We start from the raw sequence: 43,373 nt of genomic DNA on the forward strand, positions 1-43,373 counted from the left end.
TGGCAAACAGTTCCTGCGGGTCACGACCAGCCAGAAGCTGGTCCAAAACGTCCTTGTCGATTGCCATATCGATGGTCCTTTCTCTTCCATCTATATGACCTCACGCACAAAATTCCTGACAGTCCCGCCGAAGCCGATCGAGACAGGGTGCGAGATTGTCTCGTTCGGCTAAGATCGGTTCGCCGATTTCCGAGCCGCATCATTCGATACGGAATCCGAACAGAGGTCGGAGCAAGCGTGCCATCTGCATGAATTTGAAATATCTACGATCGTGCATCCGTCTGTATTATATCGACAAAGACACCTTCATCTTCCTGCAAAAAATGTACTGACCAGCAATTTTTAAGCCCCCTAATTGGGACTATAACATCGCTTATATTCCATAATTCTAGCTTATCTTTCAGGCTTTCGCCCCATGATTCTACACCATCACGAAGATCCAAGGCGGCAATCATCTCCTCATCGGGATCATCAACCCAGGCCCTTAAAGCAAGTTCTGGGGTTTTCGCTTCATTCTGCGATAGATAAGTGCCTGATCTAAAATTGACGCAAAAAGTGTAAAGCAGAAGAGGCATTCAAATTCCCTAAGCCTTCACCACAAGATGATTCTCGGATGATTTATATATTTTCGGTGGCGGTTTGCTAACTCGCAATCTCCTTGGTGTAAGTCTGCGCCTGGCAGGCGCTGGCTCTGGGCTATGGCGATGGGCACAATCCAGCCGGTATAATCACCCTTTGCGGATGTGATGGGCAGACTGTTTGTGCGAGATGCGGCTACAGCCCCTCGCCGTCAGAATTTCACCGCCGCTTCCACACCGAATTCCTGCGGCCGCCCCGGCGTGAAACGGTCAATGCCGAAGCCGCCAAAATAGCCGGTGCGGGCAAGCTGAACCGTCTTGTCGAGGACATTGGTGCCATAGACGCCGATCCGCCAGCCCTTCTCACCCCCGGGCACGAAATCGAGCCGGAAGCCGAGCAGGGCATAGGCAGGCAGCTTGCAAATATAGTCTGCGCCCTCCTGGCAAGCGGGCTTCGAGCCCACGCCGCGCACGTCCACGCTGGGCGTCAGGGTCCCGGTCGCGCCGACATGCAAGTCATAGGACAGCGCCGCGCTATAGGTATATTTCGGCGCGGAGCTGACCGGGGTGTCGAGCGTCAGCGTCACGGCATTGGGCCGGATGCTGTCATAAGCCTGGCTGAGATAGGCGAGATTACCGCGCAGCGTCAGGTCGCGCGTCGGGCGCAGCACGAACTCGCCCTCGAAACCGGCCTCATGCGCCGACGCCGCACTTTGCACCTGCCGGGTCGAGATCGTGCCGATCAGCACGTTCACCCCCGACTGGATATCGGTATATTTCTGGTAGAAACCCGACAGGTTGATGATCGCGCGCCGGTCGAACAATTCGGCCTTGATGCCCGCCTCATAGGACCAGAGCTTTTCCGGATCATAGAAGGACGGAAAGCGGCCATTGGCCGGTTGCGAGCCGATCTGCTGGTTGAAGCCGCCGGCATTATAGCCATGGCCGGCGCTGGCATAGGTGAACAGCGTGTCGGTCCAGCGATAGGAGAGCTGGATTTTCGGGTCGAAGCCCTGCCAGCTGTGCGTATCGCGCGCCGTGAAGGGATCGCCGGCGCAATTCGCCAGGCCGCCGAGGAAATCGCCGGTGAAATAGCCGCATTGGGTGAGCACGCCATTGTGGAGAAAACTCCCCGCCTTGCCCGCGAAAAAGACGTAGCTCGACCCGGTTTTCTTGTCATGGGTGTAGCGGCCGCCAAGGGTCAGCTCGAGCCGGTCGGTGACCTTGAACGACGCCTGGGCAAAGGCGGCATAGCTCTCATATTTCAGCGAGGCGTCGTAGATATAGCCCAGCGGATCGATCCAGTCGGGGCCGGTATCCTGAAGGAAGCTGGTTTTCTGATTGAAATAATAAACGCCGGCAAGGAAGGTCAGCCGCTCGTCAAACGCGGTGCCGCCCAGCGTCAATTCCTGCGTGACCTGCGTGGTGCGGGTATCGTCATATTCGGCATAAATGTCGTTCGGGCTGTTATTGACCGGCGTGTAGAAGGTCGCCTGGGACCGGCGATACGCCGTCACCGAATGCAGCGCGATATCATCGCTCAGCTGATAATTGATCCGCCCGTTGAGCGTCGTCGCATCGGTGTGGTTGAACGGCCCGCGGCCGACATAGCGGGCAATGCCCCGGCGCGCATCGCCGCCGGATGCGATGTCGGTGATCAGCGCACTGGTCGGCGCGGTCAGCGTCGCGCCGCCATAAACCAGATCGTCCTTCCCCAGCACCGGATAGGCAGTGCAATAGGGCAGGCTGTGCAGCGCATCGTAATTCTGGATATAGGCCGCGCTTGACAGGCAGCCGACCGGGATGGTCGCCCCGCCATCGGTCCGCGACCAGTTATATTCGCCGAGCAGATCGACCGTCAGCGGCCCTTTGTCGGCGCGAAGCTGGAGGCGGCCGGAGCGATTCTTGACGTTGCCGCTGCGGCCGTCGTCGAGCAGATGCTTGATATTGCCATCGGCATCCTGAGTGCGGAAACTCAGCCGGCTGCTGATCCCGTCCGCCAGCGGAAGGTTGATCGCACCCTCGGTATCGACCCGGTTATAGGAGCCGAGGCGCAACTGGACATAGCCCTCGAAACGGTCGGTCGGCCGCTGCGTCGTCAGCAGTACCGCGCCGGCCGTCGTATTCTTGCCGAACAATGTGCCCTGCGGCCCCTTCAGCACCTGAAGCGAGGCGATGTCATAGAAATAGAGATCATTGCCCTCCAGTCGGCTGACATACATCTCGTCGACATAGAAGCCGGCCTTGGTGTCCGAATTGACCTGGTTGAAGGTCTGGCCGATCCCGCGAATGGTGAAGCTGGTGCCGCCCGATAACAAGGGCGTCAGCTCAAGATTGGAGACCGCGCCGCGCAAGTCCGGGAAGCTGCGGATGTTCTGCTGCGTCAGGTCCGCGCTTGACAGCACCGTCGCGGAAACCGGCGTGGTGAGCAGATTCTCCTCGCGCCGGCGCGCCGTCACGATGATCTCGCCAAGGTCGCCGGTATCGCCAGTGTCGCCAGTGTCGGCGGTCTCGGCCGTGGTCGTCTGGGCGACGGCGCCCGCGGCCGGGAACAGCCCAAGGACGGAAACGGACAGCAGATGGATCAGCGATAAACGAATTCCGGCCATGAAGACCCCCCTTATGCGGACGAGCGGCTTCCTCCGGCCGTCAGCAATATCCTAGTGATCAGATAGGATTTGAGGACGCAGTTTATGTTTCGCGTTACCAAGCTGGTTTATTTGGGCGGCGGATTACCTAAACCCTGCTTTCTTCGGGCTGGTCTGCGCTTGCCTTGGCAACTGCGCAAACGCGCCGTCAAAAATTCCGCGGCGCCGCCCCCGCATAGGGATCGAAATCGGCCGGCCGCGTCGGTGCCGGTGACGGCATCACCACGGGCGGCGGCGGCGCGACATAAGGCGCCGGCGGCTCATAATCCCGCTCATACCCGCCGCTCGCCGCGGACCTTATCCCGGCCGCGATAATTCCTGCGCCGAACAGGATGAAGCAGCCGGTGATCACCGTTGCGCCGCTGCGCCAGTTGATCCGCCCGTTGAGCATCATCATGCCGATCACTGCGACCGCGATGATCGCGATGGTTGTCGCGACGGTGCCGAGCAATGTCCCCTGCAACCAGCCGACCGCCGCGACCAGCGGGTCGGACCCGGCCGGATCGGCGAGCGAATAGGACGGCGCAGAGGAAAGGACGGCGATACTCGCCATGGCGGCTGGAACACTCCGGTTGAACGCTCGGCATAGCATCGCACCACCGGACCATCCAGCGTCTCTCCGTCCCTCTGTACGCACCGCGCCTCAGTCGTCATCGCCACTGTGCAGCGCCCGCACGATCGATACGCCCTGCTGCAGGCCGGTGAGGATCTCGTCATCGAAATCGCCGATCGGGACATACTCGCGCCGGACCCCCGAATAGCGGGTCTCGGCTCCGTCCCGCTCCAGCGTCGCGAACAGCGCGACCTGCTCGCGTTTCTGCGCTTCCTCCGCCAGTTGAACCAGCTGAGTCCATTGCCGCTGCGCCAGGCGGCTGCCCGCGACCGCCGCCATCGTCATTGCGCGAAACACCGCCCGATGGGCCGGCAGCTCGATCTCCGCGTCACCGTCGCGCACGGTGATCCGACGATAGGCTTCCTCCAGGATCATCGCCCGCGTCGGCAGGTCCGATCCGGGCAGCCGGTCACCCTTGCGCCCGCTCGCGCCGCGAAAGCGCGGCCGGCCCGCCGGATTGCCCGACTGGCCCTTGGTAAAGGGCTTGCCGACAATCCGTCGGGTCGGGCCATCATCGTCAGCCTGATAATCTTCGCCCGATTCTACATGTTGCTGCGTCATGTCATCACCACGGTCATGAGTCGTCCAACCACCCCTCGAGCAGCTTTTCATGGCGAGTTGAATCGATCCGGTGCTGTTCCTGCCCGCCACCATGCTGTTATCGATGCTGTTCCATGCTGTTATTGGATAACAGCATATCGGCCACCCAACTCATTGAATGCGCTTCGGAATTTTCGACCCGAAATCCAACTTAACAGCAGCGGGAAAATAAATGCCGGATATCAGCACGGAACAGCATGCCACGGGCCACGCCCGGGCTTGCAATCATGTGTCGCAAAACCCGCCAACTCCGGCATGACGACGCCGGAATTTCCCGCTAACCGCATGGCCATGGCCGCTACCCAGACTTCGTCCGCCCCGACCCCAATGATGGCGCAATATCTCGCGCTCAAGGCCGATGCGCAGGATTGCCTGCTCTTCTATCGCATGGGCGATTTCTTCGAGATGTTCTTCGACGATGCGAAGATCGCGGCCGCCTGTCTCGACATCGCTCTCACCGCGCGCGGCGAGCATGATGGCGTCGCCATCCCGATGTGCGGCGTGCCGGCGCATTCGGCGGAAGGCTATCTCGCGCGGCTGATCAAGGCCGGCCACCGCGTCGCCATCGCCGAACAGACCGAAAGCCCGGCCGAGGCCAAGAAGCGCGGCGGCAAGACTTTGGTCGGCCGCGCCATCGTCCGTGTCGTCACCGCCGGCACGCTGACCGAGGAAGCGCTGCTCGACGCGCGTACCGCAAACTGGTGCGTCGCGATCGGTGAGGCGGGTGGTTCGGGATCAGGCAGCGTCGCCATCGCCGCCGCCGATGTCTCGACCGGGCGGTTCGAACTGATCGAAACCGATATGGCCGGCCTTGGTGCCGAACTTGCCCGCCTTGCACCGGCCGAAACCATCGCTTCGGAGATCACCGCGTTCGACGAAGCCGCGACCATGCTGCGCCCGAAAAGCGACTTCGACAGTGCGCGCGGCGAAGCGCGGCTGAAGGAATTGTTCGGCGTCGCAACGCTTGACGGCTTCGGCCAGTTCAGCCGCGCGGGGCTCGCCGCGGCAGGAGGGCTGATCGCCTATCTCGACCATACCGCCAAGGGATCACTGCCGTTCCTGCGCCCGCCGCGCCTGCAACGCGCCGCGCAGCAAATGGCGATCGATGCCGCGACGCGCGAAAGCCTGGAACTGACTCAGACCGCGACTGGCACGCGCGAGGGCAGCCTGCTCGACGCGGTCGACCGCACCGTCACCGGCGCCGGTGCGCGCCTGCTCGCCGCGGACATCGGTGCGCCGCTGATGGACCGGGGTGGGATCGAGGCGCGGCTCAACCTGGTACAATTGCTGTGCGACGATAGCGGCTTGCGCGAACAGCTTCGCGCTACATTGCGCAGCCTGCCCGATATCGGCCGCGCGATCGGCCGGCTCGCGGCGGGGCGCGGTTCGCCACGCGATCTCGGCCAGCTTCGCGACGGCCTTGATGGTGCCCAGAATCTGAGTGGGCGGCTCGACCGTATCGCCGAGCCCCCTGCCCTGCTCGCTGCGCTCGCACCGCAATTGCGCGGGCATGGCGCGCTGATCGACTTGCTGACCCGCGCGCTGGTGCCCATGCCACCGATCGACGCCTCGGATGGCGGCTATATCGCGCCCGGCTATGATGCCGCACTCGACGATCTGCGTGATGCCGGTGCCGGCGGTCGCCGCGCCATCGCTGCGCTTGAGGCCGATTACCGCGACCGCACCGGCATTGCGCAATTGAAGATCCGGCATAACGGCGTGCTTGGCTATCATATCGAAGTGCCGGCGCGCATCGCCGATGCGCTGATGAAACCCGACAGCGGCTTCACTCACCGCCAGACCATGGCCGGCGCGGTGCGGTTCAACGCCCCCGACCTGCATGAGGTCGCGCTGAAAGTGACTCAGGCCGGCGCGCATGCACTGGCAGCGGAAGCGGCACATCTCGAAGATCTGACTCAAGCCGCGCTCGACAAGCGCGAGGCAATCGCCGCGACCGCCGATGCGCTTGCCCGCTTCGACGTCGCCGCGGGCCTCGCCGAACGCGCCGGCGAAGGCGGCTGGACTCGCCCCACGCTCGCCGATCATGCCTGTTTCGAGATCGAGGGCGGCCGCCATCCGGTGGTCGAGGATGCGCTGGCCAAACGCGGCGAACGCTTCGTCGCCAATGATTGCCGCTTGTCGGAAGACTCGCGCCTCTGGCTGGTGACCGGTCCGAACATGGGTGGTAAATCGACCTTCCTGCGCCAGAACGCCTTGATCGCGGTACTGGCCCAGGCCGGCAGCTATGTCCCCGCGACCTCAGCGACGCTTGGCCTGGTCGATCGCCTGTTCAGCCGGGTCGGCGCGTCGGACAATCTCGCGCGCGGCCGATCGACCTTCATGGTCGAAATGGTCGAGACCGCCGCGATCCTGGCGCAGGCGACACCGCGCAGCTTCGTCATCCTCGATGAAGTCGGGCGCGGCACCAGTACTTATGACGGTCTCGCCATCGCCTGGGCGGTGGTCGAGGCGATCCATGAGGATAATCGCTGCCGCTGCCTGTTCGCGACGCATTATCATGAACTGACTCGCCTGGCCGAACGCTGCGACGCGCTCACCCTTCACCATGTCCGCGCGCGCGAATGGAAGGGCGAGCTGGTGCTGCTGCACGAAGTGTCGGAAGGGCCGGCCGACCGCAGCTACGGCCTGGCGGTCGCGCGGCTGGCCGGGTTGCCGCCGGTGACGATCGCGCGCGCGAAAGCCGTGCTGGCGAAACTCGAAGCCGGTCGCGCCAAGACCGGCGGGCTCGCGGCCGGGCTCGACGATCTGCCGCTGTTCGCGGCCGCCGCCGAAGCCGTGGAACAGGAGTGCGACGCGATCCGCGCCGAAGTCGAGACAATTGATGTCGATGCGCTGACGCCACGCGAAGCGCTGGAGGTGCTGTATCGGCTAAAGGCGCTGGCCCGTGACGGGAGCGATTGAGATCGATGCGGAATCTCTCCTGTCCGTCACCCGCGCTCCAGCACCGTATAGGTCATCGCATGCCGCAGCCTGAAACCCAGCGCCTCGTACAGACCGATCGCACCGGTGTTGTCCGGATAGACATGCAGGAACGCCGCATCGCCCCGTGCAAGGATGCGCTCGATCACCACCTGCATCAGCGCGCGGGCATAGCCATGGCCGCGATGGTCGGGATGGGTGCACACCGCGCTGACCTCGGTGAAGCCGATCGGCTTCATCCGCTCGCCGGCCATCGCGACCAGCTTTCCATCCTGCTTCACGCCAATGAAATCGCCCAGCCGGTTGGTCTGGGAGAAGAACGGCCCCGGCGCGGTCAGTGTCGCGAGCGCAAGCATCTCGGGCGCGTCCGCGTCGGACAGCGGTACGAACTCGACCGGCGCGCCCGCCTTGGTCAGGCTGGTCAGCACCATCTGGTTGATGATTGCGCGCGACCGCACCACCGCGCCGGGCGGCAGCGCGACATCGCTTGCTTCGACCAGGCCAAGCGTGCCGTCCGCCGGCAGCAGCGCGGCGAGCGCGGCAAGGTTTTCGGGTGTGTCTTCGGCTGCCGCACCGAACAGATTGACCTCGGGCACGAAGCGCAGCGCGCGGGCATCGCCGAGCGCGAGATGCGCCTGGCGGCTGGTCAGGCTGTGCCACACCGGGCGGTCGAGCGGATGGATTGCTGTCGTCATGACTTGCTTCAAGCACGGGATCGCGCCGCGGTCATCCCGGTTTCTGCCGCCAAAGCAAATGCTGCCGCTGTCCCCGTGACGCCACACACCGAACCCGGTATCTGAGCCCTATGTCCGGCCGCTTCGACTCCCTGCCCCAGCGCCGCGCGATCATCGATCGCCGCGTGCTTGCCGATACGCTTGCCGCGCTGGAAGGCGACGACAAGGTCGCGCTGCGCCGCGCCGCCGCGGTTCAGCTCAAGGCCGCGCTCGACGCCGGGCGCGCCGAGATCGCCCGTCGGCTGGTCGAGCATCCGTCGCGCGGGCTTGAGGCCGCCGCCGCCCAGGCGTTCCTGACCGATCAGCTGCTGCGCCTGCTCTACGACTTCACCGTCACGCGGCTCTATCCGGTCAACAATGCGACCGCTTCGGAACGCATCACCCTGATCGCGGTCGGCGGTTATGGCCGCGGCGAGATGGCGCCGCATTCGGACATCGACATCGGCTTCCTCACCCCCTGGAAACAGACCGGGTGGAGCGAGCAGGTGATCGAGACGATGCTCTATGCGCTGTGGGATCTCGGCCTCAAGGTCGGCCATAGCAGCCGCTCGCTCGACGAGATGGTGCGCCAGGCGAAGAGCGACATCACCATCCGCACCGCCCTGCTCGAGGCACGCTATGTGTGGGGCGACACCGATTTGTACGAAGAGGCCGCGCGGCGCTTCAAGGTCGAGGTCCAGGCCGATACCGCGCGCGCCTTCATCGCCGACAAGCTCGCCGAGCGCGATGTGCGGCACAAGAAGATGGGCGATACGCGCTATGTCGTCGAGCCCAATGTGAAGGAAGGCAAGGGCGGACTGCGCGACCTCCACACGCTCTTCTGGATCGGCAAATATGCGTACAATGTGCAGAGCTCGGCCGAACTGGTCGGCGCCGGGCTGCTGACCGCGGACGAATATCGCCAGTTCCACCGAGCGGAGAATTTCCTCTGGGCAGTACGCTGCCAGCTACACAGCATCGCCGGCCGCGCCGAGGACCGGCTGACCTTCGACCTGCAGCGCGAGATCGCCGAGCGGTTGCGCTTCGCCGACCGCCCCGGCAAGTCGAGCGTCGAGCGCTTCATGCAATATTACTTCCTGCAGGCGAAGACTGTCGGCAATTTGACCGGTGTCTTCCTCGCGCATCTCGATGAGAAGTTTGCGGCGCGGGGCCGCCGCTTCGGCCTGCCGATTCTCCGACGCCATCCGAGCAAGCTCAACGGCTTCCGGCTCGAACGTGGGCGGATCACGCTGCCCTCGGACGATTTTCTGGCGAAAAAACCGGTGCGGCTGATTGAGATGTTCGCGCTTGCCGACAAGCATGGGCTTGAGATCCACCCGCTGGCGATGCGCGCCGCCGCGCGCGACGCGAAGCTCGCCGACGATATCCGCAATGATCCCGACGCCAACGCCTATTTCCTCGACGTGCTGACCTCGCCGCGCGATCCGGAAACGGTATTGCGCTGGATGAACGAGGCGGGTGTGTTCGGACGCTTCGTGCCCGATTTCGGCCGCGTCGTGGCGCAGATGCAGTTCGACATGTATCATCATTATACCGTCGACGAGCACACGATCCGCGCGATCGGCCTGTTGTCGAAGATCGAGCATGGCGAGCTCAACGAGGATCACCCGCTCTCCACCGCGATCATGAAGCAGATCGTATCGCGCCGCGTGCTCTATGTCGCGGTGCTGCTGCACGACATCGCCAAGGGACGCGGCGGCGACCATTCGGTGCTCGGCGCGGAGGTCGCGAACCGGCTCTGCCCGCGCTTCGGCCTGTCGCCGGCGGAGACCGAGACGGTCGCCTGGCTGGTCCGTGCGCATCTGCTGATGTCGGCGACTGCGTTCAAGCGCGACCTGTCGGATTTCAAGACGATCCTCGACTTTGCTGAAGCCGTGCAGAGCCCGGAGCGACTGCGCCTGCTGCTCACCTTGACCGTGGTCGATATCCGCGCGGTCGGACCCGGTGTGTGGAATGGGTGGAAACGGCAATTGCTCTCCACTCTGTATGAATCCGCCGAGGAAGTGCTGCGCCTCGGTCACAAGCAGAAAGGCCGCGGCGAGCGCATCGCTGCCAAGCAGGAAGCGCTGCAGGCAGCCCTTGGCTGGGACGATGTGGCCTTCGCCCGGCTGGTCAAGCGCCTGCCCGAACCCTATTGGGTCGCCGAGCCCGAGGATGTGCTGGTGCGCAACGCGCGGCTGATCGAGGCGGCGGGAAGCGCGCAGCTGTCGATCGCGGCGCAGGTCTATCCCGAACGCGGTGCGACGCTCGTCACCGTCTATGCCGCCGATCATCCCGGCCTGTTCTACCGCATTGCCGGCGCGATCCATGTCGCGGGCGGCAACATTATCGATGCGCGCATCCACACCACGCGCGACGGCATGGCGCTGGACAATTTCCTCGTCCAGGATCCGTTCGGCCGGCCGTTCGACGATGCCGGGCAGCTCGGCCGGCTGCGCACCGCGATCGAAGATGCGCTGGCCAATCGCGGCAAGATGCTTGACCGGCTGCTGGCCAAGCCCCTGCCCCGCACCCGCGCCGAGGCGTTCGAGATCGTGCCCAATGTGCTGATCGACAACAAGGCATCGAACCGCTTCACTGTGGTCGAGGTCAATGCCCGCGACCGCCCGGCGCTGCTCCACCAGCTTGCCTACACATTGTTCCAATCGAAAGTGACGATTCACTCGTCGCATGTCGCGACCTATGGTGAGCGCGCGGTCGACACTTTCTATCTGACCGACCTGCTCGGCGACAAGATCGCCGGCGGGCCGCGCCTGAAGACGATCGAACGCCGCCTGCTCGACGCGGCGGCGGGACGGGAGATGGTCGAGGCGGAATAACGAGAGGAGAGAGACGATGCCGGTATTGGGAATTGGTGGGCTGTTCTTTCGCGCAAAGGACCCGGACGCATTGTCCGCCTGGTACCGCGAGCATCTCGGCATTGGCGCGGGCTGCGTCGCGACCGAGGGCGCGACGCCAGACGAATGGTCATGGCAGGCCGAAGGCGGCCCGGTGGTGTTCGCGCCGTTCAAGCAGGAGACCGACTATTTCGCCGCCGACAAGCAGTTCATGCTCAATTTGCGCGTGCGCGACCTGGATTCGCTGCTCGAGCAACTCAACGCGGCGGGCATCGACATCATCACCAAACCCGAATGGAACGACCCGTCGATCGGTCAGTTCGCGCGGATCCACGATCCCGACGGCAATGCGATCGAACTATGGGAACCGCCGGCCCCACCGGCTCGCTGACAGGCGATCGACAGCGGCTTTGGTCTCCTGCATGCGCTTCATGCAGGGATAAATCAGGGAGAAGTACCCAATGTTCAGTCATATCATGGTCGGCGCGAACGATATCGAAGAGTCGAAGAGCTTCTACGACACAACGCTCGCAACGCTCGGCATTCCCCCGGGCCGGGTCGATGAAAAGGGCCGCGTCTTCTACGTCACGCCGACCGGCATCTTCTCGATCTCCAGGCCGATCAATGGCGAACCTGCCTGTTTCGCCAATGGCGGCACGATCGGCTTTGCCGCCAAGTCACCCGAAGAAGCTGATGCCTGGCATGACGCCGGCGTCGCGGCCGGCGGTGCCTCGTGCGAAGACCCGCCCGGCATTCGCCAAGGCAGCTTTGGCCAGCTTTACCTCGCCTATCTACGCGACCCCGCGGGCAACAAGCTGTGCGCGATGCACCGCCTGCCCGTCGCTTGAGCGACGCTACCCTGCCGCCGTGCCGCCAATCGCGCGAACGGTGTCGACCGCGATCTGCAGCCGGCGGCTCTGTATCTCAAGCAAGGACCGCTGCGCATCGAGCGCGGCGGTCTGCGCGGTGACCACTTCGAGATAGTCCGACGCGCCGTCGCGGTAGCGGATCAGCGCGAGGTCGCGGGTACGCTCGGCGGCGCGGGTCGCGGCCTGCTGGTCCTGCTCCTGCGCGGCAAGGCTATGCGCTCGGGCCAGGTCGTCCTCGACCTCGCGGAACGCAGCGAGCACGGTCGAGCGATAGCCGGCGGCGGCCTCGTCATACTGTGCACGACTGATCCGCACTCGCGCACGCCGCGCGCCGCCATCGAAGATCGACAGCGCGGCCGACAGCGGTCCAAGCGCCCAGAAGCCGTTCGAGGCGCTGAGGATGTCGCTATTGCCCGCCTCGAACCCGCCGGACGCGCCAAGCGTCAGCGAGGGGAACAGGGCGGCGCGTGCGACTCCGATCCGGGCATTGGCGGCGGCGACGCGGCGTTCCGCGGCAACCACGTCGGGGCGGCGCTGCAACAGGGTCGAGGGCACCCCGACCGGGATCGCCGGCGGCTGGCGCTGCGTCTCGGCGACGGCAATCGAGAAGCTCGACGGCGACTCCCCGACCAGCGCGGCGATGGCATGTTCGAACGCGGCACGGTCGCCCGCCACTGCCGACAGCTCGGCGCGCGCGCTCGACAGCAGGGCGGCCGAGCGGCTGACGTCGATGCCCGAGGCGATCCCGCCGCTGTGCCGCGTGTCGGTCAGCTCGAACGCACGCTCGAACGCCGCGACCGTCTGGCGCAGCAGCTCCGCGCGCGCATCGAGTCCGCGCATCTGGAAGTAATAGTCGGCCAGCGTCGCCTGCAGTCCGAGCCGCACCGCGGCGACGTCCTGCTCGCTCGCCTGCGCATCGGCGGCATTGGCGCGGACTGAATTGCGGACCCGACCGAACAGGTCGATCTCATAGGCCAGCGACCCGCCGAGCCGCAGATCGGTATAGCGCGCCGCGCTGCTGCCGAGCGGACGCCCGGCCGAGACCCGGGCCCGCTCAGCGCCGGCGCCGGCATCGAGGCTGGGCAGCTGTGCCGCCTGGCTCTCGCGCAGCTGGCCGCGCGCCTGGTCATAGCGCGCGATCGCTACCGCGAGGTCGGGACTGCCGCTTTCGATCCGCGCCTCAAGCCCGTCGAGCACGGTGTCGCCGAATGCGCTCCACCACGGACCCGGTGCAACGCCGACCTCGGCCGGCTGCCACTTGCCGAGCTCCTTGTAAGCGGGCGCAGTCGGCGCCGCCGGCACGCTATAGGGCGGTGCCAGCGAGCAGCCGGCGAGCGCGGCCGCGACGACCGCCGTCAGCGCAGTCCTAGCGCGGAGCACGTGCCGCTCCCGCACCAGGCCTGGCGGTCGTGCTGATCCGCACCGGATCGCCGCTCTGGAGCGAGTCCGGCGGGCTATCGATCACGCGGTCGGTGGCGGACAGGCCGGCGCTGATCTCGACGCTGTCGCCATCGTCGCGGCCGATCGTGATGGTCTTGAGCTGCGCCTTGCCATCGGCGCCGACCACCGCGACCTGCGTACCCTTCGCGCCGATCACCAGCGCGCTGGACGGCAGGCGCAGGCCGGCGTTGCTGCCGCCGCCGACCGGGAACTTGACCTGGGCATAGGCGCCCGGCTTCAGCGCGCGGTCGGCATTGGCGGTCTGCAGTTCGACCAGCACCGTGCCCGATTGCGGATCGACCGCCCCGGCGCTGCGCGTCAGGGTCACGTCGAAGGTGCGGCCGGGATATTCCGGCACTGTCAGGCTCGCATGCATGCCCTGCTGGATCTGGCCCGAAAAGGCCTGAGGCACGCGAACATAGATGCGCATCCGGCTGACATCGGCGACCGTGAACAGCGGTGTCGACGCCGCGGTGCCGGAGGTGACCAGCGCACCGACCTGGGTCGAACGGCTCGTCACCGTGCCCGAGAAAGGCGCAGTGAGCCGGTTGAAACCCTGCAGCGCACCGAGGCGGCGGACATTGGCCGAGGCCGCGCTGGCGATCGCCGATTTGGCGGCAAGGTCGCCGAGCTTCTCATCGGTTTCCTGCTTCGACACTGCGTCCTTCCCCAGCAGGTCGCGCCAGCGGGTCGCGGTCGATGCGGCGAGCGCACGGTTGGCGCGTGCGGTCTGCAGGTCGGCCCGCGCCGCCTCGACCTGCTGGTCGACCTCGGGCGCGTCGAGGATGGCGAGCGTCTGCCCCGCGCGGACGGAATCGCCGATATCGACGAACCAGCGCCGGACATAACCATTGGTGCGGGCATAGATCGGCGCGCTGTTGAACGCCTGGACATTGCCCGGCAACGTCAGCGCGTCGCTCGCGCCCGCGCCCTTGGCCTGGATCACGGTCACGATCGGCGTTGCCTGCGCGGTGGTCCAGTGCGCGAGCTGCGCATCGGAATGGCTACGGGCGAAGATGCCGGCGCCAGCCAATCCGACCGCGACAACCGCCGCAGCGATCCCGACTTTCTTCAACGAACCGGAAGCGGGTTCAGACATGTACTTCCTCCAAATCCTGAGGCGCCGAACCCGCGGTCGCGGCGGGTTTCCCGGCATGCTTGCGGTGAACGATGCTGAAGATCACCGGCACGAACATCAGCGTCGCGATCGTCGCGACGATCAGCCCACCAATCACGGCGCGGCCGAGCGGCGCGTTCTGCTCGCCGCCCTCGCCAAGGCCCAGCGCCATCGGCAGCATGCCGATGACCATCGCCAGCGCGGTCATCAGCACCGGGCGGAAGCGAGTCATGCCCGCCTCCAGCGCCGCCCTGGTCGAGTCACCCAGCTCGGCGAGCCGTTCGCGTGCGAAACTGACCACCAGGATCGAGTTCGCCGTCGCCACGCCCATACACATGATCGCGCCGGTCAGCGCCGGCACCGACAGAGTGGTGCCGGTCAGGAACAGCATCCAGATGATCCCGGCGATCGCGCCGGGCAGCGCGGTGATGATCACGAACGGATCGAGCCAGCTCTGGAAGTTCACCACGATCAGCAGATAGATTAGCACGATCGCACCGATCAGGCCGAAGAACAGGCCGGAAAAGGCGCTGTTCATCGTCGCATATTGGCCGCGCAAATTGACGATCGTGCCCTTGGGCGCGCTTGCCTTCAGCTCGGCCAGGACATGCTTGATGTCGCCGGCGATCGCGCCGAGATCGCGGCCATTGGGGGTCGCATAGATGTCGATCGCGCCCTGGATGTTATAGTGCGAGACGACCGCCGGCGAGGTCGAGCGGCTGATCGACCCGATCCCGCCCAGCACTTGCGCGGCGCCGCCGGCCGTGGCGCCGGTCACCGGGATGTTGGACAGGTCGCTGATCGATCCGACATGATATTCCGGGGTCTGCGCAACGACCGGATAGGACACGCCGTTTTCCGGGTTGAGGTAGAAGACCGGCGATGTCTGCGATGTCCCCGCGAGCGAGGAGGCAACGCTGTTGGTCACGTCGCGCTCGGTCAGGCCAAGCCCGCCGATCCGGCTGCGGTCGATATCCACGCTCAGTTCGGGATAGCGCGCCGATTGCTGGATCCGCGCATCGGCCACGCCGGGGATTGCCGCGATCCTGCGCAGGATGGTCCGTGCATAGGCGTAATTCCCTGCCTGGTCCTTGCCCGCGATCTGGATGTCGATCGGCGCGGGCGCGCCGAAATTGAGGATCTGGCTGGTGATATCGGCGGGCAAGAACGAGAAGGTCGTGCCCGGGAATGCGCCCGGCAGCGTCTCGCGCAACTTGCGGACATAATCGGCGGTCGGCTTATGGTCTTCCGACAGCTGGATCAGGATGTCGCCGTCCTGCGGCCCGATCGTACCGGAGTTGTTATAGGTCGTGTTGATCGAGCTGACCGGCAGGCCGATATTGTCGACCACCGAGACAAGCTCGTCAGCCGGGATGATCTGGCGGATGCGCCCGGCAATCCGGTCGAACTCGGCCGACGTGTCCTCGATCCGGCTGCCGATCGGCGCGCGGACGTGCAGGGTGATCTGCCCGGCGTCGACACTGGGGAAGAAATTCTGCCCCAGGAACGGCACCAGCAGGAACGAGAGCGCGACCACGGCAAGGAAGCCCAGCAGGAACGGCCGCCCAGTCGCCAGCGCGCGTTCGAGTAGCCGGCCATAGGCCTGGCGGAAGCGTTCGAAGCGCGCCTCGAACCCGCGCTGGAAGCGGACCAGGGGGTTGCGCGAGGTCGGCGTTCCGGCCGCATGCACATCACCGGCATGCGGGCGCAGCAAATACATCGCCATGGTCGGCACCAGCGTACGCGACAGGATGAACGAGGCGATCATCGCGAACACCACCGCCAGCGCCAGCGGCACGAACAGGAACCCGGCAACGCCCGGCAGGAAGAACATCGGCACGAACACGATACAGATACACAGCAGCGAGACGAACGCCGGCGTAACGATCTGCGCCGCGCCGTCGAGGATCGCCTGGCGCACACCCTTGCCCTGTTCGAGGTGCCAGTTGATATTCTCGATCGTCACCGTCGCGTCGTCGACCAGAATACCGACCGCGAGGCTCAGCCCGCCAAGCGTCATCACGTTCAGTGTCTGGCCGGTCGCCGACAGGGCGATGATCGCGGCAAGGATAGCGAGCGGGATCGAGATCGCGATGATCACGGTCGAACGCCATGACCCGAGGAACAACAGAATCATCAGGCTGGTCAGGGCGGCGGCGATCGCGCCTTCCTTGACCACGCCCGACACGGCCGCCTCGACGAACAGCGACTGGTCGCCGATCGGCACGATCTTGAGTTCGGGCGGCAAGGTCGCCTGGATCGCCGGCAGAGCGTCCTTGATCCCCTGCACGATCGCCAGTGTCGAGGTCGCACCATTTTTCAGAATGGTCATCAGCACCGAGCGCGAGCCGTCGACATGGACGACATTGGTCTGCGGCGCGCTGCCGTCGCGGACATGCGCCACGTCGCGCATATAGATGGTCGCGCCGTTCACGACCTTGACCGGCAGCGCATTGAGCTCGTCGATCGAGCCCGGCGCGTTGTTGAGGCGGATATTATACTGGAAATTACCGATCTTGGCGAAACCGGCCGGATTGATCTGGTTCTGCGCGGCAATCGCATTGCCGACATCCTGCGCCGACAGTCCCTTGGACTGCAGCGCCTGAGGATCGAGGTCGATCTGCACCTGGCGCTGCCGCCCGCCCGACGGATAGGGGATCGCCGCGCCCGGCACCGTGACCAGGCCGGGGCGAACCTGATTTTGCGCGATATCGAACATCTTGCCTTCCGACAGGCCCTTGCCCGACAAAGCGAGCTGCAGGATCGGCACGGTCGAGGCGTTGTAATTGAGGATCAGCGGCGGGGTGATTCCCGGCGGCAGCTGGCGCAGCACCGATTGCGAAATGCTGGTCACCTGCGCGGTGGCGGTGCGGATATCGGCGCCGGGCTGAAAATAGACCTTCACCACGCCGATGCCGGGCATCGACTGGCTTTCGATATGATCGATATCGTTGACCGTGGTGGTGAGCACGCGTTCGAACGGCGTGATGATCCGCCCGCTCATGTCATTGGGCGACAGGCCGCTATAATTCCAGGCGATGGCGATCACCGGCACACGGATATTGGGAAAGATGTCGACTGGCGTGCGGATCGCCGAAAGCACGCCGACAATGGCGATCAGGATCGCCATGACGATGAAGGTGAGTGGGCGCGACAGCGCAACTCTGACGATACCGATCACGGGAATACCTCGAACCTGACACGGGCACGAATGGCGGCGACTCCCGGAGCCGTCAGACCTGCTCGGGCCCCCATGTCGCAGCGCAGCAGCGAATTGCAAGGGTCAACAAGGCTTCCCTATCAGAAAAAGATACCGATCGGTCTAGAAAGGTCCCAAACGGCCCCAATTTTGGGCCTGGAGCAGCAATTCTCGCGGAGGAAACAATTGCATTGTCATACATCCCGCCTGCGTTAGTCTGCACCCGGGATATTTTTCCAGGGGGGCTATGTCGGAGCGGAAACTCAAGGCGTGGCAGCAGGCGGGCCTGATCGACGCCGATACCGTCGCGCGGATCCAGGCCTGGGAGAGCGAACATACGCGCCCGCTCGGGATATGGGCGATGGTCGGGCTCGGTGCGCTGGCGATCGGCCTAGGGATCGTCTCTGTCGTGGCGTCCAACTGGGATGCGATTCCCGGGGAAATTCGGCTGGGGATTCACCTCGCGCTGCTGATCGCGATGGGCGTGCTGCTGTGGTGGCGCTTGCCCAAGACGACGGCAGGAGAAAGCGACTATTTTGGCGACGCCATGTTGTTCGTCGCCGCCGTACTGGGACTGACATTCTTCGCGCATGTCGGCCAAGTCTATCAGACCAGTTCTCCCCTGTGGCAGCCCTTGCTCGTGTGGATCGTGATCTTCTCGCCATTATTATTGCTGTTCGGGCGGGGCTGGCCGGTGGCCGCGCTGTGGATGGCGGGCGTGCTGGGCACCGCATGGGCGCATGCCAATGAATATGGCGGCGGCTGGTTCCTCGATCGTCTCGGCGGCGTACAACCATCCTATCCAATTCTGTACTGGGGGCTGATCGCCAGCCCGCCGATGATTATCGCGGCGCTGGCGGCGGCAGCACGCAGTCGCAGCGCGCGGCCGATATTCTGGCGTCTGCTCGAGCAACTGGCCATCGTCACCATTCTGATCGCACTGAGCATCGTCATCATCACACGGGGATGGAGCAGCCAATCGGATCATGTGACAGGCAGCAGCGTCATTCAAAGTCTGTTCCTGGCCGGCGCAGCGGGTGTGATCTATCTTGCCCGACGCACCCGATCGGGAGAGGCCACCGCTGCCATTCTGGGGGTCGCGGCAGCCGTTCATTTCGCTCTGGCGATGGTGCGGGATCTCGGCGGCGCGACGCATGGCCCATGGATTCCGGCATTCTTGTTCATGGCGCTCTGGGGTGCCGTGGCCGGCGGCGCGCTCTATGCCGGCTGGCGCTGGGTGTTTCAGTGCGCCATCGGGCTGATTGCCGTGCGAGTTATCATTCTCTCGTTCGAACTCAGCGACGATTTGCTGGGCAGCGGCGCAAGCCTCATCGCTTCGGGCCTCTTCGCGATATTCGTCGCATGGGTAAGCGTCAGGATTTCCCGGCGTTACGCCCCATCGCGGGAGGCCGAGGCATGATCAAGCCGATGTCATACCGCTTTTGCCTGGCGGTCGCGCTGCTGCTGCCGTTGGCCGTGCTGGCCTATAGCTGGGCCAGCACCTATCGGCTGGCGCAACAGGGGCAGGAATGGCTCATCCCGATCCGGGGCTATGATCCACGCGACCTGCTGCGCGGGCATTTCATCCGCTACCAATATGCCTGGCCAGTGGCCGCGCCCACGAACCAGTCGGGAGACGCGACATTATTCGAGGACTATACTCCGAGCGAGCTGTGCATCGAAGGTGTCGCACCGAACATCACCGGCGTGCGCGCCGTCGACCATGCTGCGCGCCGGTCCGGCCAGCCATCGGATCAGAGGTGCGCCATCATTGTCCGCGCAGCACTTGGCACACGGCGCGAAGTCCGCGGCCTGGACAGCGGCATATTATACACGTCGCAAGCCCGCGCGATCGCCCTGTCCCGGCAATTGGCCGACCCGGCACAGCAAGGGCTGTTGCGGGTCAGGATCAGGCCGGACGGCGTCATGCGCCCGATCGATCTGGCATTCAGGCCGGGACCTGTCGCGAAGCCGGAGGCACTTCCCGGACGATAGGGGAAAACAGGGCGTGCTCGACGCCTCGCTGATGCTCGGCAACCAGGGCGGGACTTCTTCAAACGCTCGAGGCGTTTTCGAGCTGAGTTAATCTACCCTCTCCGTTCGTCTCGAGCGGAGGGCATGAGTCCGCGTTGCATCCGGACCAGCTTTTTTACGACCGCTGCCCTTGAACAAGGCTGTTGCCGTTCATATTGATTGCCCCGGCAACCATTGCTGAGGCAACAACGTGTCCTTTTACACCGCTGAAAACTACTCTCCGGACATCTCGGTCGGCTATCTGGCGAAGCAGGTTTACCAGCTCACGCTGAAGGGACTTGAGCCGGCCTTTGTCGGGGAAGATGTTTCCTATCTCCAATGGAGTGCGCTGGTTTCCATCCTGTATGGCCGGGGCTCCACTTGCCGCGCGCTGGCGCATGACCTGGGATATGACAAGGGCGCCACGACACGCCTGATCGACACGCTGGAAGAGCGCGGCCTTGTCGTTCGTGACCGTGATGCCGAGGATCGCCGCGTCATCAATCTGCGCGTGACGGATCAGGCCGAAGAGATTGCGCACCGCTGCATGATGCGCGTGCTGACGCTGTGGAATGGCTGGCTCTCGGACTGGTCGCCGGAAGATGCGACCCGGCTGATCGGTTATCTGCAGCGGCTGCGCATGTCGCTCGAAACCGCGGTGGGAGACGAATCATGCGCCTGACCGGCTTCGCTCTGGCAAGCGCCGCATTGCTCGCCGGATGTGCGATCCCCGCGTCCCGGCCCGAACTGTCACCGATCACCGATGCATCGCTTGGGCTTTCCGCCCCCGGCGCTGCCCAGGCTCCGGTGATCGCGGATGACTGGTGGCGCTCCTTCGGCGATCCGCAGCTCGACCGTCTCGTCACGGACGCGCAGGCCGGCAATCCCTCGCTCGAAGCCGCGCTGGCTCGCGTCCGCCAAGCAAGCGCGATCCTGGCGAGCAGCCGCGCGGACAATGGCCCCAACGCTGCCTTTGACGCCTCGGCGCAATATTCGCGGCTCAGTGGCCAGTATGAAATCCCGCCGCCCTTTGCCGGCACCACGCGCTTTCTCGGCCAGGCACAGGCCGGGCTGAACTGGAACCTCGATCTGTTCGGCCGGCAAAAGGCGGTGATCGCCGGTGCGCGCGCCTCGACCCGTGCCGCATTGCTGGACGCGACCGCGGCGCGGCTCGCGCTCGCCGGATCAGTGGTGCAGACCTATATCGAACTGGCCCGTGCCGAGCAGCTGGCGGCGATTGCACAGCGCACGATCGTCACGCGCCAGGGATCGCTGCGCCTGGTCCAGGTTCGTATCCGCAACAAGCTGGCGAGCGACCTCGATTCCCAGGCGGCGGAAACATTGCTGGCCCAGGCGCAGCAAGCACTGGTGCGGGCGACCGCACAGCGGGCGCTGGCCGCCAATGCGCTGTCCGCACTGGCCGGGCGCGGCGCGGATTATCCCGCGACGATCGCCCCAACCGCGCTGAACCTCGACACCGCCCTGCCCTTGCCTGCGACCATCCCGGCCGATCTGCTCGCGCGCCGGGCGGATGTCGCTGCGGCACTGGCGCGGATTGACGCAGCGGGACAGGGAAGGCTCGCCGCACGGCGCGCCTTTTATCCCGACATCAACTTGTCCGCGCTGGTCGGGCTGCAAGCGATCGGCATCGGCAATTTCTTTACCTCCGATGCCGGCACGGCGGGCGCCGGCGCTGCGATCCATTTGCCGATCTTCGACAATGGCCGGCTGAAGGCGGGCCTTGCCGGCGCAACCGCCGGGGTCGATCTCGCCATTGCCGATTACAATGAGAAAGTGGTCGGTGCGGTGCGCGAGACTGCCGATGCGCTGACACGGGTGCAGAGCCTCGCCGCCGACCGCGCGCGCCAGACTCAGGTGGTGCGCGGCTTTGCCGAGACCGGACGCCTCAACACGATCCGCGTGTCGAGCGGACTCGAATCCCGGCTGGGCCTGGTCGACAATGATGTGCGGCTGCTCGACGCGCAGCAAGCCGATGCCAATCTCGTGGCCGACGCCGCCAGCCAGCGCGTCGCGCTGGTCCTGGCGCTGGGCGGCGGCTTCGATCCGAAGGACATGAAATGAGCTTTATCGAAAAGGTCGAAGCACCCGAGGCTGCAGAGACGCCCGCTGTTCCTGTGCGCGGTAACCCCAGGCTGCGGCGCCGCGCGCTGACCGCCCTGGGCGCGCTGATCGCCATTGCCGCGATCGTGTGGGGCGTGTTCCATTTCCTGCTCGCCAAGCCGTCGGAGGAAACCGACGACGCCTATGTCGCGGGCGACGTGGTCTCGATCACCGCGCGCGATCCGGGCATGATTCTGGCGATCCGCGCCGACAATACGCAAACAGTGCGCGCCGGTGAGCCGTTGCTCGACCTCGACCCGGCCACCGCCGATGTCGGGCTGGCCTCCGCCGCGGCCGATCTGGCGCGCGCCGTGCGCTCGACCCGGTCGGACTTTTCGAAACTCAACGAGACTGGCGCCGCCGTCGTCCAGGCCGAGGCCGAACTGGCACGCGCGCGCAACGACCTCGCCCGCCGCCGCGGTGCGGCGGCCGAAGGCGCCGTGTCGGGCGAGGAATTGAGCCACGCCGCCGACGCGGTAAAGGTCGCGACCGCCACGCTCGCGCTGGCGCGCAGCCAGGAGGCGCAGTCGCGCACCGGGGTGCAGGGCACGACCGTCTCGAACAACCCGGCGGTGCTCGCCGCCATTGCCGCCTATCGCCGTGCCGCGATCACGCGCGGCCATATGCATATCGTGGCACCGATCGACGGCGTGATCGCACAGCGCACCGTCCAGCTTGGCCAGCAGGTCGCGGCGGGTACGCCGTTGATGGCGGTGGTGCCGCTCGACCGGGTCTGGGTCGACGCCAATTTCCGCGAAACCCAGCTGCAGGATATCCGTCTGGGCCAGAAGGTGACGGTGACCGCCGACATGTATGGCGGCAACACCGTCTATCACGGTCATGTCATCGGCCTGGCCGCCGGTAGCGGCAATGCCTTTGCGCTGCTGCCACCGCAGAACGCCAGTGGCAACTGGATCAAGATCGTTCAGCGCCTGCCGGTGCGCATCGCACTCAACAGCGCGGAGTTGCGCGCCAACCCGCTGCGTGTCGGCCTGTCGGTCAACGCGACGATCGACACGAGCGACACATCGGGCACGCGCATCGGTGCGCCGGCACGCCAGGCCTATCAGGGCATCGAAACCGATGCGGCCGACCCCAAGGTGGAAGCGCGGATCGCGCAGATCATCGCGGCCAATCGCTGATGTCCGCCGCCGCCCCGGCGCCGCTCAGGGGCGGCGCGCTGGCCCTCACCGCATTCGCGCTGGCGCTCGGCACCTTCATGCAGGTGCTGGATTCGACCATCGCCAATGTCTCCCTGCCGACCATCGCCGGCAATCTCGGCGTCAGCAGTGACAATTCGACCTGGGTGGTCACGGCCTTCGCCGTCGCCAATGGCGTGGCGGTACCGCTGACCGGCTGGCTGATGGGCCGGTTTGGGGTGGTGAAGACATTCTGTACCTCGGTCGTGCTGTTCACCATCGCGTCGCTGCTGTGCGGCATCGCCTGGGACCTGCCCTCGCTGATCGGTTTCCGCATTCTGCAGGGCGCGGTCTCGGGACCGATGATCCCGGGCAGCCAGGCGCTGCTGATCTCGATCTTCCCGTCGGACAAACGCTCCACCGCGCTTGGCGTCTGGTCGATCACCACATTGGTCGGGCCGATCATGGGGCCGATCCTCGGCGGCTATATCTCCGACAATTATCACTGGAGCTGGATCTTCCTGATCAATGTGCCGGTGGGTATTTTCTGCGCGCTGATCTGCTGGCGCGGCCTGCGCTCGCGCGAGACGGCGACGCGCAAGCTTCCGATCGACCAGGTCGGCCTGGTCCTGCTCGTGCTGTGGGTCGGCGCGCTGCAGATGATGCTCGACCTGGGCAAGAATGACGACTGGTTCAATTCGACCCGGATCATCGTGATGACCGTGGTGGCGGTGATCGGCTTCATCGCCTGGGTGATCTGGGAAATGACCGACGCCAACCCGACCGTCGATCTGTCGCTGTTCAAATATCGCAACTTCGCGTTCGGCTCGGTCGCGTTCTGCCTTGGCTATGCGGTGTTCTTCGCCAACACGCTGATCCTGCCGCTATGGCTGCAGACTCAACTCAGCTACACGGCGACCTGGGCCGGCCTGGTCGCGGCGCCCAGCGGCGTGGTCGCGGTGATCCTGACACCCTTTGTCGCGCGGGCATCGGGCAAGGTCGATGCGCGGATTCTGGCGACGATTTCCTTCATTGCCTTTGCCCTGTCCTATTTCATGCGCTCCAATCTGAACACGAGCGCGAGCACCTGGGATCTGGTGCTGCCGATGCTGGTCCAGGGCGTGGCGATGAGCACCTTCTTCCTGTCGATGGTGACCATCTCGCTCGATGGTATCCCGCCGGAGCGGATGCCGTCGGCCACCGGCATCGTCAATTTCGCGCGCATCACCGCGGGCAGCTTCGCCGCCTCGATCACCACCACCATGTGGGACCGGCGCGAAGCGATGCATCAGAGCCATTTGTCCGATGCCGTGGGCAGCGCATCACCCTTTCAGATGGCGCACGCTACACTGGAACGGCTTGGCCTGACCGATCTGCAGGCGACGGCGGCGATCACTCGCCAGATGATCGGTCAGGCCTATCTGCTTGCCTCGACCGACCTGTTCCGGGTCTCCGCCTGGCTGTGCGTGGCGCTGATCGGCACCGTATGGCTGACCCGCCGGCCGTCCGCGCCAAAGGGTCCGATCGCCGCGGACTGAGATCGTTTAGTTGGCCGGCGCCGGCGCACCTCCCGATGGCGGAACGGGTGGGGTCGCCGAACGCGCATCGCTGAGCGCGTCGTCATACCAGTGCGCCAGATCGGCCTTCATCCGGCGCAGTGCCTCCGGATTGAGATAGGTCATATGGCCCGCCGGATAATAGGTGAATTGCAGGTTTGACTGCTGCGCCCGTTCCAGCATCATGTGGCCCAGATCATTCTCGGTCCCGAAGAACGGCGTCGCCATGTCGTAATAGCCGTTCATCGAAAGCACTTTCAGATAGGGGTTGGCGCGCATCGCCGCCGCCAGATCGATCGCGGTGTTGGGATTATTCTGGCTCTGCCCCTGACCGCGCCCGGGCGCTTCGTGCTTCCAGTTCCAGGTGAAACCCGCCGCGTCGCGCGCGGACAGCCGGTACGGCAGATCGGTCTTGTAGCCGAGTATGGTCGACAGATAATCATTGAACGAGGCGATATACGCGCCCGAGATCGCATCGGATGAGGCGTCCGTTTCCGGCCGCTCGCCCGCCGCATCGGTGTCGATGCCGGTATAGCGTGAATCGAACCGGCCGACGGTGCGCGCGTCGCTGCGCAGCAATTCCTTCTGGAACCGCGGCAGATCGATGCGCAAATTGGCGCGTTTGATGAATTCGGGCGACAGGCCGATCAGCTGGCTCATCCGGTTGGCCACCTGGTCGCGCTCCGCGTCCGAAATCGACTGTCCCTTGGCGAGGGCGGACATATAGGGCCCGTTGGCGAACTCCCGCGCCTCGGCGACGATCGTGGCGACATCGGCCGGCCGGTTCTGCAGCCGGTTATGGTACCAGGCCGTCGCCGCATAGCTGGGCAAATAATTCAGATAGACCTGATCGAGCCCGGGCTGGCGATAGCCGTAATTCATGATCGATGAGAGCAGCACCACACCGTTGAGCGCCATGCCGCGATCCTGCAGCTGATAGGCCAGCGCGCCGGACCGCAGCGTCCCATAGCTTTCGCCGAGCAGGAATTTCGGGCTCATCCAGCGGCCATATTTGGTGACATAGCGCAGGATGCCCTTGGCAAAGGCATCGACATCCTCATCGACGCCGTAAAACTGCGCGGGCTTCATATCGCCGAGCGGGCGCGAATAGCCGGTGCCGATCGCATCGAGAAAAACGAGGTCGGTCTTATCGAGCAGCGAATCCGGATTCGGCCCGACGTCATAGGGTGCGGGCCGGATGAATTCGGGATTGGTGGTGCGCAGCCGGATCGGCGCAAACGATCCCATCCGCAGCCAGAAGGACGGGCTGCCCGGTCCACCATTATAGAGGAAGGTGATCGGCCGTTTCGTCCCCGGCTTCACGCCGTCAAGCGTATAGGCGGTGTAGAACATCGACGCGGTCGGCTTGCCCTCTATATCGCGGATCGTCAGCGTGCCGGCCGAAGCGGTATAGCCATAACGGCGGCCATCGATGGTCACCGCGTCGCGGTGAGTTGTCTCGGTTTCGGCGATCGGCGCATTGGCCCAGGCCGCCTCTGCTTCACTCTTCATCTTGTCTGCGTTGGAGGCGGTCGGGGAGCCGGCCGGCGCCTTGTCGCGACCGGGAGTTTCCTGTGCGGCCAGTGCGGCAGAAGCGGGAACGACGCCGGCGGCAAGGGCAAGCGCAAGGAACCTGACGATCACGAAGAATTCCCTTTGATTCTCGAAAAACGCCGCATTTCTTGCTGTTTAAGTCCGGCAACGCAATCCCGGGGATTGATAAAATCGGCCTCTGATCACCCCCGCCGGACTGTGCCGGCTCCGAAAACGACAACGGCCCGCTCCCCAGCAGGGGAACGGGCCGCAGCGTAACGGGATCAGGCGATCAGAAGCGCGTGCGCAGCGTCAGGCCATAGGTGCGCGGCTCGGCGAGGAAGGCCGAGAAGACCTGATTGCCGACACCGCCAAAGGCCTGCACCTGGCCGATCGAACCGGCGCCCTGGAACGGCGCGTTGAACGCGACCTGGGTGTACTGGGTATCAAGCAGGTTCTGCGCCCAGGCCTCGATGCTCCAGCTCTTGTTGTCGCCGCGCAGGCCGATCCGGGCGTTGAGCAGGAAGAAGCCATCCTGCTCCTTTTCGACGAACAGGTCCGACCCGGTGTTATAGTCGCTGGTCATGCGGCCATCGACATAGAAGAGCGCGCTCAGGCCGGTGTCGCCGATATCCGGGGTCCAGCTCGCCGACGCGGTCACGACATGGCGTGGTGCGTTCGACAGCTGCTGGCCCGACAGCAGGAACAGGGCGGGGTCGAGTGCCTCGCCCGCCTCGCTGCCGACCAGTTTCTTCTGATATTTGGTGTCGGTGAAGGTATAGCCCAAATTCACCGCGAAGTTGCGCGCCGGATAGAGGCCCGCCTCGACTTCGACACCCTGCGACACGACGCCGTGCTTCACCTTGCCGGTGCACGCGCCGGTGGTGGCGCTGGCGTCACGATCGGCGCCGTTCAGAGTCTTGCTGCACGAGCCGATATTCTGCACGACATAGTTGGTGCCATTGAAGGTGTTGAGCTGGAAGTTGCTGAATTCCTGACGGAACCCGGCGACGTTCAGGGTGAACTGGCGCGACTTGTACTTGAAGCCGATTTCGAACGCATTGACCGTTTCCGGATCGAAGCGCAGCTGCGCGGCATTCGGCGACGCCGTGGTGCTCGGCAGATAGGCAAGGCCCAGATCCGAGCGATCGAGGTTGTAGCCGCCCGCCTTGTAGCCGCGCGAATAGGACCCATAGAGCAGCAGGTCGTCGATCGGCTTGTACGAGATGACGGCGGTGCCGGTGAATTCACCTTCGCTCAGCCGGTCCTTGATCGTCTTGCCGTTGAGCGTCGAGCTGGAATTGCCGGTGCAAGTCAGCGTCAGCAGCGCTGCAGCGGTGCTGGCGAGCTGTACATTGGTCAGATACGGCGCCAGCGCAGCCTGCTGTGCGGCGCAGACCGTGTTGTTGTTGTTGAAGGTCGCGTCGAAATTCTTCCGCTCATGCGTGTAACGCAAGCCGGCGGTGAAGCTCAGCCGGTCGGTTATCTTGAAGATGTTGTGCGTGAAGAAGGCGTAATTCTCGCTGTTCTGATTATACACATCGCGCGTGCTGCCCAGATTGTTGAGCGTGCTCAGGCGGTTGAGGGCACCGATCACGACCGGCGCGGCGGCACCGAGAGTCGCGTTGACGGCGCCGATGCCGATCGGGCTGAGGCAACCTGGAGCGGTCGGGTTGCGCAGCGCGGCCGACGGATTGATGCTTGCCACGGCGCGGCAGGCGGCGAAGGCGCCGTACTGCGAACCGAACTGCAAATTGTCGACCACCTGCAGATCTTCGCGCGAATAATAACCGCCGACCAGCCAGTTGAGCTTGCCGCCCAGTGCTTCGCCGTTCAGCCGCACTTCCTGCGTGAAGGTGTGGAACTGGCGGTAATTATTGCCGTCATCGGCGCGATAACCGATGTCGAGATTGCTGTAATCGATGTCCGATGCACCGCCCGATTTATATTCCCGGTATGCGGTGATCGAGGTCAGCGAGGCGCCGCCGAGATTATAGTCGATCTGCGCCGAGCCGCCATAATCCTTGGTCACGTTGCTGTAGGCGCGGCCCGGCGTATTGGCGATGCGGCGGTTATAGGGATCGCCTGCGCTCGGGAAGACCGCGCCCATGCTCTTCATGATATCGACGATCGGGTTGTTCGGCGAAACCGCATAATCGCCCGGAACGCCCGGCGTCGGATCGGTCTTCTGGCGCAGGTCGACATAGACCGCGCCGCAGCACTTCTCGTTACGACGAGTGTAATCGGCGAGCAGCCGGACGGTCAGGTCCGAGCTCGGCTCGAACAGGAGCTGGCCGCGCACGAAATAGCGGTTGCGGTCGTTGTAATCGGTGTTGTTGGTGACGTCGTAATAATAGCCGTCGCGGCGGTTGTAGACGCCGTCGATGCGGAAGCCGAGCGTCTCGCTGATCGGGCCGGTGATGGCGCCGGCGACGCGGACATTGTTGTAATTGCCATAGGTCGCCTCGGCATAACCACCGAGCTTGTTCATGTCGGGCGACTTGGTGATGATGTTGATCGTACCGGCCGATGCGTTGCGGCCCGACAGCGTGCCCTGCGGTCCGCGCAGGATTTCGATCCGGTCGACTTCACCGAGATCGTTGAGGCCGGAACCGGTACGGCTGCGATAGACGCCGTCGATGAACACCGCGACCGAGCTTTCCAGACCGGGATTGTCGCCGACCGTGCCGATGCCGCGGATCCGCGCCGAGGCATTGGCTTCGCTGCCGGTTGAGGAGACGAGCAGTGAGGGGGCAAGCTGGCTGAGCTGGCGGATGTCGGTGGCGCCGGAATTCTGCAGCGCTTCCTGGCTGACCGCCGAGACCGCGATCGGCACGTCGGACAAGCGCTCGCTGCGGCGCGTCGCGGTGATCAGAATATCGCCCTGCTCGCTATTGTCCGCGGCGGCTGTGTCGTCGACCGGTGCCGCTTCCTGCGCTGCGCTGGGCGCTTCCTGCGGGGTGGCCGCGGCTTCCTGTGCAATGGCAGGGGCGGCAAAGGCGATGGCAGCAACGGACAACAGCAACGCGGATTTGCGCATCGGGAAACTCTCCTGAAATTTTTTCTAGTTGGACGGGCGCTCTTAAGCGCTATCCGGCCCGCGTCCAGTCCGAAACGGGCGGATTTCCGCCATTTATGGCCGCATCGGGAACAATCATCGGCCGCACATGCAGTTTATGCAGGCGCGATTGGTGTTTGACGCTACGGCAATGGTAGAATGGTTTTGCAAGTCTCGGATTTACGCCTGCAATCTTTGCAGGCGCGAATGGTTCATGTTGCGCAGCGATGGAGATTTCTGGGGAGATTTCTGGGGAGATTTCTGGGGAGATTGCCGGGGAGATCGCCGGCCCGGCGCCGATTGCCCGCCACGCTTCGCCGCAGCATGATGAGTTTCGCAAATTCGGCTCTGACAGGGCGGCAAAGTCGGGCTAGGGACCACTGATCGATCCGGTCGGAGCTTGCCTGCATGCCATTTCACGATTTCGCCGCCTATGCGACCCGGACGCTGGACGACGCCCCGATCGCGGAGCTGCCGCGGCATTATCGTGGCAAGGTGCGCGACAATTACGACCTTGCCGATGGCCGCCGCGTGATCATCGCCAGCGATCGTCTCAGCGCCTTCGATCGGATTCTGTGCACTGTCCCCTTCAAGGGCCAGCTGCTGACCCAGACGGCGCGCTTCTGGTTCGAAGAGACGGCGCATATCTGCCGTAACCATGTGCTGGAGTATCCGGATCCCAACGTCCTGCTGTGCCGCCGGCTCGACATCCTGCCCGTCGAGATCGTCGTGCGCGGCTATCTGGCGGGGACGACGGGCACCTCGATCCTGACGCTCTACAAGACTGGCCAGCGCGCCATGTACGGCATGTCGCTGCCGGATGGATTGCGCGACAATGAACGGCTGCCGCGTCCGATCATCACCCCGACCAGCAAGGAATTCGATGGCGGCCATGACGAGCCGCTGAGCCCGGCGGAGATTTTCGAGCGCAAGCTGCTCACCGCGGCGCAGTGGGAAGAACTCAGTGCCATCGCGCTCGCGCTGTTCGCGCACGGTCAGAAACTGGCGCAGGATCGCGGCCTGATCCTGGCGGACACCAAATATGAATTCGGCCTCGATCCGGACGGCAGGATCGTCCTCGCCGACGAGATCCATACCCCGGATAGCAGCCGTTACTGGAAGCAGGCGAGCTATGAGCGGCGTTTCGCAAGCGGCGAGCGGCCCGAGAGCTTCGACAAGGATTTCGTCCGCGCCTGGGTGGCCGAACGCTGCGATCCGTATCGGGATGCCATTCCCGAGATTCCCCAGGACCTCGTGCTGGGCACCTCCGCCGTCTATGCCGAAGCGTTCGAGACCATCACCGGCTTGCCGTTCGAACCCGATCTCGACGGGGCAACGGTGCTCGATCGTATTCGCGATCGGCTGCGCCCCTTGTTTGCCGCCTGACGTCGAGCGCGGCGCCGAAGTCAGGAATTTCGAATTAAGTATCTGATATATAACGAATTATATACAACCCTCTCACAGAGGCGGTAGCGGAAAGTATGACACATACCGGTGTCCCATATCTCCCACCGCCCGGCCCCAGGCTTGTCGCCAGCGGCGATTCAACCATCACATCGGATCGGGCATGTCATCGCTTGCCGGATTTAATACCGGCACGCTCTTTCTCAGTGTCGAAACCAGCATTGCAGCTGCACTACCATCGCAAAAGCTCGCACGCATGACTTGAACCGTCAGGCAGGCCTCCGATAATGCCCTAGATTTTCCGCCGGTCGATCAAGGTCTTGAAAAGAGGGCCACAGGTTGCCCCCAGAATAAGGCCGCCCAACACCCAGGCAAGCACGCCTCCATGAAGGACTTCGTCCCCCACATACGCCGCCGCGAGGCAGCCAAGCACGGCGAGCCCGCCCTTCCAGATCAGATCTCTGGTCATCAAAGGTCTTCCTGAAGATTGAAATCTTCCGCTTCATGCCCGCTCTGCCGACCGTTGCAAAGACTTCCGCCTGTCAACACAGCAGAATTCATCGGCGCAAGGCTATCCCGCGCCTGACAGATCATTCGCACCTGTTCGAAAAGCAGCGCCGGCCAATGTCTCGACACTGGCCGGCGCTGCGGCATCAGATTATTTGGGCGCGAGCACCATCAGCATCTGCCGGCCTTCCATGCGCGGATAGGCCTCGACCTTGGCGGTCTCGACCACATCGGCCTGGACGCGCTGGAGCAGCGCCATGCCGAGCTGGCCATGGCTCAGCTCGCGGCCGCGGAAGCGCAGGGTGATTTTCACCTTGTCGCCCTCGTTGATGAATTCGGCGACCTTCTTCATCTTGGTGTCGTAATCATGGTCGTCGATGTTCGGACGCATCTTGATCTCCTTGATCTCCTGCGTCTTCTGCGACTTGCGTGCGAGGTTGGCCTTTTTCTGCGCCTCGTACTTGAACTTGCCGACATCGAGGAATTTCGCGACGGGCGGGTCGGCGTTGGGCGACACTTCGACAAGGTCGAGCCCGACGCTCTGCGCCTGCTCCATCGCTTCCCGGGTGTACATCACGCCGAGATTCTCGCCGTCCTGATCGATCACGCGGACTTTGGGCGACTGGATGAATTCGTTGAAGCGAGGGCCGTTCATCGGTGGCGCCTGCCGGGTCATTGGAGGTCGGATAGGTATAGCTCCTGTGGTTATTGAGAGGCCATATAGAGATTTCCGCGCGTCAGCGAAAGGCCCACCATGGCCATGCCGGACAGCCGGGATTCCGCGGCACAAGATCCGCCGCGGATGCGCTCCAATAGCTGATGGTAAACCGAATCTTAGCGGCCTGACGGTATCAATGGTCGGGCATGATGAGGTCAATCATTTCAGTCACAGACAAAGGCCAGGACGTGCGGCGCGGTATCGACCGATCACGATTGGCCGGCTTGGTGCCACTCGCCGTGATCCTGTCGTTCGCGTGCGTTCTCATCGCGATCAGCCCCCATGGCTATCTCGGCGGCGACGGCGACGAGTTCCGTTATCTGCAGGCCGCGCGGTGCGCGTCGGAGCACGGGTTCTGCGCGCCGGTCGATCACTGGTGGCGCCGCTACCCCCTGGTTGTGCCGCTGGGTGCGGCCATTCGCCTGTTCGGCGAGACGCCGACGGCACTGATGCTCGCGCCATTGGCCTATGGGCTGGCGGCGATCACCTTGTTCGTCACTCTGGTCCAGCGCCAGTTCGGACGCGGCGAGGCAGTGCTCGCTGGAATCGCCCTGGTCGCGACGCCGGTCTTCTGCACCCGCTTGCTCGGCCCCAATATCGACATTCCGGAACTGGCCTTCGGGCTGGCGGCGTTGGTCTGCCTGCAGTCAGCGGCGCGTTGCAGCGCCGGGAGCGAAGCGGGGATCGGGGCCAGGAGCTGGATCGTGTCGAGCGGCGTGATGCTCGGCCTGGCAGTCCAGGCGCGGCCGACATCGCTGGCGCTGCTGCCGATCTTTATACTTGGCCTATGGGCGCTGCGCCGGGTGCGGGCATGGGCGATCCCGTTCATGGCCGGTTTCATGATCCCCAATGCGATCGAGGCGATCGGTTACTGGATTGGCATGGGCGCCCCGCTCCGGCCGTGGCAATTGTCGCTTGCCCACACGCGGATCCCGTCTTCATCGCTGTCGCCGAATGTCGACCTGACGCAGAGTCCGCTGTTCAATCCGGCCTATATCGCCGGCTGGGAGCGATCGGCGGGCATCTCGGTGCATTGGACCGTGGATGGGCTGCTGAACCTGCTGCTCCATCCATCGACCGCGCTGACCTTCGCCTGCGGCTTGCTGTTCGTTGTGCTCGGCTGGCGGCGGCTCGGCACCGACCGCGGCGGCGGGAGGACATTGCCGTTCCTGATCGCCGGCGGGGCGCTGTTCTTCGCCGCACTGACCTATGGGCTGGCGATCGACCCGGAACCGCGAATGTTCCTGCCGCTGGTCGCGGTTGCCTGCACCTGTTTCGGCGTTTTCGCGGCGCGGCACTGGACATCGAGCCGGCTGCCGGTGGCCGTCGCGATCAGCCTGATTGCTGCCAAGGGCATGATCGCAGCCTATGAACGCCCGCATCTCAGCAGCGAGGCGGCGCTTGCCCAATCCTGGGTGACAGCCGACCGGGGGAAGATCGCGGTCGAGGGCCGTACCTCTCGCTTCCTGACGCTGAACGCGACGATCCGTGCCCTGCCGGTCTATGCGCCGGCGGTGATCGCCGATCGGCTGTTGCTGATCGGCGAAGACGACTGCACGACCGCCCGGTACGATGCCGGGCTCACCGGATGGCCGGTGGTGAAACGCGCGGCGGCATTTCCCCGGGCCGAACCATGGGCGATCGCCGCGCTACGCCGGCGCCAGCTGTTCCTGGCCCCGCGAAAGACACCGGTCATGTGCCTGTTCGCGCGTGCCTGAAAGACCTCAGCCTGACGGAATCAAATCGGGCGGGCTCGCCTGGGCAACAAGCATGGCGATCAACGCATCGAGCGGCATGACCTGTTGCCGCTCGCTGCCCAACTGGCGCAGCGCGACCGTGCCCTCCTCCGCCTCGCGCTTGCCGAGCACGAGCAGATTGGGGACCTTGGCGAGACTGTGTTCGCGCACCTTATAGTTTATCTTTTCGTTGCGCAGGTCGGTCTCGACCCGCAGTCCCGCCGCCGACAGCGCCGCCGCGACCTCATGCGCATAATCGTCCGCATCGGACACGATCGTCGCGACCACTGCCTGGACCGGCGCGAGCCACATCGGGAAGCGCCCGGCATGATGCTCGATCAAGATGCCAAGGAACCGTTCGAACGTACCGAGGATCGCGCGGTGCAGCATCACCGGCCGATGCCGCTCGCCGTCCGCACCGACATAGGACGCATCGAGTCGCTCGGGCAGGACATAGTCGAGCTGGATCGTGCCGCACTGCCAGGTCCGGCCGATCGCGTCGGTCAAATGGAATTCGAGCTTGGGCGAATAAAAGGCGCCCTCGCCCGGCAATTCCTCCCAGCCATATTCCGGCCCCGCACGGCCGGCCTGGGCGACCGCGTCGCGCAGGTTCGCCTCGGCCTTGTCCCACATCTCCTCCGTCCCGAAACGCTTTTCGGGGCGCAGCGCGAGCTTGATCGCATAAGTCGCGAAGCCGAGATCCTTGTAGATCAGGTCAAGCAGGTCGCAGAACAGCCGCACCTCATCGACGATCTGGTCCTCGCGGCAGAAGATGTGCGCATCGTCCTGCGTGAACTGACGCACGCGCATGATGCCGTGCAACGCGCCATGCGGCTCGTTGCGGTGGCAGCAGCCGAACTCGGCAAGACGCAGCGGCAGGTCGCGGTACGACTTGATGCCCTGGCGGAAGATCAGCACATGCGCCGGGCAGTTCATCGGCTTGAGCGCCATCAGGTCGCCTTCGCCGGTCAGCACTGGGCCATCATCCTCGGTATTGGGCACCTCGTCGGGCACGACGAACATATTCTCACGATACTTGCCCCAATGGCCCGAGGCTTCCCATTGTCGCGCGTCCATCAACTGCGGCGTCTTCACTTCCTGATAGCCCGCGGCATCGAGCCGGCGACGCATATAGGCCTCGAGCTGGCGCCACAGCAGATAGCCCTTGGGATGCCAGAAAACCGACCCTTGCGCTTCGCTCTGGAGATGGAACAAATCCATTTCCTGACCGATCTTGCGATGGTCGCGCTTGGCCGCTTCCTCGATGCGCAGCAGATGCGCGTCGAGCTGCTTCTTGTTGAGCCAGCCGGTGCCGTAGATGCGCGACAGCATCGCGTTCTTCTGGTCGCCGCGCCAATAGGCGCCCGACACGCGCGTCAGCTTGAACGCCTGGGGGTCGAGCTTGCCGGTCGAGGCGAGATGCGGCCCGCGGCACATGTCGAGCCACGCGTTCTCGCCCTTGCCGGCGCGGTACACCGTCAGTTCCTCGCCCTCGGGCAATTCGGCCGCCCATTCGGCCTTGAAGCTCTCGCCCTGCTTCTGCCAGCGCGCGATCAGGTCGGCGCGGCTCCACACTTCGCGGATCAGCGGCTCGTCGCGCGCGATGATCTTGCGCATCTCCGCCTCGATCGCCGGCAAATCTTCATCGGTGAATTGCCGGTCCTTGGGCGCGAAGTCGTAATAGAAGCCGTCCTCGGTCGAGGGACCGAAAGTGATCTGCGTCCCCGGAAACAGCGCCTGCACTGCCTCGGCCAGCACATGCGCATAATCATGGCGCGCGAGCTCAAGCGCATCGGCCTCATCGCGCGACGTGACCAGCGCCAGATTGGCATCGCGCTCGAACGGGCGCGTGATGTCGCGCAGCTCGCCATCGACCCGCGCCGCGATCGCCGCCTTGGCCAGGCCAGGTCCGATCGCCGCGGCGATATCCGCCGGCGTGGTGCCAAGCGGCACCGCACGGACCGAGCCATCGGGCAGCGTGATCGAAAGCATGTCGTTCATCGAAATAGTTCCTGTCGATTTGGCGGGCTTATGCACACCCGCGAAGCTTTGGAAAAGCGCCGAGAGTCGAGTTTCAGGAACGGAAGAGAGACGCCGGCTCACCCGTTCCCGGGCGAGACCTTCGGCGTGGGCGTCGATTCAGGTGACGCGCAAGCCGAGATCCCCCCGGAAAACCGGGGTGGTGGTAGTCATGCGAGAGATGATCGCGCGCTGCATGAGGATGATATAGCGAGCCTGGGTCAGGGACGCTAGACCTGCAGGTCGGGGCCGCTGGGCAGATCAGCGAGTCTCAAGGGAGTCCGCCATGCCGACACCGGGTCTTACCGCAATCGTGCCCTGCAACGATCTCGACATTTCCGAAGCCTTTTACGCGCGGCTCGGTTTCACGACGCCGGAACCGCACGAGCATGACGATTACCGCATCCTCGCCGACGGCAAGGGCGGCACCCTGCACCTGAACAAGGCAGTCGAGGGCTGGGTTGTGCCGGGGCGCAATCCGTTCGGCCTCTATCTCTATACGCCCGATGTCGATGCCGTCGCGGCACGCTTTGCTGGCGACATCATCGAGATGGAGGGCCCGAGCGACAAGCCATGGGGCATGTACGAATTCGCGCTCAGCGATCCCGACGGCGTGCTGGTTCGGATCGGCTGGCCGAGCAATTCACCACGATAGGCGGATATACTGCCCTCTTAGGCAACAAATTCAAGATTTTCTGAAAATCACTTTATACTCAATTAATGAATCGATCGTATCTTCTATTTCCAGAGTATTTTCTGGAGACTTCCGTTTATATTCCTCAAGAAGAGAGATACTTTCATCTATCCTATAGGTAGTTTGGTACATTTGATGAAATGTCTCAAAGATGTTTTTGAGATATATCTTTTCATTATAATCAGCCCCCGAAAATTCCTTTATTAGCACGTCTCCAGAAAATTCTACACTCTCTCCGTAGTAAACAGCCGATAAAACTGTACTGATTCTATCAGCCGGCGCTACGTCCCTCCTTTTGAGAGTGTCCAATATTTCTTTAGATGTTATCTTTATTGGCTGCACGTATTTCACCTGACAACCTTCCTTCGGAGTATCACGATTGGTTTAGAAGCACTGTCGTAAGACATTCAGCTCGTGCCATCTCTATCAAAAGGTACCGAATTCACCGGCGCCGCGTCTGGATTTGCGGGCTGCGAACTCACTCCCGATCGACTCACATCATGCCTGGAATCAGCTTCACACCCCGCAAGGGCTCCCTTTGCAGCGAGGATCAGGAGTGGATCCCAGGTCAGCGGACCGGCAGGACTTGCTGGAGCGCGCGGGTGAAGCCCGGCGGAAAGACCGTCAGGTGATTTTCCTCCGGCAAGACCCGCGAGGCGATGGTGAGGCCGGGATAGTGGCGCGACTTCAGTTGCGTCTCGAACGCCGTCATGTCCGCCACCATGTCATCCTTGCGGTTGTAGCGCGGATCGCCCGGACGGACGGCTTCGAAGGCGCCGACATACATGAAGATATTGGCCGGCAGATCCTTGTGCGTGCGGGCATAATCCTCCTCCATGCGCAGCATGTACCGATCGTCATACCATAAGGAGGGGCTGCCCAGGATATAGTCGTGGAACAGGGTCGGATCGCTGAACAGGATGCCCGTTCCCAGCAGCGCGCCATAGGAATGGCCCATGAAGATCCGGCGTGCCGGGTCAGTCCGGAATCGCGTGTCCACGAAGGGCAGGACGCTCTTCTTCAGATAATATTGATAGGCCCATGCCTGGCCATGAACCTGGTCCTTGGGCACGCTGGCGGGCGCATTGGCGGTCGGGGTATAGTCGCGGCGACGGCTGGTCATGCCATTTTCGCCCTTGGCGTAAGACAGACCGATCAGGATGAATTCCTCGATCGCGGGGCCCTCAAGATTGATCCGCCGGCTGATCGAGCGGATCAGCGGAAAGCCATAATCGGCATCGGCGACATACATCACCGGATAGCGCCGCGACGGATCGGCGGCATAGCTGGCCGGCAGGCTCACGAACAGCTGATAGGATCGGCCCGTGGCGGGATCGGGCACCGTCCAGACCTGTGTGTCCTTCAGTTCATAAGGCAGCCCCTCGGCCCTGTCGGCGGTCTCGGCTGCGACCGGCCCGGTACAGCCGGGCAATAACGCCGCCGCAAGCAAGGCGGCCATCAAGGTCGTCTTCATCTCGCCCCCAAAATCCCTGTGCCTGCCGCATGACGGTCATGGCGGCCGGTTGGAAGCCGCGATGCCGTCCGATCGGCCGCCTTTGCGGCAGCAGGTTGCACGATCGGGGCAGATCGGCAGTGGCGCTGCGCTATTGCTCCGCGGGGATGGCCAATTCCGGAACCGGCTCCTTGCCAACCAGGGTGAAGAACGGAATTGCGTAATGCACCACCCAGCCAATGGTGATGGCGTACAGCACGGTGCCAAGGCCGACTGTGCCGCCCATCATCCAGCCGGCCGCCAGGACGCCCAGTTCGATCGCGGTCCTGACGATCTTGATCGGCCAGCCGGTCCGGCTGGCGATGCCGGTCATCAGGCCGTCGCGCGGTCCGGCGCCGAGGCCAGCACCGATATAAGCGCCGCCGGCGATACCGTTCAGCACGATCCCGGCGATCAGGAAGACGAAACGGACGGCATAGCCCTCCGGCGTCGGCAGGATCATCAGCGACAGATCGACCACCGTGCCGATGATCAGGATATTAAGCACCGTGCCGATCCCGGGCCGTTGCCGCAGCGGAATCCACAATAGCAGCACGAGCAGCCCGATCGCATTGACCGTCATGCCGAAGCTTAATCCGATACGCGGCGCCAGCCCCTGGTGCAGCACGTCCCAGGGATCGAGCCCGAGCGTGGCGCGCAGCATCAGCGCCATAGAGAAGCCGTAAAGCGAAAGACCCCAGAGGAGTTGGAAAAGGCGCTGTTTCATCATGAACCAAGCCAATAATCCGGATAGGCATTGTTTTTGAGGGCCAATTCAAAGATATTGGCCCTTATGGACGTTAATTCGCTCAGCCCAATCTCGCTCGCGCGACAACTCGGCATGTGGCGCAGCGACGCGGGCGGCGGCCCCGCCTATCGCCAGCTCGCCCGCGCGCTGCGCCTGTTGATCCTCGATGGCCGCATCGGCCTTGGCGTGCGGATCGGTGGCGAGCGCGACCTGGCACGCGCGCTCGGTATCAGCCGCACCACGATCGCCGCGGCCTTCGAACTGCTCCGCGACGACGGCTATCTGCTCAGCCGGCAGGGATCGGGCAGCGTCACGCGGCTTCCCGGCGTTGGGCACGGCGCCACGCCCGATCCGGATGCGCTGACGGAGGAACAGGCGCCGGGTGTGATCGACTGGACCAACGCCGCGCTGCCCGCGCCGCAAACCATCTGGTACGCCTATGAACAGGCATTGAGCCAGATGCCCGCTTTCCTGTCCGGTCTTGGCTATGAAGTGTTCGGCATTGCGCGCCTGCGCCGGGCGATCGCCGCAGATTATACCGCGCGCGGTTGCCCGACCACGACCGATCAGATCCTTGTCACCAGCGGCGCGCAACATGGTCTCGCGCTGTTGCTGCGACTGTTCGCCGGACCGGGCGACCGCATCATTGTCGACCATCCGACCTATCACAACGCCATCGCCGCGATCCTCAAGCAGAATTGCGTCGCGGTACCGGTCGGGCTTCCCGCGACCGGTTGGGATATCGACACGATTCACGCGGCATTGCGCCAGACCGGACCGCGCTTTGCCTATATCATCGCCGATTTCCACAACCCCACCGGCCGCGTCATGGACCCGGACACGCGCGCCGCACTGGTGCGGGCGGCGCGGGCAACCCATACGCCGCTGGTGATCGACGAGACGATGGCGGCGGTCACGCTCGACAAGCCGGCGCCGCCGCCGGTCGCGGCACACGACCCGCATGGCGACACGGTGATCAGCATCGGATCGGCGAGCAAACGCTTCTGGGGCGGCCTGCGGATCGGCTGGCTGCGTGCCGATGCGCAGACGATCGTCGCGCTGGGCCGCATCCGCTCGACGCTCGACCTGGCAACGCCGGTGATGGACCAGCTGGCGGTCGCCGCTTTGCTTGACGGCAGCATCCGGGCGGACGGCGACCGGGCGGATATTCGCGCGCGCCGCGACCATCTGATCGTGCGGTTGCATGACGCATTGCCGCACTGGCGCGTACCGGTACCGGCCGGCGGCTTCACGCTATGGGCGGAGATGCCGCGCCCCGAGGCATCGGCGCTGGCCGCCATGACGCAAAGCCTGTCGCTGCGCATCGCGCCGGGCCCGCGCTTCGGGGTCAATGGCGCGTTCGAACGCTTTGTCCGCCTGCCCTTCACCTTGACCGAGGACGAACTCGACCTGGCGGTCGATCGCCTCGCCATGGCCGAAGCGCGACTGCGCACGCGCCATGGACGCGTGCCCGATGCGGCATGGGAACTGGAAGCCCAACGCGTGATCTAGTGCGGATTCGGCACGTCGGATGGCCCAGCTATCAATTTCATGGATAGCTGAATGGGAATTTATCGATATTGGTGGATACCAGGAATCGCGAAAAATCCGGTAACATATTGCTGAACCACGATAATCATGCGGCCTGTGCGATCGACAGCCTGCATGGCCCGCCTCACGCCGGGATATGGCACATAGGGTGTCCCATATCTCTCACCGCCTTCCCCGCAGCGCTGTCGTCGGCGACAATTCAACCATCGCCCGGGATCGGGCATGACATCGCGTGCCGGACTCAGGATCAATACCCTGAGTCCGGCACGCTCTTTCTGATTGTTGAAGAACCCAGCGCCGCAGCGCCATCAACGCATGCTAGGCGAACGGATTTCCCGCCGTGGCATAATGCGACATCGCCATGGTGGTCAGCTGGGCATTGACGCGGATGCAGCTGGTAAAGGTGCTGGCGTCGGCGACCAGTACATTGGTGGTGCCATGGACGCGGCAATCGAGGTCGATCACGCCCTTTTCGGGATCGGCATTGCGGCCATTGCCGCCCTGCGGGTGCGAGCTCGACAGCGTGACGTCGTCCGCCTCGCGAATGCCCTGTTCGTAGAACTGGTCGATATTGTCACCTTTGCGCAGGATCGGCCCACGGGTCAGCGCCGGATAAACTTCCTCGGCGCCGGCGGCGAAATGCACTCGGGTGAGCGTGGCCAGCGCGCGGCGCAGCAGCGGCAGCTCGACATCGTCGCGCAGCTTGAAATGGAGCTTGCCGCCGATCAGCCGGCCCTGCCGGTCGGCCGGAAAGAGGATGCCGGCCGACGCCAGCCGGCTGTAATTGAGCATCCGCCCGGCATGGTCGGTGAACCAGCCCGGCATCAGGGTCGACATGCTCATCGGCGGCTGGAAATGCGATTCGAGCAGGAAATCGCCGCGATCGACATAGGTCGCCATCTGGTCCTCGTCCCAGGCGCGCATCGTACCGGGCATCAGCGCGACCACAGGACAGGCGATGTTGAGCGAGATGCCCTCGCCCGTGCCCTCGATGCCGCTCTTGTCGAGGATCCGGCTCGACGCCATCGTGCCCGCCGCGACGACGACGCCCTTGGTCGCCTTGATAATGCGGCGGCTGCCATCGGGCCGCAGCACCTCTACGCCAGTCGCGACGCGCCGCCCGTCGAGATCGGGCTCACCCCAGACGATCTTCTCGACCGTCGTCTGCATCAGGATGCGCGCGCCCGCCGCCCGCGCGTCGAGCAGGAAGGACTGCGCCATGCCTTGCTTGCGGCCATAGGGGCAGCCGGTGTTGCAATAGCCGCAATAGGCGCAGTCGGCATGGATATCTCGCGGCCCGTAATTCTTGCTGAACCACAGCGCCGGTGATTCGCCGTCCATCGGGTCGCTGCTGGCTGCGGCATGCGCCGCCCAGCCGTTGAGCAGATGCGTGCCGTTGTTGCGGCCGCTTTTCTGATCGATCGGCTCGATGCCGAGCCGCGTCTCGACCGTGTGATAGGCAGCCTCGAAGCGCGCCACATCGACCGGGGCGCCGAGCGCAGCCCAGCTGGCGAACACGTCATTGGCCTGCGGATGCGTCATCCCTGCCTGCTTCACGCGCAAGGCAATGCCGTTGTTGATGACGGTCGAGCCGCCCACGCAATGCCCCTGGAAGATGACGATGTCATGGTCGCGGCTGGTCTGCAGCCCGCCATCGACGAACAGCCGCGCGGTCATGCGGCGCTCCTCATGGGTGATTGCGGCCGAGGGGTAATGCGCGCCCGCCTCGATCACCAGCACGTCATGATGCTGTGCGAGATTGGCCGCGGCGACCGCACCGCCCGCGCCTGAACCGATCACGATGACCCCGACCGTATCGGGTGCCTCATCCGGCGCGAGCACGTCGTCATGGGCGAGATCGCGCCCGGAAAAGAGCGTGATCGGCACTTCGCCAGTCCCGCGGATGCGCTGATGCGGCAATTCGAAGCCGATCGCGTTCAGCACCGGATTGTCGTCATTATCCTCTTCGACCGCGCCGATCCAATGGCCGTAATAGCCGGCATAGATGACGCCCCGGATGCGGGCGAGATCCTGCATCAGATTGTTCTGCGACCGCGCGAGTCGTTTTTCCACGCGACGCGCACGCCATGCGGGGCTGAACAGCAGGAAGAACGGGCCACCCAGCACGAAGCAGACCAGATAGAGGCTGAGCCCGATCTCTTGCGGCTTATTGCCCTCGAACATGCCGAACTGGTGCTGCAGATTGGCCACGACCTGACGCGACGTGATGCGCATATCGACGCCGTGGAACAGCGCCTCGGTCAACGCCTTCAGGATTGCCGCCTGAAGCGGATTAAATGGTGTTCGCATCTGGTTGCCCCCGAATGGTCCCGGCTGCGTACCTAGCGTGCGACGACCGCGGCGGCGAGCAAAGACTTGCCGATATTCGATCGCCCGGCCCTAATAGGGCCCGTTGAACGCGACATGCGTGAAGCGACGGCCCGCCACGTCATATTCGACCCCGAAATAGTTGCGGCCGCCGTCGCAGACTTGCATCGGCTCTCGCCGCCAATTGACGCCGTTGCTGTCCGAGTTGTCCTTCGCAAAGTTGCCGTAAATGTAACGGTGCCCTCCGCGAACGATGCCGACATATTGCCGCCGCCAATCGTGCGGCACATTCTTCCAGAATAGGGGATCTCTGGGGCTTTGCCGGCGCAACATTTCGGGAAGCGCAGCCTCCAGGGCAAGGATATCGGCAGGCCGGGGCTGCCAGCTGCCCTGCCCGGCCTTCGGTACGTCGCGCGAGCATTGCTGCAGCATTCCCGAAACGGCTGACCCCGGCAAAATGAACGCGCCCCTGGGCAAAACCGGTTCGGCCGCGACACCTGGAACGGCAAGCATTAACAGGCCGGCGGCTCCGATTCCGAATGACATGACCCGCATCATCGCTCCCCTACACCAGCCCGAACGGCACCACCTTGTTAGTCCGCACATGTCCGATATCGGCGGGCCCGAGGAACGGCACCTTCATATCCTTGCACCAGCGTTCGATCATCTGCTGCGGGGTTTCGGCGAATTCCGGGGTGTTGGGGGTCACGTCGCTGATCGCGCCGAGCCGGACCCCGGCAATGCCCTTCAACTGAGTCGCATTGGCCATCTGGAACAGCATACGGTCGACGCGGTAAAGCGCCTCCGACACTTCCTCGATCATCAGCACATGATCGGTCAGGTCGGGCATCCACTGCGTACCGAGCAGATTGTTGAGGATCGACAGGTTGAACGCAACGGTCGGCTGTTTGCCCAGGCTTGGCTCGAGCCAGCGGCGATCCTTGTCGACCAGCCAGCTGAGCGTCCGCGCGATCACAGCGTCGCCGCCATGGCTGTTGTTGATGCTTGAGACCATCGGCGCATGGACCGGCTTGCCGATACGCCGCGCATAGAGCGCGCCGAGGATGAAGCCCATGTCGGAAAAGCCGGCATAGCTTTTGGTCGCGGCGGCGGGGCCGAGATTGGGGATGACATCGGCAAGGATGCGGTTCGAGCCATATCCGCCGCGCGCGAACCACAGC

Annotated in this window: 32 protein-coding genes and 1 pseudogene; 14 read left to right on the forward strand and 19 right to left on the reverse strand. The window is 64.1% G+C overall.

The annotated features are described in order from the left end of the window. Window positions 1-263 precede the first annotated feature (263 nt). The 4 genes and pseudogenes from ACRECS_RS21560 to ACRECS_RS21575 form a co-directional block, all read right to left on the reverse strand. Entirely contained in the window at window positions 264-575 is a 312-nt protein-coding gene (locus ACRECS_RS21560; protein WP_431585019.1) for a hypothetical protein, read from the reverse strand. A 215-nt stretch (window positions 576-790) separates the two neighbouring features. Beyond that, a complete protein-coding gene (locus ACRECS_RS21565) occupies window positions 791-3,187 on the reverse strand; it encodes a TonB-dependent receptor (RefSeq protein WP_431585020.1) in 2,397 nt (798 codons plus the stop codon). A gap of 319 nt (window positions 3,188-3,506) precedes the next feature. Next, a pseudogene (locus ACRECS_RS21570) lies at window positions 3,507-3,818 on the reverse strand (TrbC/VirB2 family protein); the annotation flags it as partial. A 51-nt stretch (window positions 3,819-3,869) separates the two neighbouring features. After that, window positions 3,870-4,400, reverse strand: coding sequence for a DUF5681 domain-containing protein (locus ACRECS_RS21575; protein ID WP_431585021.1), 531 nt, complete (start codon window positions 4,398-4,400; stop codon window positions 3,870-3,872). Window positions 4,401-4,766: 366 nt separating this feature from the next. Here ACRECS_RS21575 and mutS point away from each other — a divergent pair, with 366 nt between their 5' ends. After that, window positions 4,767-7,361, forward strand: a complete 2,595-nt coding sequence (gene mutS / locus ACRECS_RS21580; RefSeq protein ID WP_431585049.1) for a DNA mismatch repair protein MutS — start codon at window positions 4,767-4,769, stop codon at window positions 7,359-7,361. Between the two features lie 26 nt (window positions 7,362-7,387). Here mutS and ACRECS_RS21585 read toward each other — a convergent pair whose 3' ends face one another. Then, complete coding sequence (locus tag ACRECS_RS21585) at window positions 7,388-8,074, reverse strand: GNAT family N-acetyltransferase (protein ID WP_431585022.1); 687 nt, start codon at window positions 8,072-8,074, stop codon at window positions 7,388-7,390. 110 nt (window positions 8,075-8,184) lie between these two features. On the opposite strand from ACRECS_RS21585, the gene ACRECS_RS21590 reads away from it, so the two are divergent. From ACRECS_RS21590 to ACRECS_RS21600, 3 genes are all read left to right on the forward strand, one after another. Beyond that, window positions 8,185-10,932, forward strand: a complete 2,748-nt coding sequence (locus tag ACRECS_RS21590) for a [protein-PII] uridylyltransferase (RefSeq protein WP_431585023.1) — start codon at window positions 8,185-8,187, stop codon at window positions 10,930-10,932. 16 nt (window positions 10,933-10,948) lie between these two features. Beyond that, window positions 10,949-11,341 carry a VOC family protein gene (locus ACRECS_RS21595; protein WP_431585024.1) on the forward strand — a complete coding sequence of 131 codons (393 nt, stop codon included), beginning with the start codon at window positions 10,949-10,951 and terminating at the stop codon, window positions 11,339-11,341. A 70-nt stretch (window positions 11,342-11,411) separates the two neighbouring features. Continuing rightward, a complete protein-coding gene (locus ACRECS_RS21600) occupies window positions 11,412-11,798 on the forward strand; it encodes a VOC family protein (RefSeq protein WP_431585025.1) in 387 nt (128 codons plus the stop codon). A gap of 6 nt (window positions 11,799-11,804) precedes the next feature. Here ACRECS_RS21600 and ACRECS_RS21605 read toward each other — a convergent pair whose 3' ends face one another. Genes ACRECS_RS21605 through ACRECS_RS21615 form a run of 3 tightly spaced genes read right to left on the reverse strand, consistent with a single transcriptional unit; the run spans window position 11,805 to window position 17,557 of the window. After that, the gene (locus ACRECS_RS21605; protein ID WP_431585026.1) at window positions 11,805-13,199 is read right to left on the reverse strand and encodes an efflux transporter outer membrane subunit; all 1,395 of its coding nucleotides are present in this window, start codon (window positions 13,197-13,199) and stop codon (window positions 11,805-11,807) included. Next, window positions 13,186-14,358 (reverse strand): efflux RND transporter periplasmic adaptor subunit, encoded by a 1,173-nt coding sequence (locus ACRECS_RS21610; RefSeq protein WP_431585027.1) that lies wholly within the window; start codon window positions 14,356-14,358, stop codon window positions 13,186-13,188. Before ACRECS_RS21610 ends, ACRECS_RS21605 begins: the two co-directional genes overlap by 14 nt. Continuing rightward, entirely contained in the window at window positions 14,351-17,557 is a 3,207-nt protein-coding gene (locus ACRECS_RS21615) for an efflux RND transporter permease subunit (RefSeq protein WP_431585028.1), read from the reverse strand. The genes ACRECS_RS21610 and ACRECS_RS21615 overlap by 8 nt, the downstream gene beginning before the upstream one ends. 265 nt (window positions 17,558-17,822) lie before the next feature. On the opposite strand from ACRECS_RS21615, the gene ACRECS_RS21620 reads away from it, so the two are divergent. The 6 genes from ACRECS_RS21620 (at window position 17,823) to ACRECS_RS21645 (ending at window position 24,386) form a co-directional block, all read left to right on the forward strand. Beyond that, window positions 17,823-18,995 carry a DUF2157 domain-containing protein gene (locus tag ACRECS_RS21620; RefSeq protein WP_431585029.1) on the forward strand — a complete coding sequence of 391 codons (1,173 nt, stop codon included), beginning with the start codon at window positions 17,823-17,825 and terminating at the stop codon, window positions 18,993-18,995. Beyond that, the gene (locus ACRECS_RS21625; protein WP_431585030.1) at window positions 18,992-19,570 is read left to right on the forward strand and encodes a GDYXXLXY domain-containing protein; all 579 of its coding nucleotides are present in this window, start codon (window positions 18,992-18,994) and stop codon (window positions 19,568-19,570) included. Before ACRECS_RS21620 ends, ACRECS_RS21625 begins: the two co-directional genes overlap by 4 nt. Window positions 19,571-19,799: 229 nt before the next feature. Next, window positions 19,800-20,270: a MarR family winged helix-turn-helix transcriptional regulator gene (locus tag ACRECS_RS21630; protein WP_431585031.1), complete on the forward strand. Its 471-nt coding sequence runs from the start codon at window positions 19,800-19,802 to the stop codon at window positions 20,268-20,270. Continuing rightward, complete coding sequence (locus ACRECS_RS21635) at window positions 20,261-21,670, forward strand: efflux transporter outer membrane subunit (RefSeq protein WP_431585032.1); 1,410 nt, start codon at window positions 20,261-20,263, stop codon at window positions 21,668-21,670. The genes ACRECS_RS21630 and ACRECS_RS21635 overlap by 10 nt, the downstream gene beginning before the upstream one ends. Next, entirely contained in the window at window positions 21,667-22,851 is a 1,185-nt protein-coding gene (locus ACRECS_RS21640; protein WP_431585033.1) for an efflux RND transporter periplasmic adaptor subunit, read from the forward strand. The genes ACRECS_RS21635 and ACRECS_RS21640 overlap by 4 nt, the downstream gene beginning before the upstream one ends. Further along, window positions 22,851-24,386, forward strand: a complete 1,536-nt coding sequence (locus ACRECS_RS21645; RefSeq protein ID WP_431585034.1) for a DHA2 family efflux MFS transporter permease subunit — start codon at window positions 22,851-22,853, stop codon at window positions 24,384-24,386. The genes ACRECS_RS21640 and ACRECS_RS21645 overlap by 1 nt, the downstream gene beginning before the upstream one ends. Window positions 24,387-24,392: 6 nt before the next feature. Here ACRECS_RS21645 and ACRECS_RS21650 read toward each other — a convergent pair whose 3' ends face one another. Together ACRECS_RS21650 and ACRECS_RS21655 are read right to left on the reverse strand one after the other, a co-directional pair. Further along, on the reverse strand, window positions 24,393-26,048 hold the full coding sequence (locus tag ACRECS_RS21650) for a S10 family peptidase (protein WP_431585035.1): 1,656 nt from the start codon (window positions 26,046-26,048) through the stop codon (window positions 24,393-24,395). Window positions 26,049-26,229: 181 nt separating this feature from the next. Then, entirely contained in the window at window positions 26,230-28,977 is a 2,748-nt protein-coding gene (locus ACRECS_RS21655; RefSeq protein WP_431585036.1) for a TonB-dependent receptor, read from the reverse strand. A gap of 426 nt (window positions 28,978-29,403) precedes the next feature. On the opposite strand from ACRECS_RS21655, the gene ACRECS_RS21660 reads away from it, so the two are divergent. Further along, window positions 29,404-30,381 carry a phosphoribosylaminoimidazolesuccinocarboxamide synthase gene (locus ACRECS_RS21660; RefSeq protein WP_431585037.1) on the forward strand — a complete coding sequence of 326 codons (978 nt, stop codon included), beginning with the start codon at window positions 29,404-29,406 and terminating at the stop codon, window positions 30,379-30,381. Between the two features lie 310 nt (window positions 30,382-30,691). On the opposite strand, the gene ACRECS_RS21665 is transcribed toward ACRECS_RS21660, so the two are convergent. Together ACRECS_RS21665 and infC are read right to left on the reverse strand one after the other, a co-directional pair. Continuing rightward, on the reverse strand, window positions 30,692-30,868 hold the full coding sequence (locus ACRECS_RS21665) for a hypothetical protein (RefSeq protein ID WP_431585038.1): 177 nt from the start codon (window positions 30,866-30,868) through the stop codon (window positions 30,692-30,694). A gap of 189 nt (window positions 30,869-31,057) precedes the next feature. Continuing rightward, window positions 31,058-31,561: a translation initiation factor IF-3 gene (gene infC, locus ACRECS_RS21670; RefSeq protein ID WP_431585039.1), complete on the reverse strand. Its 504-nt coding sequence runs from the start codon at window positions 31,559-31,561 to the stop codon at window positions 31,058-31,060. A gap of 290 nt (window positions 31,562-31,851) precedes the next feature. Between infC and ACRECS_RS21675 the strand changes: the two genes are divergently transcribed. After that, window positions 31,852-33,342 (forward strand): ArnT family glycosyltransferase, encoded by a 1,491-nt coding sequence (locus tag ACRECS_RS21675; protein WP_431585050.1) that lies wholly within the window; start codon window positions 31,852-31,854, stop codon window positions 33,340-33,342. Window positions 33,343-33,348: 6 nt separating this feature from the next. On the opposite strand, the gene thrS is transcribed toward ACRECS_RS21675, so the two are convergent. Then, window positions 33,349-35,361, reverse strand: a complete 2,013-nt coding sequence (thrS, locus tag ACRECS_RS21680) for a threonine--tRNA ligase (RefSeq protein WP_431585040.1) — start codon at window positions 35,359-35,361, stop codon at window positions 33,349-33,351. Window positions 35,362-35,665: 304 nt separating this feature from the next. On the opposite strand from thrS, the gene ACRECS_RS21685 reads away from it, so the two are divergent. Then, window positions 35,666-36,034: a VOC family protein gene (locus ACRECS_RS21685; RefSeq protein ID WP_431585041.1), complete on the forward strand. Its 369-nt coding sequence runs from the start codon at window positions 35,666-35,668 to the stop codon at window positions 36,032-36,034. A gap of 30 nt (window positions 36,035-36,064) precedes the next feature. Here ACRECS_RS21685 and ACRECS_RS21690 read toward each other — a convergent pair whose 3' ends face one another. From ACRECS_RS21690 to ACRECS_RS21700, 3 genes are all read right to left on the reverse strand, one after another. Continuing rightward, window positions 36,065-36,424 (reverse strand): hypothetical protein, encoded by a 360-nt coding sequence (locus ACRECS_RS21690; protein ID WP_431585042.1) that lies wholly within the window; start codon window positions 36,422-36,424, stop codon window positions 36,065-36,067. Window positions 36,425-36,641: 217 nt separating this feature from the next. Next, window positions 36,642-37,547 carry an alpha/beta hydrolase gene (locus ACRECS_RS21695; protein WP_431585043.1) on the reverse strand — a complete coding sequence of 302 codons (906 nt, stop codon included), beginning with the start codon at window positions 37,545-37,547 and terminating at the stop codon, window positions 36,642-36,644. Window positions 37,548-37,677: 130 nt separating this feature from the next. After that, a complete protein-coding gene (locus ACRECS_RS21700) occupies window positions 37,678-38,295 on the reverse strand; it encodes a YczE/YyaS/YitT family protein (RefSeq protein ID WP_431585044.1) in 618 nt (205 codons plus the stop codon). A 63-nt stretch (window positions 38,296-38,358) separates the two neighbouring features. Between ACRECS_RS21700 and ACRECS_RS21705 the strand changes: the two genes are divergently transcribed. Then, the gene (locus ACRECS_RS21705; protein WP_431585045.1) at window positions 38,359-39,825 is read left to right on the forward strand and encodes a PLP-dependent aminotransferase family protein; all 1,467 of its coding nucleotides are present in this window, start codon (window positions 38,359-38,361) and stop codon (window positions 39,823-39,825) included. Window positions 39,826-40,182: 357 nt separating this feature from the next. Here the strand turns inward: ACRECS_RS21705 and ACRECS_RS21710 are convergent, their stop codons facing one another. The 3 genes from ACRECS_RS21710 to ACRECS_RS21720 form a co-directional block, all read right to left on the reverse strand. Then, entirely contained in the window at window positions 40,183-42,174 is a 1,992-nt protein-coding gene (locus tag ACRECS_RS21710; RefSeq protein ID WP_431585046.1) for a GMC family oxidoreductase N-terminal domain-containing protein, read from the reverse strand. 90 nt (window positions 42,175-42,264) lie between these two features. Beyond that, window positions 42,265-42,738: a hypothetical protein gene (locus ACRECS_RS21715; protein ID WP_431585047.1), complete on the reverse strand. Its 474-nt coding sequence runs from the start codon at window positions 42,736-42,738 to the stop codon at window positions 42,265-42,267. A gap of 19 nt (window positions 42,739-42,757) precedes the next feature. Then, window positions 42,758-43,373 (reverse strand): LD-carboxypeptidase (locus ACRECS_RS21720; protein WP_431585048.1); only part of this gene is annotated, 616 nt, incomplete at its 5' end.

The sequence above is a fragment of the Sphingomonas sp. genome, from assembly GCF_050725575.1.
Classification (GTDB): domain Bacteria; phylum Pseudomonadota; class Alphaproteobacteria; order Sphingomonadales; family Sphingomonadaceae; genus Sphingomonas.

Coding starts and splice junctions, on each gene's coding strand:
- ACRECS_RS21560 (WP_431585019.1), bottom strand. CDS start 575: ATGCCTCTTCTGCTTTACACTTTTTGCGTCAATTTTAGATCAGGCACT.
- ACRECS_RS21565 (WP_431585020.1), bottom strand. CDS start 3,187: ATGGCCGGAATTCGTTTATCGCTGATCCATCTGCTGTCCGTTTCCGTC.
- ACRECS_RS21575 (WP_431585021.1), bottom strand. CDS start 4,400: ATGACGCAGCAACATGTAGAATCGGGCGAAGATTATCAGGCTGACGAT.
- mutS (WP_431585049.1), top strand. CDS start 4,767: ATGATGGCGCAATATCTCGCGCTCAAGGCCGATGCGCAGGATTGCCTG.
- ACRECS_RS21585 (WP_431585022.1), bottom strand. CDS start 8,074: ATGACGACAGCAATCCATCCGCTCGACCGCCCGGTGTGGCACAGCCTG.
- ACRECS_RS21590 (WP_431585023.1), top strand. CDS start 8,185: ATGTCCGGCCGCTTCGACTCCCTGCCCCAGCGCCGCGCGATCATCGAT.
- ACRECS_RS21595 (WP_431585024.1), top strand. CDS start 10,949: ATGCCGGTATTGGGAATTGGTGGGCTGTTCTTTCGCGCAAAGGACCCG.
- ACRECS_RS21600 (WP_431585025.1), top strand. CDS start 11,412: ATGTTCAGTCATATCATGGTCGGCGCGAACGATATCGAAGAGTCGAAG.
- ACRECS_RS21610 (WP_431585027.1), bottom strand. CDS start 14,358: ATGTCTGAACCCGCTTCCGGTTCGTTGAAGAAAGTCGGGATCGCTGCG.
- ACRECS_RS21620 (WP_431585029.1), top strand. CDS start 17,823: ATGTCGGAGCGGAAACTCAAGGCGTGGCAGCAGGCGGGCCTGATCGAC.
- ACRECS_RS21625 (WP_431585030.1), top strand. CDS start 18,992: ATGATCAAGCCGATGTCATACCGCTTTTGCCTGGCGGTCGCGCTGCTG.
- ACRECS_RS21635 (WP_431585032.1), top strand. CDS start 20,261: ATGCGCCTGACCGGCTTCGCTCTGGCAAGCGCCGCATTGCTCGCCGGA.
- ACRECS_RS21640 (WP_431585033.1), top strand. CDS start 21,667: ATGAGCTTTATCGAAAAGGTCGAAGCACCCGAGGCTGCAGAGACGCCC.
- ACRECS_RS21645 (WP_431585034.1), top strand. CDS start 22,851: ATGTCCGCCGCCGCCCCGGCGCCGCTCAGGGGCGGCGCGCTGGCCCTC.
- ACRECS_RS21655 (WP_431585036.1), bottom strand. CDS start 28,977: ATGCGCAAATCCGCGTTGCTGTTGTCCGTTGCTGCCATCGCCTTTGCC.
- ACRECS_RS21660 (WP_431585037.1), top strand. CDS start 29,404: ATGCCATTTCACGATTTCGCCGCCTATGCGACCCGGACGCTGGACGAC.
- ACRECS_RS21665 (WP_431585038.1), bottom strand. CDS start 30,868: ATGACCAGAGATCTGATCTGGAAGGGCGGGCTCGCCGTGCTTGGCTGC.
- infC (WP_431585039.1), bottom strand. CDS start 31,561: ATGAACGGCCCTCGCTTCAACGAATTCATCCAGTCGCCCAAAGTCCGC.
- thrS (WP_431585040.1), bottom strand. CDS start 35,361: ATGAACGACATGCTTTCGATCACGCTGCCCGATGGCTCGGTCCGTGCG.
- ACRECS_RS21685 (WP_431585041.1), top strand. CDS start 35,666: ATGCCGACACCGGGTCTTACCGCAATCGTGCCCTGCAACGATCTCGAC.
- ACRECS_RS21695 (WP_431585043.1), bottom strand. CDS start 37,547: ATGAAGACGACCTTGATGGCCGCCTTGCTTGCGGCGGCGTTATTGCCC.
- ACRECS_RS21700 (WP_431585044.1), bottom strand. CDS start 38,295: ATGATGAAACAGCGCCTTTTCCAACTCCTCTGGGGTCTTTCGCTTTAC.
- ACRECS_RS21705 (WP_431585045.1), top strand. CDS start 38,359: ATGGACGTTAATTCGCTCAGCCCAATCTCGCTCGCGCGACAACTCGGC.
- ACRECS_RS21710 (WP_431585046.1), bottom strand. CDS start 42,174: ATGCGAACACCATTTAATCCGCTTCAGGCGGCAATCCTGAAGGCGTTG.
- ACRECS_RS21715 (WP_431585047.1), bottom strand. CDS start 42,738: ATGTCATTCGGAATCGGAGCCGCCGGCCTGTTAATGCTTGCCGTTCCA.